Annotated in this window: 43 protein-coding genes and 2 tRNA genes; 30 read left to right on the top strand and 15 right to left on the bottom strand. The window is 65.6% G+C overall.

Going from position 1 to position 44,890, the window contains the following annotated elements; genetic code table 11:
* Positions 1–335 precede the first annotated feature (335 nt).
* The 4 genes from potA (at position 336) to G5A07_RS08165 (ending at position 4,688) form a co-directional block, all read left to right on the top strand.
* Entirely contained in the window at positions 336–1,472 is a 1,137-nt protein-coding gene (gene potA, locus G5A07_RS08150; RefSeq protein ID WP_010486163.1) for a polyamine ABC transporter ATP-binding protein, read from the top strand.
* Positions 1,469–2,401: an ABC transporter permease subunit gene (locus G5A07_RS08155; RefSeq protein ID WP_043400427.1), complete on the top strand. Its 933-nt coding sequence runs from the start codon at positions 1,469–1,471 to the stop codon at positions 2,399–2,401. Before potA ends, G5A07_RS08155 begins: the two co-directional genes overlap by 4 nt.
* Positions 2,398–3,240: an ABC transporter permease subunit gene (locus tag G5A07_RS08160; RefSeq protein WP_008267688.1), complete on the top strand. Its 843-nt coding sequence runs from the start codon at positions 2,398–2,400 to the stop codon at positions 3,238–3,240. Before G5A07_RS08155 ends, G5A07_RS08160 begins: the two co-directional genes overlap by 4 nt.
* 83 nt (positions 3,241–3,323) lie before the next feature.
* A complete protein-coding gene (locus G5A07_RS08165) occupies positions 3,324–4,688 on the top strand; it encodes an NAD-dependent succinate-semialdehyde dehydrogenase (RefSeq protein WP_191863132.1) in 1,365 nt (454 codons plus the stop codon).
* A gap of 75 nt (positions 4,689–4,763) precedes the next feature.
* Here the strand turns inward: G5A07_RS08165 and G5A07_RS08170 are convergent, their stop codons facing one another.
* From G5A07_RS08170 to G5A07_RS08200, 7 genes are all read right to left on the bottom strand, one after another.
* Complete coding sequence (locus tag G5A07_RS08170; RefSeq protein ID WP_019337144.1) at positions 4,764–5,786, bottom strand: magnesium and cobalt transport protein CorA; 1,023 nt, start codon at positions 5,784–5,786, stop codon at positions 4,764–4,766.
* 6 nt (positions 5,787–5,792) lie between these two features.
* On the bottom strand, positions 5,793–7,046 hold the full coding sequence (locus G5A07_RS08175; RefSeq protein WP_191863133.1) for a DUF4105 domain-containing protein: 1,254 nt from the start codon (positions 7,044–7,046) through the stop codon (positions 5,793–5,795).
* Entirely contained in the window at positions 7,043–7,924 is an 882-nt protein-coding gene (locus G5A07_RS08180; protein WP_100471821.1) for a transporter associated domain-containing protein, read from the bottom strand. Before G5A07_RS08180 ends, G5A07_RS08175 begins: the two co-directional genes overlap by 4 nt.
* Positions 7,925–7,988: 64 nt before the next feature.
* On the bottom strand, positions 7,989–8,576 hold the full coding sequence (locus G5A07_RS08185) for a hypothetical protein (protein WP_019337146.1): 588 nt from the start codon (positions 8,574–8,576) through the stop codon (positions 7,989–7,991).
* Positions 8,576–9,184: a hypothetical protein gene (locus G5A07_RS08190; RefSeq protein ID WP_191863134.1), complete on the bottom strand. Its 609-nt coding sequence runs from the start codon at positions 9,182–9,184 to the stop codon at positions 8,576–8,578. Before G5A07_RS08190 ends, G5A07_RS08185 begins: the two co-directional genes overlap by 1 nt.
* Before the next feature lie 41 nt (positions 9,185–9,225).
* Positions 9,226–9,711, bottom strand: coding sequence for an rRNA maturation RNase YbeY (ybeY, locus tag G5A07_RS08195; RefSeq protein ID WP_005408831.1), 486 nt, complete (start codon positions 9,709–9,711; stop codon positions 9,226–9,228).
* Positions 9,708–10,694 carry a PhoH family protein gene (locus G5A07_RS08200; protein WP_010486137.1) on the bottom strand — a complete coding sequence of 329 codons (987 nt, stop codon included), beginning with the start codon at positions 10,692–10,694 and terminating at the stop codon, positions 9,708–9,710. The genes ybeY and G5A07_RS08200 overlap by 4 nt, the downstream gene beginning before the upstream one ends.
* 489 nt (positions 10,695–11,183) lie before the next feature.
* On the opposite strand from G5A07_RS08200, the gene G5A07_RS08205 reads away from it, so the two are divergent.
* Genes G5A07_RS08205 through G5A07_RS08215 form a run of 3 tightly spaced genes read left to right on the top strand, consistent with a single transcriptional unit; the run spans position 11,184 to position 14,193 of the window.
* Positions 11,184–12,140, top strand: coding sequence for an HlyD family efflux transporter periplasmic adaptor subunit (locus tag G5A07_RS08205; RefSeq protein ID WP_019337149.1), 957 nt, complete (start codon positions 11,184–11,186; stop codon positions 12,138–12,140).
* A gap of 20 nt (positions 12,141–12,160) precedes the next feature.
* On the top strand, positions 12,161–13,084 hold the full coding sequence (locus tag G5A07_RS08210) for an ABC transporter ATP-binding protein (RefSeq protein ID WP_010486131.1): 924 nt from the start codon (positions 12,161–12,163) through the stop codon (positions 13,082–13,084).
* Positions 13,081–14,193, top strand: coding sequence for an ABC transporter permease (locus tag G5A07_RS08215; protein WP_049412557.1), 1,113 nt, complete (start codon positions 13,081–13,083; stop codon positions 14,191–14,193). Before G5A07_RS08210 ends, G5A07_RS08215 begins: the two co-directional genes overlap by 4 nt.
* Positions 14,194–14,272: 79 nt before the next feature.
* Here G5A07_RS08215 and miaB read toward each other — a convergent pair whose 3' ends face one another.
* Positions 14,273–15,691, bottom strand: coding sequence for a tRNA (N6-isopentenyl adenosine(37)-C2)-methylthiotransferase MiaB (gene miaB / locus G5A07_RS08220; protein WP_191863135.1), 1,419 nt, complete (start codon positions 15,689–15,691; stop codon positions 14,273–14,275).
* A 188-nt stretch (positions 15,692–15,879) separates the two neighbouring features.
* Positions 15,880–16,500 (bottom strand): glutathione S-transferase, encoded by a 621-nt coding sequence (locus tag G5A07_RS08225; protein WP_191863136.1) that lies wholly within the window; start codon positions 16,498–16,500, stop codon positions 15,880–15,882.
* Between the two features lie 80 nt (positions 16,501–16,580).
* Here G5A07_RS08225 and G5A07_RS08230 point away from each other — a divergent pair, with 80 nt between their 5' ends.
* From G5A07_RS08230 to G5A07_RS08260, 7 genes are all read left to right on the top strand, one after another.
* The gene (locus tag G5A07_RS08230) at positions 16,581–17,549 is read left to right on the top strand and encodes a WYL domain-containing protein (RefSeq protein WP_191863137.1); all 969 of its coding nucleotides are present in this window, start codon (positions 16,581–16,583) and stop codon (positions 17,547–17,549) included.
* Between the two features lie 46 nt (positions 17,550–17,595).
* On the top strand, positions 17,596–18,522 hold the full coding sequence (locus G5A07_RS08235; protein WP_043400452.1) for a lytic transglycosylase domain-containing protein: 927 nt from the start codon (positions 17,596–17,598) through the stop codon (positions 18,520–18,522).
* Between the two features lie 201 nt (positions 18,523–18,723).
* A complete protein-coding gene (petA, locus tag G5A07_RS08240) occupies positions 18,724–19,344 on the top strand; it encodes a ubiquinol-cytochrome c reductase iron-sulfur subunit (RefSeq protein WP_010486121.1) in 621 nt (206 codons plus the stop codon).
* A complete protein-coding gene (locus G5A07_RS08245; protein ID WP_019337153.1) occupies positions 19,344–20,603 on the top strand; it encodes a cytochrome bc complex cytochrome b subunit in 1,260 nt (419 codons plus the stop codon). Before petA ends, G5A07_RS08245 begins: the two co-directional genes overlap by 1 nt.
* Positions 20,596–21,345, top strand: a complete 750-nt coding sequence (locus tag G5A07_RS08250) for a cytochrome c1 (protein WP_191863138.1) — start codon at positions 20,596–20,598, stop codon at positions 21,343–21,345. Before G5A07_RS08245 ends, G5A07_RS08250 begins: the two co-directional genes overlap by 8 nt.
* A 134-nt stretch (positions 21,346–21,479) precedes the next feature.
* The gene (locus G5A07_RS08255; RefSeq protein WP_005408842.1) at positions 21,480–22,115 is read left to right on the top strand and encodes a glutathione S-transferase N-terminal domain-containing protein; all 636 of its coding nucleotides are present in this window, start codon (positions 21,480–21,482) and stop codon (positions 22,113–22,115) included.
* Positions 22,116–22,199: 84 nt separating this feature from the next.
* The gene (locus G5A07_RS08260; protein ID WP_005412806.1) at positions 22,200–22,652 is read left to right on the top strand and encodes a ClpXP protease specificity-enhancing factor; all 453 of its coding nucleotides are present in this window, start codon (positions 22,200–22,202) and stop codon (positions 22,650–22,652) included.
* 104 nt (positions 22,653–22,756) lie between these two features.
* On the opposite strand, the gene G5A07_RS08265 is transcribed toward G5A07_RS08260, so the two are convergent.
* The 4 genes from G5A07_RS08265 to G5A07_RS08280 form a co-directional block, all read right to left on the bottom strand.
* Positions 22,757–23,107 (bottom strand): DUF3301 domain-containing protein, encoded by a 351-nt coding sequence (locus G5A07_RS08265; protein ID WP_005408844.1) that lies wholly within the window; start codon positions 23,105–23,107, stop codon positions 22,757–22,759.
* A 68-nt stretch (positions 23,108–23,175) separates the two neighbouring features.
* On the bottom strand, positions 23,176–24,174 hold the full coding sequence (locus G5A07_RS08270) for a DUF2272 domain-containing protein (protein ID WP_191863139.1): 999 nt from the start codon (positions 24,172–24,174) through the stop codon (positions 23,176–23,178).
* Positions 24,175–24,356: 182 nt separating this feature from the next.
* Complete coding sequence (nadC, locus tag G5A07_RS08275; RefSeq protein ID WP_049455527.1) at positions 24,357–25,208, bottom strand: carboxylating nicotinate-nucleotide diphosphorylase; 852 nt, start codon at positions 25,206–25,208, stop codon at positions 24,357–24,359.
* Positions 25,205–25,474: a Trm112 family protein gene (locus tag G5A07_RS08280; RefSeq protein WP_005408847.1), complete on the bottom strand. Its 270-nt coding sequence runs from the start codon at positions 25,472–25,474 to the stop codon at positions 25,205–25,207. The genes nadC and G5A07_RS08280 overlap by 4 nt, the downstream gene beginning before the upstream one ends.
* Before the next feature lie 58 nt (positions 25,475–25,532).
* On the opposite strand from G5A07_RS08280, the gene purE reads away from it, so the two are divergent.
* From purE to G5A07_RS08295, 3 genes are all read left to right on the top strand, one after another.
* Entirely contained in the window at positions 25,533–26,036 is a 504-nt protein-coding gene (gene purE, locus G5A07_RS08285) for a 5-(carboxyamino)imidazole ribonucleotide mutase (protein WP_005412808.1), read from the top strand.
* Positions 26,033–27,181 carry a 5-(carboxyamino)imidazole ribonucleotide synthase gene (locus tag G5A07_RS08290; protein ID WP_049455525.1) on the top strand — a complete coding sequence of 383 codons (1,149 nt, stop codon included), beginning with the start codon at positions 26,033–26,035 and terminating at the stop codon, positions 27,179–27,181. The genes purE and G5A07_RS08290 overlap by 4 nt, the downstream gene beginning before the upstream one ends.
* 112 nt (positions 27,182–27,293) lie before the next feature.
* Positions 27,294–27,635, top strand: coding sequence for a carboxymuconolactone decarboxylase family protein (locus tag G5A07_RS08295; protein WP_004152082.1), 342 nt, complete (start codon positions 27,294–27,296; stop codon positions 27,633–27,635).
* A gap of 74 nt (positions 27,636–27,709) precedes the next feature.
* Here G5A07_RS08295 and G5A07_RS08300 read toward each other — a convergent pair whose 3' ends face one another.
* Positions 27,710–28,288, bottom strand: coding sequence for a superoxide dismutase (locus tag G5A07_RS08300; RefSeq protein WP_019337156.1), 579 nt, complete (start codon positions 28,286–28,288; stop codon positions 27,710–27,712).
* 120 nt (positions 28,289–28,408) lie between these two features.
* Between G5A07_RS08300 and grxD the strand changes: the two genes are divergently transcribed.
* The 11 genes from grxD to G5A07_RS08355 all read left to right on the top strand — a co-directional run bounded on the left by grxD (position 28,409) and on the right by G5A07_RS08355 (position 41,834).
* On the top strand, positions 28,409–28,729 hold the full coding sequence (grxD, locus tag G5A07_RS08305; protein WP_005408852.1) for a Grx4 family monothiol glutaredoxin: 321 nt from the start codon (positions 28,409–28,411) through the stop codon (positions 28,727–28,729).
* Positions 28,726–29,502, top strand: coding sequence for an SDR family NAD(P)-dependent oxidoreductase (locus G5A07_RS08310; RefSeq protein ID WP_049455524.1), 777 nt, complete (start codon positions 28,726–28,728; stop codon positions 29,500–29,502). Before grxD ends, G5A07_RS08310 begins: the two co-directional genes overlap by 4 nt.
* Before the next feature lie 233 nt (positions 29,503–29,735).
* Positions 29,736–32,984, top strand: coding sequence for a carboxypeptidase regulatory-like domain-containing protein (locus G5A07_RS08315; RefSeq protein ID WP_191863140.1), 3,249 nt, complete (start codon positions 29,736–29,738; stop codon positions 32,982–32,984).
* A gap of 252 nt (positions 32,985–33,236) precedes the next feature.
* Entirely contained in the window at positions 33,237–34,625 is a 1,389-nt protein-coding gene (gene ppnN / locus G5A07_RS08320; protein WP_049436550.1) for a nucleotide 5'-monophosphate nucleosidase PpnN, read from the top strand.
* Positions 34,626–34,786: 161 nt separating this feature from the next.
* Positions 34,787–35,302, top strand: coding sequence for a GspH/FimT family pseudopilin (locus tag G5A07_RS08325; RefSeq protein ID WP_159359967.1), 516 nt, complete (start codon positions 34,787–34,789; stop codon positions 35,300–35,302).
* The gene (gene pilV, locus G5A07_RS08330; protein ID WP_159359968.1) at positions 35,299–35,772 is read left to right on the top strand and encodes a type IV pilus modification protein PilV; all 474 of its coding nucleotides are present in this window, start codon (positions 35,299–35,301) and stop codon (positions 35,770–35,772) included. Before G5A07_RS08325 ends, pilV begins: the two co-directional genes overlap by 4 nt.
* 2 nt (positions 35,773–35,774) lie before the next feature.
* Complete coding sequence (locus tag G5A07_RS08335) at positions 35,775–36,935, top strand: PilW family protein (RefSeq protein ID WP_191863162.1); 1,161 nt, start codon at positions 35,775–35,777, stop codon at positions 36,933–36,935.
* Between the two features lie 2 nt (positions 36,936–36,937).
* Positions 36,938–37,456 carry a PilX N-terminal domain-containing pilus assembly protein gene (locus G5A07_RS08340; RefSeq protein WP_159359969.1) on the top strand — a complete coding sequence of 173 codons (519 nt, stop codon included), beginning with the start codon at positions 36,938–36,940 and terminating at the stop codon, positions 37,454–37,456.
* An 11-nt stretch (positions 37,457–37,467) separates the two neighbouring features.
* Complete coding sequence (locus G5A07_RS08345) at positions 37,468–41,217, top strand: PilC/PilY family type IV pilus protein (RefSeq protein ID WP_191863141.1); 3,750 nt, start codon at positions 37,468–37,470, stop codon at positions 41,215–41,217.
* A 38-nt stretch (positions 41,218–41,255) separates the two neighbouring features.
* Entirely contained in the window at positions 41,256–41,678 is a 423-nt protein-coding gene (locus G5A07_RS08350) for a type IV pilin protein (RefSeq protein ID WP_159359971.1), read from the top strand.
* A 79-nt stretch (positions 41,679–41,757) separates the two neighbouring features.
* A tRNA-Asn gene (locus tag G5A07_RS08355) sits at positions 41,758–41,834 on the top strand.
* A gap of 48 nt (positions 41,835–41,882) precedes the next feature.
* Here the strand turns inward: G5A07_RS08355 and G5A07_RS08360 are convergent.
* Entirely contained in the window at positions 41,883–42,377 is a 495-nt protein-coding gene (locus tag G5A07_RS08360; RefSeq protein ID WP_235652124.1) for a GspH/FimT family protein, read from the bottom strand.
* Positions 42,378–42,548: 171 nt separating this feature from the next.
* Between G5A07_RS08360 and uvrB the strand changes: the two genes are divergently transcribed.
* Together uvrB and G5A07_RS08370 are read left to right on the top strand one after the other, a co-directional pair.
* Positions 42,549–44,573: an excinuclease ABC subunit UvrB gene (gene uvrB, locus G5A07_RS08365; RefSeq protein ID WP_057503595.1), complete on the top strand. Its 2,025-nt coding sequence runs from the start codon at positions 42,549–42,551 to the stop codon at positions 44,571–44,573.
* A 107-nt stretch (positions 44,574–44,680) separates the two neighbouring features.
* Positions 44,681–44,755, top strand: a tRNA-Val gene (locus G5A07_RS08370).
* The last annotated feature ends 135 nt before the right edge of the window (positions 44,756–44,890 follow it).

A 44,890-nucleotide genomic window follows, 5' to 3' on the forward strand; every position in this document is an offset into this window, starting at 1 on the left:
GGGGAGGGGCTGTCCGGGGGAATCACCAGTGTGGGTCCATGCAAGGCCTTGATCCGAGGCATTGCGCGGGGAATGTCCTTGGCTTTCAACGGATCCCGTTCTGAAAAATGTTGCAGATCGGGCTGCTGCCCGTGGTGTCTGGTCGGGACGGCCGCCCGGGCGTCGAAGAGAGCCCGGGCCTTCCGGCGGACAGGCCAGCATGGCGGGGGAAAACCGACACCCCTCGAGGCCCCGAGGCCGGCCAGCGGCCGCTTCCACCTGCTCCCGTCATATCCCCTGCAGCCCCCGGCCGTTAGAATGGCGGCCGCTGTCCACCGCCCGCTCCCGGAGCCCCCATGCCCGTTGAAGCCCAGCCGGTAGCCGCCGTCGTCGACACGACCGGTGCGCCCGGCTATCTCTCCATTCGTGATTTGCGCAAGGAATTCGACGGTTTCGTCGCCGTCGACGACGTCAACCTGGACGTGCGCAAGGGCGAGATCTTCGCCCTGCTCGGTGGCTCCGGCAGTGGCAAATCGACCCTGCTGCGCTGCCTCGGCGGCTTCGAGACGCCCACCAAGGGCAGCATCACCCTCGATGGCCAGCGCCTGGACGCGCTGCCGCCGTACCAGCGGCCGGTCAACATGATGTTCCAGTCCTACGCCCTGTTCCCGCACATGACGGTCGAGCAGAACATCGCCTTCGGCCTGAAACAGGATGGCCTGGGCAAGGATGCGATCAGCAAGCGCGTCGGCGAGATGCTCGACCTGGTGCAGATGGGCCACCTGGGCAAGCGCAAGCCGCACCAGCTCTCCGGCGGCCAGCAGCAGCGCGTGGCGCTGGCGCGGTCGCTGGCCAAGGGGCCGAAGCTGCTGCTGCTGGACGAGCCGATGGGCGCGCTGGACAAGAAGCTGCGCTCGCAGATGCAGCTGGAACTGGTCAGCATCATCGAATCGTCGGGGGTGACCTGCGTGATGGTCACCCACGACCAGGAAGAAGCGATGACCATGGCCACCCGCATCGCGGTGATGGATGCCGGCTGGATCCAGCAGGTCGGCAAGCCGGACGAGGTCTACGAGCAGCCGGCCAACCGCTTTGTCGCCGAGTTCATCGGTTCGGTCAACCTGTTCGACGGGGTGATCGACGAGGACCTGCCCGAGTACGTCACCGTGCGCTCGCCGCTGTTCCCGGCGCCGATCTACATCGCCCATGGCATCACCGGCTATGAAGGGCAGCCGGTCGCGTTCGCGCTGCGCCCGGAAAAGGTGATGATCGGCAAGGACGAGCCGGAAGGGCACACCAACAAGGCGCAGGGTGTGATCGAGGACATCGCCTACTTCGGCAGCCATTCGGTCTACCACGTGCGCCTGCCCAGCGGCGCCAAGGTACTGGCCAACTTCGCCAACTCGCAGCGCTGGGCCAGCGATGGCCTGACCTGGGGCGACAGTGTGTGGGTGCACTGGCGCGACAACGACGGCGTGGTGCTGACCTCATGAGCACGGCCGGCCTGAAGCGCTGGCTGCCGGGGCTGCGTGCCACGGTGATCGGCATTCCGTACCTGTGGCTGCTGCTGTTCTTCGCAGTGCCGTTCCTGATCGTGCTGATGATCAGCTTCTCGCTCAGCCGGGTCGGCTCGCCGCCGTACACCTGGCTGCTGCAGTACGCCGACGGCGGCTTCTCGCTGAAGCTGAACCTGGAAAACTACCTGGCGCTGTTCCGCGATTCGATCTATGCGCAGGCCTTCCTGAGCTCGATCAAGATCGCAGCGATCTCGACCTTCCTGACCCTGCTGATCGGCTACCCGATGGCCTATGCCATCGCCCGCCTGTCACCGGCCGCGCGCAACGTGGCGATGATGCTGGTGGTGCTGCCGTCGTGGACCTCGTTCCTGATCCGCGTGTATGCGTGGAAGGCGATCCTGGACCGCAACGGCCTGCTCGACCAGTTCCTGCAGTTCACCGGCCTGCAGTCGCTCATGACGTCGATGGGCCTGCAGAAACTGCAGCTGATCGACACCCCGACCGCCGCCTACATCGGCATCGTCTACTGCTACCTGCCGTTCATGGTGCTGCCGCTGTACGCCAACCTCGTCAAGCACGACCACCGCCTGCTGGAAGCGGCCTACGACCTCGGTGCCAAGCCGTGGCAGGCGTTCCTGCGCATCACCCTGCCGTTGTCGAAGGCGGGCATCATCGCCGGCTGCATGCTGGTGATGATTCCGGCGATCGGTGAATTCGTGATCCCGGAAATGCTGGGTGGCTCGGAGACGCTGATGGTGGGCCGCCAGCTGTGGAACGAGTTCTTCAACAACCGTAACTGGCCGGGCGCCTCGGCGATGGCGGTGGCGATGATCCTGCTGCTGCTGGTGCCGATCCTGCTGTTCAACCGTTCCCAGCAGCGCCTGCTGGAAGGGAAGCAGGCATGAGCCCGCGTAGCGCCAAGGGCCTGGGGCTGGGCGTGCTGCTGCTCGGCTTCGCCTTCCTGTACCTGCCGATCCTGCTGTTGATGTTCTATTCGTTCAACAGCTCGCGGCTGGCGATGGTCTGGGCTGGGTTCTCCACCCGCGCCTACAGCGATCTGTTCGCCGACCGCGCGCTGATGGATGCGATGTGGACCAGCCTGGTGGTCGCGTTCTGGACCGCCTGCACGGCCACCGTGCTGGGCACGCTGGCGGCGATGGTGATGACCCGCTTCAAGCGCTTCCGCGGCAAGCCGCTGTTTGGCGCGCTGGTCACCGCACCGCTGGTGATGCCGGATGTGATCCTCGGCTTCTCGCTGATGGCGCTGCTGGCTTCGATGGGTGCGATTCCCGGGTTCCCGGCGCGTGGCCTGACCACCATCTGGATCGCGCACGTCACCTTCACACTGTGCTTCGTCACCGTGGTGGTGTCCTCGCGCCTGCAGGAGATGGACCTGTCGCTGGAAGAAGCCGCGATGGACCTGGGCGCGAGCCGGCTGACCGTGTTCGGCCGCATCACCCTGCCGATCATCGCGCCGGCGCTGGTGGCAGGCTGGCTGCTGGCGTTCACCCTGTCGCTGGATGATGTGGTGGTGGCCAGCTTCGTCGCCACGCCGGGCTCGACCACGCTGCCGATGAAGGTGTTCGCTTCGGTGCGCATGGGCATCAGCCCGAAGATCAACGCACTGGCCACGCTGCTGGTGTCGGCGGTGTCGATCGCCGCGGTGATCGGCTGGTACATCAATGCGCGTGCGGAGAAGCGGCGCCAGCGCGATCTGCAGCTGGCGCGGCAGGACAACGGCTGAGCACACGGCCTGTCGACAGCGCCGGCAACACCCGGCTCACGGACAGCGGCGCACAATGGGGGTCTTCCAGATGGAGATCCCCCATGACCGTCGAGATCATCAACCCGGCCACCGGCCAGGTGACCTACCGCCATGAACTGATGGGTGCAGCCGACATCGAGCAGCGCCTGCAGGCCGCTGCCGATGCCTTCCCCGGCTGGGCTGATCACTCGCTGCAGGACCGCGGCGCCATCCTTCGCCAGATTGCCGCGCAGCTGCGCGCCCGTCGCGATGACCTGCAGCAGGCGATGACCCACGAGATGGGCAAGCTCAAGGCTGAGGCGCTGGCCGAGGTCGACAAGTGCGCGGCCGCCTGCGAGTACTACGCCGACCACGCGGCCGACTACCTGAAGCCGCAGCTGATCGACACCGAAGCCCAGCGCAGCTATGTGCGCTACGAGCCGATCGGCTGCGTGTTCGCGGTGATGCCGTGGAATTTCCCGATCTGGCAGGTGTTCCGTTTTTTGGCCCCGGCGTTCATGGCTGGCAACGTGGCCGTGCTCAAGCACGCCAGCAACGTGCCGCAGTGCGCCGACCTGATCCTGGCGGTGTGCCGTGACGGCGGCCTGCCCGATGGCGTGTTCGATGTACTGCACATCGACAACGACCAGGCCGCCGAGGTGCTGCGCGACGCGCGGGTGAAGGCGGTGACGCTGACCGGCAGCGAGCGGGCAGGGCGCTCGATCGCTTCCAATGCCGGCAGCCAGCTGAAGAAGTCGGTGATGGAGCTCGGCGGCAGCGATGCCTTCGTGGTGCTCGATGATGCCGACCTCGACAAGACCGTGGCCGCGGCAGTGAAGTCACGCTTCGACAACAGCGGCCAGACCTGCATCGCGGCCAAGCGCTTCATCGTGGTCGATGCGGTGGCCGATGAATTCACCCGTCGCTTCGTGGAAGCGGCGGGCGAGCGCCAGTATGGCGACCCTGACGAGCGCGGCACCACGCTGGCGCCGATGGCGCGCGCCGACCTGCGCGACGAACTGCACAAGCAGGTGCAGGCCAGTGTCGCCAAGGGCGCGCGCGTGCTGATCGGTGGCGAGCCGATTGCCGGCACGCATGCCGGCTATCCGGCCACCGTGCTCGACCAGGTGGGTCCTGGTATGCCGGCCTACGATGAGGAACTGTTCGGGCCGGTGGCGGCAGTGATCCGGGTCAAGGATGAAGCCGAGGCGCTGCGCGTGGCCAACGACACCCGTTTCGGCCTGGGCGGCAGCGTGTGGACGCGCGACGCGGTGCGCGGCGAAGGCTTTGCCCAGCGCATGGAATGCGGCGCCGCGTTCGTCAACGCCATCGTCAAGAGCGATGCGCGGTTGCCGTTCGGTGGCAGCAAGCAGTCCGGTTTCGGTCGCGAACTGGCCGACCATGGCATCCATGAGTTCATGAACATCAAGACCGTCTACGTGGCTTGATGGATCATGCAATGCGCCACGACCAACGGTCGTGGCCTACCGGTCTGGTGGGTATCGACCGTTGGTCGATACGAGCTACAGCCACTTGGCGCGCTTGAACAGCCGGTACAGCCCCACGCACACGCCGCCCACGCCAACGATCATCAGCGGGTAGGACCACGGTTCGCTCAGCTCGGGCATGTGGCTGAAGTTCATGCCGTACCAGCTGGTGATCAGCGTCGGCGCCGCCAGCAGCGCCGCCCATGCACCCAGCCGCTTGACCGTCTCGCCCTGCGCCAGCGTCACCAGCGACAGGTTCACGCTCAGTGCGGTGCCCAGCATCTCGCGAAGGGTGTCGATCACATCGCTGATGCGTACCGCGTGGTCGTGCACGTCGCGGATGTACAGCTTCACCTCGTCGGGGATCAGTTCGCCCTGATAGCGACGCAGCTGTGCCAGCACGTCCTGCAGCGGCGCCACCGCCATGCGCATCTTGTTCAGTTCGCGCTTGAGCTCGTACAGCCGCACCACGGTGCTGCGCTTGTAGGTGTCGGCGAAGATGTCCTTTTCGAGCAGGTCCAGGGTGTCGCGGAAGCGGTGCACGATGGGCAGGTAGTTGTCGACCACGAAGTCGGTCACCGCATACAGGCAGTACGACGGGCCCATTTTCAGCAGCTGGGGCTCGCGCTCGACCCGCGCGCGTACCGGGGCGTAGGACAGCGAAGCGCCATGGCGCACCGTCACCAGAAAGCGTGGGCCGAGGAAGGCGTGGGTTTCGCCGTACTGGATGCGCTCGTCGACCATCTGCGCGGTCGTCACCACCACGAACATCGAATTGCCGTAGGTCTCGACCTTGGGCCGCTGGTGCGCATTGCGCGCATCCTCGATGGCCAGGTCGTGCAGGCAGAACTCTTCCTGCAATTTCAACAGCACATCGTCATTGGGGTCGTACAGGCCGACCCAGACGAAGCCATTGCCACCGGCAATGACATCGCTGATGGCGTCCAGGGTGATGTCGTGGCGTTTGCCCTCGTCATCGTAGTGGACGCAGTTGATGACGCAGGCGGGGTTGGCCGAGGCGGGCGCGGCAGCGGAGGCGGGCAATGACATGCCCGCCATCGTGCGTCAGGGCTGCGTTTTGGACAAGTGAGGAGTACGCCCCAGCACCCATGCCAGCGCGACGTGGACGGGCAGCAGCAGCACGATCCACTGCACGTTGTACTGCGCCTGCAGGCTCAGCCAGTGCAGCACCAGCGCGGCCACCGCCTGTACCGCCAGCAGCCACAGTACGATCCTGAACATGCGGCCCGGCACGCGCCGGCGCAGCAGGCTGATCGCCCCGGGCAGCAGCAGCACCGCCAGCGGCGAAAGCAACAGCAGGTTGCGATTGGCCCACGCGGCGTAGTGGATGCTGAAGCCCCACAGGAACACCAGCACGCCGCCGAACAGGGCACACAGCAGCCAGAACGGCAGCGCCAGCCCGGCCAGCAGGCGCGGACGGCGGCGCAGCGCCAGCACGCCGCCGGCCACGATCAGCCCGAGCAGCAGCCACGGCCACCAGCGGCGCGCGAATTCCTTCGGCTCCGGATCGATACGGTGCGGCAGCAGTTCCTGTTCGGACTGCACCAGCGGACGGCCATCGCTGTTACGTGCCTGGCGCAGCGCATCGGCCAGGCGCATCGGTACGAAGGCTTCCTGCCAGCGCGACAGCGGCTGGTCGGCGAACGGCCCCAGGCCTACATCGAAGCCCAGCCACATCCAGGGTGCCGGCGAGGCCAGGCGCACCGATTCACTGCGGTAGGTGTTGCCGCGCGAGCGCCCCGACAGCTGCGACTGCAGGCCGCCGCCGAGTGCCTTGTCCACCGTGTCGCGCACCATCGTGGCGCAGTTGGCGGTGTAGTAGTCGTAGTGGTAACGCGCGTTTTCCGGCTTGGCCCGTTCGGCCAGATCGGCAGCGAGCGTACGTGCCTGGTCGGGGCGCAGGTCCAGCCACTGCACGCTGGCGCCACGGCCGGTCTCGTCGTAGTAGGACAGATCCTGCTGCAGCGGTAGCGCCACCAGGTAATACATCATGTCGCCGCGTGCGAAGCGGCTGATGAAATCGTCCTCGGACGGGTCGAAGTAGCCGAAGTTGTACGAGGTCGCCTCACCGCTGACCGGATCAAGCACCACGATGGCGTCATGGCCGAAGCGTTCGAAGAACACCGTGCCCGGCTGCATGGTGACCACGCCGATGCGCGGGGCGGGGGCTTCAGTACTGGCGGGCGCCGTAGCGGCAGGCGGGGCCGCCGCCGGCTTCGCGAACGCGGCCAGCGGCAGGGCCATGGCCAGCACGCACAGTGCCAGCCACACCATGAGGATCAGGCCGCGGCGCTTCAAGTGTCGTCCTGCGCGTCCGGCGGCAGCACGGTCACGTGGAAGGCCTGTACCCGGCGCGCGTCGGCGCGGGCCACGCGGAACATGAAACGGTCCAGCGCCAGCTCGTCACCGACTTCCGGCAGATGGCCCACGGCCTCGGTGACCAGGCCACCGATGGTGTCGTAGTCCTCGTCGGAGAACGTCGCGCCGAATCGCTCGTTGAAGTCGCCGATCGGGGTCAGCGCGTCGACCACGTACTGGCCGTCGGACTGGATCGCGATCTGCGCCGAGGGATCCTCGGCCTCGTCATGCTCGTCGTCGATCTCGCCGACGATCTGTTCCAGCACGTCCTCGATGGTGACCAGGCCGGCGACACCGCCGTACTCGTCCACCACGATGGCCATGTGATTGCGCGACAGGCGGAATTCCTTCAGCAGCACATTGAGCTTCTTCGCCTCCGGGATCAGCACCGCCGGGCGCAGCAGCTCGCGCACGTTGGCCGGGCCGTTGTCGGCAACCACGCCGCGCAGCAGGTCCTTGGCCAGCAGGATGCCAAGGATGTCGTCCTTGTTCTCGCCGTGCACCGGGAAGCGTGAATGACCGGATTCGACCACCTGCTTCATCAGTTCCAGGAAGGGCGCCTCAACCGGCAGCGAGACCATCTGCGAGCGCGAAATCATCACGTCGCCCACGGTCAGCTCGGCGACCGAAATGGCGCCTTCCATCATCTTCAGGGTATCGGCGGCGATCAGACCCTCTTCCTGCGCGGTGTGCAGGACAGCGACCAGCTCGTCGCGGGTATGGGGTTCGCCGGAGAAGGCGGAGGTCAGGCGTTCAAGCCAGCCGCGCTTCTTTTCACTGTGCTCCGCAGGGGAGCTACTACTGTCGTCTTCTGACATCTCTGGAAAAAAGGCACCCGGCAGGCCGGGCGTTGGCCCAAGTCTAGCAGGATGTGACGGCCTGTCAGTGACTGCCGGTGGCCGGGGCAGGGGCGGCCGGGGCCGGCTCCTCCTCGGGCAGGTCCAGGCTGTAGGTGCAGCCGGCCAGGGTCTTGCCCGGGTGGGAGGCCACGGTGGAGACGCTGAGGATGATCGACTCGATCTGGGCCTCGCCGGTCTTCGGGTCGGTCACGTCGCGGCTGACCAGCTCGCGGCCGGCCATGAACTTGCCGTCCTGGTCGTAGCCGGTCTCCAGCGCCAGGCGCTTGGCCAGCGGGCGTGGGTCGGCCTGGTCGAGCACCGCCATGATGCTGGCGCCGGCCACGGCCACCCGCTCGGTGCTCATGCCGAACACGCTGATCGGCTGGGCCAGGCGGAACTCACTCATGAACTGGTTGCCCTGCGGCAGCGGCTGCAGGCCTTGGGCCACGGCCTTCAGCGGGTCGGCCAGCAACGGCGCCAGCGCGGCCTGATCGGCCACGCCCTGGCGGCATTCGATCAGCGCCGGCAGGTCCAGGCTGGAAGCGAAGGCGGCTGGGACCGCAAGGGCACACAGCAAAGGCAGGCAGCAGCGCAGTGACACGGGCGGTTTCCGCAGGCGAAGGGCCGCCATCATAGCTCCGGTGAGCGCCTGAACAGCCCGGTGAGAAGGCGCAGGAATCCGGTCATCGCCCGCCGCGCGACCATCAGTGAGAGGGTCAGCACAACCGCAAGCATGGCGATCTGCATCGATTGCCCCGCGATGCGCGCCACCGCCGGCCACAGGCCCGGGCTGGTCAGCCAGGGCATCAGTTCCGATGTGGCTGTCCTGGCCACTTTCATGTAGATCACGGCCAGCACGAACAGCACCAGCAACGAGGTGCGGCTGGCATGGAAGAACGGGAGTGCGTTGACCGGCCTGCCAAGCCGCTGCTGCAGCAGCGTTCGCCACAGCACCGGCAGGGTCAGGGCACCGACCAGTATCAGCACCATCGACGTTTCCCACAGCCCGGGCAGGTGGGCGGGTTCCGCTCTACCCGTGAGGTGGGGGCCGATCATGCCGGTCGCCAGCCCAGCCAGCAGGCACAAAGGCGAGAGCAGGGCGAGGCTGCGCAGCAGCCAGTGCCTGCCGGCGGGTTCACGAGCGCTGAGGCGACGCACGGTGTACGCGCCCAGCATCAGCAGGCCGGCGAACAGGCCCGCGCTCATCGCAAACGCCGTGAAGCTGTTTCCCGGAGTCATCCTTGATCCCCTTGTAGTCGTGGCGACGGGCGGTGGCCCGCTCAGCGCTCGCCCGCGTATGGGTCGTCGATGCCCAGCTCGGCCAGGATCTCCCGTTCCAGCTGCTCCATCGCCTCGGCTTCCTTGTCGTCCTCGTGGTCCCAGCCGAGCAGGTGCAGCACGCCGTGCACGGTCAGGTGCGCGTAGTGGGCATTGAGCGCCTTGCCCTGTTCGTCGGCCTCGCGTGCCACCACCGGTGCACAGATCACCAGGTCACCCAGCAGCGGGAACTTGACGCCCTTGGGCAGGCCTTCGGGTACTTCGGCCGGGAAGCTGAGCACGTTGGTGGCGTAGTCCTTGCCGCGGTAGTGGCGGTTCAACGACTGTCCTTCCTTGGCATCGACCACGCGGATGGCCAGATCGGCCTCGCGGATGCGGCCCTTCAACGCGGCGGCCACCCACTTGCGGAAGCTCACTGCCGCCGGCAGGCCGGCACGCGGCAGGGCATAACTGACGGCGACGTCCAGTCGCACGGGACCACGGGTCATGGAGTTGCTCCAGGTTGGATCTGATGCAGGTCGCGGCGGTCGTAGGCGCTGACGATGCGTGCGACCAGCGGGTGGCGGACCACGTCACGGGATTCGAAGAAGGTGAAGCTCACGCCCTCGACCTCACGCAGCACGTCGATGGCGTCGCGCAGGCCGGACTTCACATGCTTGGGCAGGTCGGTCTGGGTCAGGTCACCGGTGACCACCGCAGTGGAGCCGTAACCCAGGCGGGTCAGGAACATCTTCATCTGCTCGATGGTGGTGTTCTGTGCTTCGTCCAGGATCACGAACGCATCGTTGAGCGTGCGGCCGCGCATGTAGGCCAGCGGTGCGATCTCGATGACGTTCTTCTCCAGCAGCTTGACCACTTTCTCCACGCCCATCATCTCGTACAGGGCGTCGTACAGCGGTCGCAGGTAGGGATCGACCTTCTGGCTCAGGTCGCCGGGCAGGAAGCCCAGCTTCTCGCCGGCCTCCACCGCCGGGCGCACCAGGATCAGGCGCTGCACCCGCGATTCATTCAGTGCTTCGACCGCGCTGGCCACGGCCAGGAAGGTCTTGCCGGTACCGGCCGGGCCGATGCCGAAGTTGATGTCGTGGGTGGCGATCTGGTGCAGGTAGCGGCCCTGGTTTGCGCCGCGGCCGCGCACCGTGCCGCGCTTGACCTTGATCGCCACGTCCTGCGCTTCATAGGAGCGCTCGGCGATCTGCTCGACATTGGCCTGCGCCAGGCGCAGGTGGATGGCGTGGTTGTCGAAGGTGGTTTCGCCGGCTTCGGCGTACAGCGCTTCAACCAGCTTCTGCGCCTCGACGATGGCTTCTTTGGGCCCGCTGATGCGGAACACGAAGCCACGATTTGCGATCTCCACGCCGAGCTTCAGCTCGATCTGGCGCAGGTGCCCGTCGAAGGGGCCGCACAGGTTGGCCAGTCGCTCGTTGTCTTCCGGCGACAGGGTGAAGTCTCGATGATCGATGCTTTTCATTGCTTGGGGTGGGGCCGACGCCTTCCACCGCAGTGTATTCAGGGAGGACAAGGGTAGCGCGCGTGCGGGGCACACGGCCAGCAGACGGTCGATACAGCGTTTTCCACACCCGGTGTGGACGGGGCACGCGGGAAACCTGTGGATAGACCTCTGCGATGCTTGTGCCACAAGGCCCATGAGGTCCTGGTGAAAAAAGCGTCATGGCCGTTCGTCGCTGCGGCAGCACTGCCACGGGTGGCCTGTACGGGGTCATTCATCGTGATGGCAGTGCAGGTTTCGTTGCCGGGCGAGCAACAAAGCCACGTCCCTGCGGATTTCCACAGCGGTTGTGGAATGATGCCGAATCAACCTGTGGATAGGTGGTGCGGAGCCTTGCGGCAAAAGGCTTGCCCACGTGTGGTGAAAAAACCGTCAGGGCTGATCGGAATCATTGAGGGTGCACGGGGCACATGGCACCGTGTCGCCGTCGCAGGAGGGGATGGCATGGGCATGGGCATCGGCAACGGGATGCGTGGAATCGGACTGGCGGGCATCGGCCTGCTGGCGGGGTGTGGGCAGTCAACGCCGACTGCACTGGGCACGCTGGAATGGGACCGGATCACGGTGCCGGCGCCGGCGGCCGAAGTCATCGCCACGGTGGAGGTGCGCGAGGGACAGCAGGTCAAGGCCGGGGCCGTGCTGATGCGCCTGGACCCGGCGCGGGGAGACGCGCAGTTCGCCGCGGCTCAGGCTGATGCGGCGCGTGCGCAGGCCCAGCTGGAAGAACTGCAGATCGGTCCACGCCAGGAGCAGATCGCGCAGGCCCAGGCGCAACTGGCCGCGTTGCGCGCACAGGCTGCCGAAGCAACTGCCTATTACCGACGTGTCCAGCCGTTGGCACGGCAGCGCCTGATTGCCGCCGCTGAACTGGATCGTGCACGCGCCGCTGCCGGCAATGCCGAGGCCAGCGCGCGTGCTGCCGAGCAGGCCTGGCTGGAGCGGGTGCACGGCAGCCGTGTGCAGGATATCGCCCAGGGCCAGGCGGCCGCGGATGCCGCACAGGCACAGCAGGTGGTGCAGGGCGTCAACCTGCAGAAGCTGCAGCTGCGCGCACCGCGCGACGGCGTGGTCGATGCCTTGCCTTACCGGCAGGGGGACCAGGCGCCGGTCGGCGCGCCGCTGGCGGTGATGCTGGTCGGCGAGCGCCCCTATGCACGCGTCTACCTGCCGCAACCGCTGCGCCTGCAGGTCAAGGTCGGACAGGCCGCGCAGATACAGCTGGAGGGAGGCAGCACGGTGCTGACGGGGCACGTGCGTGCGATCCGCAGTGAGCCGTCGTTCACGCCGTACTACGCACTGACCGGTGATGACGTCGAGCGCCTGAGCTATCTGGCCGAGATCGAAGTGGACGGGAACAGCGACATGCAGAAGCTGCCAGCGGGCCTTCCGGTACAGGTGCGCTTCTGAACACCGGTGCGGACATCGCGGTGCACGCGCAGGGCCTGACCCGCCGCTTCGGCGATCTGCTGGCCGTGGACAATGTCGACCTGACCGTGCCGCGTGGCCAGGTCTATGGCTTCCTGGGGCCGAACGGGTCGGGCAAGTCGACCACCATCCGCATGCTGTGCGGCCTGCTGGAACCGAGTGCCGGGCAGATCGAGGTGCTGGGCCTGGCGGTTCCCGAGCAGGCCGAAGCACTGCGCCGGCGCATCGGCTACATGACCCAGCGCTTCTCGTTGTATGAAGATCTTTCGGTACGCGAGAACCTGGAATTCCTCGCCGCCATCCAGGATCTGCCACGCGCGCAGGCCCGGCAGCGGGTCGACGAACTGCTGCAGCAGTATCGTCTTCTGGACAGGCAGCCGCAGCTGGCCGGCACCCTCAGTGGTGGCCAGAAGCAGCGCCTGGCGCTGGCCGGCGCCGTCGTGCATGCGCCCGAGCTGTTGTTCCTGGACGAGCCGACCAGCGCAGTCGATCCGGAATCGCGCCGCGATTTCTGGGAGGCCCTGTTCGAACTGGCCGATGCGGGCACCACCGTGCTGGTCTCGACCCACTACATGGACGAGGCCGAGCGCTGCCACCGCCTGGCGATCCTTGATCGTGGCGCGCTGGTGGCCGACGGCACGCCGGCCGAACTGTGCGCACGGCTGGAAGGGCGCACGCTGCAGGTCACCGCGTCGCAGCCGCGCCTGGCCAGCCGCGCACTGGCCGATCTGCCCGGCGTGCTCAGCGTGGCGCAGATCGGCACCCATCTGCGCGTGCTGTGCAATGAGGGAGCGGCGGACATCGCAGTGCTGGGCCGTGCGCTGGCCAGTGCTGACCCGCAGGCCAGCATCGAGAAGGTGGCACCGAACCTGGAAGACGTGTTCGTGGCCGCCACCCGTGGTCGTGGCCGGGAGCCGGCGGAATGAACCTGCGCAGGCTGTGGGCGATCATGCTCAAGGAACTGCGGCAGCTACGGCGCGACCGCATCACGCTGGCGATGATCGTCGGCATTCCGGTGATGCAGCTGCTGCTGTTCGGCTATGCGATCAATCTCAACCTGCGTCACCTCGACGCCGGTGTCGCCGATCAGGCCAACAGTGCCGCCTCGCGCGCGCTGGTGCAGGACATGGTCGCCACCGGCGTGATCACGCCGCGCAGCGAGGCGTACACGCCCGACCAGCTGATGCAGGCGCTGCGCCGTGGCGAGATCAGTGTCGGCATCGTGGTGCCGGCCGACTTCGAGCGTCGCCGCTTCGACGGTCGCGAAGCAGTGCAGGTGCTGGTCGATGGCAGCGACACCGTGGTGCAGAGCGCAGCGATCCAGCTGGCGCAGGTGCCGCTGGACACGCGTCCGACCAGCAACACGCGTCCCCTGCGCGAAGGCAGCATCGCCAGTGGTCCTATCAGCGTGACCAGCTTCTACAACCCGCAGCGGCGCTCGGCGGTGAACATCGTGCCGGGCCTGATCGGGGTGATCCTGACCATGACCCTGGTGATGTTCACGGCCGTGGCGGTGGTGCGCGAACGCGAGCGCGGCAACATGGAGCTGCTGATCGCCACGCCGGTGTCGCGCAGCGAACTGATGGTGGGCAAGGTGCTGCCTTATGCAGCGATTGGCCTGCTGCAGACCACGCTGGTGCTGGTGCTGGGCACCTGGCTGTTCCAGGTGCCGATCCGCGGCAGCCTGCTGGACATCTACCTGGCCGCAGTACTGCTGGTGCTGGCCAACCTCGCACTGGGCCTGCTGATTTCCACGCGCGCGCGCTCGCAGTTCCAGGCGATGCAGATGACGTTGTTCCTGTTCCTGCCGTCGATCCTGCTGTCGGGCTTCATGTTCCCGTTTGCGGGCATGCCGCGGCCGGTGCAATGGCTGGCGGAAGTGCTGCCGCTGACCCACTTCCTGCGGCTGGTGCGCGGCATCATGCTGCGCGGCGCCTCGCTGTGGGAGCTGTGGCACGACGCGCTGGCGCTGCTGGCCTTCATCGTGGTGATGATGACGCTGGCGATCCTGCGCTTCCGCAAGCGATTGGATTAAGGCCTGTCATTCGGTAGTGCCGGCCGCTGGCCGGCATCATTTCCGGTGGGTGCCGACCGTTGGTCGGCACACCCAGACCTTACTCCGCCAGCACCCGCGCGCGCAGCGAATTGGTCAGCGCTTCGGTGATCACCACATCCACGAACTGGCCGATCAGCCGCGCCGGCGCCGGGAAGTTCACCGAGCGCATGTTCTCGGTCTTGCCGGTCAGCTCGTTCGGATTCTTGCGCGACGGACCTTCCACCAGCACGGTCTGCACCGTGCCCACCATCTTCTGGGAGATGCTGGCCGCGTGCGCATTGATGCGCTCCTGCAGGCGCGACAGGCGCGCGTGCTTCTCCGCATCGCTGATCGTGTCCTCCAGGTCGGCCGCTGGCGTGCCCGGGCGGCGCGAATAGATGAAGGAGAAGCTGTGGTCGAAGCCGATGTCTTCGATCAGCTTCATGGTCTTCTCGAAATCGGCATCGGTCTCGCCGGGGAAGCCGACGATGAAGTCCGAGCTGATCGAGATGTCCGGGCGCACCGCGCGCAGCTTGCGGATCTTCGACTTGAATTCCAGTGCTGTGTAGCCGCGCTTCATCGCCGACAGCACGCGGTCGCTGCCGGCCTGCACCGGCAGGTGCAGGAAGTTGGCCAGCTGCGGTACGTCGCGGAACGCATCGACCAGCGAATCGCTGAACTCCAGTGGGTGCGAGGTGGTGAAGCGGATGCGGCCAACGCCATCGATCTCGGCGATGGTGCGGATCAGCAGGCCCAGGTCGGCGAACTCACCATCGCCATACGGGCCACGGTAGGCGTTGACGTTCTGGCCGAGCAGGTTGATCTCGCGCACGCCCTGCGCGGCCAGCTGGGCCACTTCCACCACCACGTCCTCGAACGGGCGGCTGACCTCCGTGCCGCGGGTGTAGGGCACCACGCAGAACGAGCAGTACTTCGAGCAGCCTTCCATGATCGACACGAACGCCGAGGCGCCATCGGCACGCGGCTCCGGCAGGCGGTCGAACTTCTCGATCTCGGGGAAGCTGATGTCCACCTGCGGGCGCTTCTGTTCGCGCCGCGCGCGGATCAGTTCCGGCAGGCGGTGCAGGGTCTGCGGTCCGAACACCAGGTCGACGAACGGCGCGCGCTTGATGATCGCTTCGCCTTCCTGCGAGGCGACGCAGCCGCCGACGCCGATGATGACCTCGCGGCCCTTGTTCTTCAGGCCCTTCCACACGCCCAGCTGGCTGAATACCTTCTCCTGCGCCTTCTCGCGGATGGAGCAGGTGTTGACCAGGATGACGTCAGCGTCGTCCGGGGTATCGGTCAGTTCCAGGCCATCGCTGGCGGCAAGCACGTCGGCCATCTTGGCCGAGTCGTACTCGTTCATCTGGCAACCGTGGGTCTTGATGTACAGCTTGCCCTTGACCTGGTCGGGCTTGCGCGGACCAGCGGGCAGGGCAACGAGCGGGGTACCGCCCGGCGTGGCGGGCGGAAAGACGTCTGGCGTCCCGGTCATGGCGCTTAATCCATTCGGGTGGCGGGAAAGCGGGCAATTCTACCCGCATCCCGCGCCAGCCGCCGCGTTCATGCGGCCAAGCCCAAGCCCGGCGTGGTCATCACTGTAGAGCCGAGCCCACGCTCGGCTGCCTTGTGCAAGGCGGAGGAGCAGCCGAGCGTGGGCTCGGCTCTACAAGGGGGCGCTGATTACGCCGCCACCAGCTCCGCATCGATCCGCCGCGACCGGTCGAAGGCGGTCATCGCGCTCATCCGGGCGATGTAGTCGGCCGTTGCCGGCGCCGGCTGCACGAGGCCAAAGGCGGTGGTCCAGGCCAGCGCATTGCCCCACAGCACATCGGCGGCGCTCATCGTCTCGCCGAGCAGGTACGGGCCCTGCGCCAGCTGGGCCTCGACCACCTGCAGCACGGTCTCGGCGTCGTTGTACGGCGACATCAGGCGCGGCGGCGGCTCGCGATGCATCGCCTTGTCGATCATCGCCGGCTCGAAACAGGCGCCATAGAAGGCCATCCAGCGCAGGTAGGGCCCGCGCAGGGCGTCGCCGATCGGCGGGGCCAGCCCGGCTTCCGGATACAGGTCGGCCAGGTACAGATAAATGGCCACCTGTTCGGTTACCAGTGCGCCGTTGTGGACGATGGCCGGCACCTTGCCCATCGGGTTGATGGCCAGGTAGGCCGGGGCCAGGTTGGCGCCGGCCTTCAGGTCCAGCACCTGCATGCGGTAGTCAGCACCCAGCGCTTCGAGCAGGGCCACGGCGCCGCTCGAGCGGGAACGGGCGGCGTGGTACAGGGTGATCTGACGTGAATTCATGGCATTGCTCCTTGCGGTGGGTGGTGAACTGGAGGCCATCCTGGGGCACTATTGCGGACGACTTCTGTCCTCGATCCTTCATGCGCCATACCGCCCACCGACTGCTGCGCCTGATCGCCCTGTTGCAGGCCCGCCGCCAGTGGTCGGGGGCCGAGCTCGCCGAGCGCATGGGCGTGGACCGACGCAGCATCCGCCGCGATATCGAGCGCCTGCGCGAGCTGGGCTACCCGGTGCAGGCCTCGGCCGGGGTAGGGGGCGGCTATCAGCTGGGGGCCGGGGCACCGGTACTGCCGATGCTGCTGGATGAGGAGGAGGCAACCACCCTGGCCATCGCCCTGCGCGCCGCCTCGGCCACCGTCGCCGGCATCGACGACACCGCGCGTGGCCTGCTGTCCAAGCTCGACCCGCTGGTGCCGACCCGTCGCCGCCAGCAGGCCGGCGAGGTGCATGCAGCGACGGCCACCCTGTCCGATCTTCCGTCCACCGACGCACGCCTGCTCGGACGGCTGGCCCAGTACTGCCGGCAGGCGTCACGGCTGGCCTTCGAATACCGCAGCGCGCAGGAGGCTGTTACCCAGCGCGAAATCGAGGCGCAGCACCTGGTCAATTACGGCCGGCGCTGGTACCTGCTGGCCTGGGATCTGGGCCGGCAGGACTGGCGCACCCTGCGCGTGGACCGGATGGGCGCGGTACGTGAGTGCTCCGAGCCGGGCATGCACCGGCGCACCCCGGCGCCGCCGGACGTGATGGTGCGGCAGGCGGTCAGCCAGGCCCCGTTCGCGCTGCAGGCCATCGTCCGCCTGGCCGGCAGCCGCGCCGAACTGGAAGGCCGCATTCCGCCCTGGTGCGGGGTGCTGGAGGCGGATGGCGCCGAGCACTGCCTGCTGCGCATGGGGGCCGAGAGCCGGGGCATGATGCTGGCGCAGATCCTCAGCCTGGACCGCGTGCCGGTGGCGCTGTGGACCACGCCGCCGGGCCTGCGCGACGAACTGGCCCAGCGCCTGGCCGGGCTGGGCCAGGTGCTGGCTGTGCCGCCGGTCACAGGCTGAGCCACATCGCTTGGCAAGCCCCGGCGAAGCTGGGACACTCGCCGCCATGAAGGGGATACTGGGGACAACGGCGATCATCATCGCTGCGCTGACCGCTGCGCCGGCCAGCGCCGGCACCCTGTACAAGTGCCAGGGCCCTGACGGCGTCACCAGTTATGTGAGCAAGCGGGTGGCAGGTGCGCGCTGCAGCACCATCAGCTACAGCCGCGACACCCGCCCTGCGCCGCGCCCGGTGGTGGCCGCATCCAGGCCGGCGCCGACCACGGTGGCCAGCATCGAACGCAACCCGGTTGCCGTTGCCGCCAGCGCCGTAGCGCCGGCAACGGTTGCGCCGGCACCTGCATCCGCGCCCGCAGCTGCTCCGGCACAGCCGGCCGCCTCGCGTGCCGGGCGCATGGTCAGCGGTCAGGTCTATTCCTTCATGAAGGACGGCGTGCGCCACTACACCAGTGCGCGCCCGACCCAGGTCGCCAACCTCGGCCCGGTGCGGACCATCCGCTACAGCTTCATGGAGCGCTGCTACGCGTGCGGGGTCAATCCACGCGTGGACTTCGGCAGCGTGCGCCTGAACACCTCGGCCTTCCAGACCGAGATCACCTCGGCCGCGCGCGAGTTCGGCGTGGAAGAGGCGGTGGTGCGGGCCATCATCCATGCCGAGTCGGCCTACAACCCGACCGCGCTCAGCCGTGCCGGTGCGCAGGGCCTGATGCAGCTGATGCCGCCAACCGCCGCGCGCTTCGGGGTCAGTGACTCCTACGATGCCGGGCAGAACATCCGCGGCGGCGTGCAGTATCTTGCGTGGTTGCTGAAGCGCTTCAATGGCGACCTGACCCTTGCCGCAGCCGGCTACAACGCTGGCGAAGGCGCGGTCGACCGCCATGGCGGCGTACCGCCCTACAGCGAAACCCAGTACTACGTGCGCCGGGTCGGGCAGCTGGCCGAGCGTTACCGCACCGCCCTGAGCCACCAGTAGGGACCGCAGACTGGTGGGTGCCGACTGTCAGTCGGCACACCGTTGAACAGGTAGGTGCCGACTGTTGGTCGGCACTCCTTGCAAAGAGCGTTGTGTGGCGCGCGACGGTTCCGCTACACTCAACCGTGATTCAATGCGGCTCTGGCCCCCACCGGATCCGCTGGCAGCCTTAAAGCTACCTAATCAATATCGGAGTGCCGGATGGCCAACGATGGGGTACACGATCCAGTCAACACCGGACGTCGGCGTTTTCTTTCTGCCACCACAGCCGTGGTGGGCGCCGTCGGCGTCGGATTCACCGCAGTTCCTTTCATCAAATCCTGGAACCCCAGTGCCCGCGCCAAGCTTGCCGGCGCACCGGTGGTGGCCGACATCAGCGCCCTGCAGGAAGGCCAACGCCTGATCGTGGAATGGCGTGGCCAGCCGATCTGGATCGTCAAGCGGTCCAAGGCGATCCTCGATGCGCTGCACGGGCTGGACGGTCGTCTCAAGGACCCCGAGTCCGGCGAGAAGGACCAGCAGCCGGAGTACGTGCTGAAGCAGAACCCCGAGCTGCGCTCGATCAAGCCGGATATTTCCGTGCTGGTCGGCCTGTGCACGCACCTGGGCTGCTCGCCGGAAATGGTGGCCGAGATCCGGCCTGAGCCCTACGACCCGCAGTGGAAGGGCGGCTACTTCTGCCCCTGCCACAAGTCGCGCTTCGACATGTCCGGCCGCGTCTTCAAGGACGTGCCGGCGCCGATCAACCTGAAGGTGCCCGCGCACCACTACCAGGACGACAACACCATCATCATCGGTGTCGATCCGCAGGGGGCTGCCTGATGGCCAATATCCTCAGCCGTACCGCCAGCGGCGTGGCCGACTGGGTCAATGCCCGCGCACCGGGCCTGATGCCGGTGTACCGCAAGCACGTCAGCGAGTACTACGCGCCGAAGAACTTCAACATCTGGTACTACTTCGGTTCGCTGGCGCTGCTGGTGCTGGTCAACCAGATCGTCACCGGCATCTTCCTGACGATGCACTACAAGACCAACGCCGCCGAGGCGTTCGGCTCCATTGAATACATCATGCGTGATGTGGAGTGGGGCTGGCTGATCCGCTACATGCACTCCACCGGGGCCTCGCTGTTCTTCATCGTGGTCTACCTGCACATGTTCCGCGGCCTGCTGTACGGCAGCTACCAGAAGCCGCGCGAGCTGGTGTGGATCCTGGGCATGCTGATCTACCTGGTGCTGATGGCCGAAGCGTTCATGGGCTACGTGCTGCCGTGGGGCCAGATGTCGTTCTGGGGCGCCAAGGTGATCATCTCGCTGTTCGGCGCGATACCGGTGATCGGCAACGGCCTGACCGAGTGGATCATGGGCGACTACCTGCCCAGTGACGCCACGCTCAACCGCTTCTTCGCACTGCACGTCATCGCCCTGCCGCTGGTGCTGTTGCTGCTGGTGGTGCTGCACCTGGGCGCGCTGCACGAAGTGGGGTCGAACAACCCGGACGGCGTGGAGATCAAGAAGGGGCCGAAGGGCAACCGCTGGTCGCCGAACGCACCGGCCGACGGCATTCCGTTCCACCCGTATTACACGCTCAAGGATGGTGTCGGCGCCGGCTTCCTGCTGATCATCGCCGCCTTCATCATCTTCTTCGCGCCTGGTTTCGGCGGCCTGTTCCTGGAGCACGACAACTTCACCGAGGCCAACCGCCTGGTCACCCCGGAGCACATCAAGCCGGTCTGGTACTACACGCCCTACTACGCGATGTTGCGCGTGGTGCCGAACAAGCTGGGCGGCGTGCTGGTGATGTTCTCGGCCATTGCGATCCTGTTCCTGGTGCCGTGGCTGGACAAGGCCAGGGTGAAGTCGGTGCGCTACCGCGGCTGGATCTCGAAGGTGATGCTGGGCGTGCTGGCGGTGTGCTTCGTCTGGCTGGGCGTGATTGGTTCCGGCCCGGGCACCGACGTGCACGAGACCTACATCGGGCGGGTGCTGACCTTCCTGTACTTCGCGTTCTTCATCACCATGCCGCTATGGACACGGTTGGACAGGACCAAGCCGGTACCGGAGAGGGTGACCACCCATGACTGATCGCTGGATGGTCCGGCTGGCCCTGACGGCCACCCTGATGCTGGGCAGTTTCCTGGCCTCCGCCGCCGAAGGCGGCACCAAGCTGCTGCAGGCCGGCAACGACCTGGGTGACCGCGCTTCGCTGCAGCGCGGCGCGCAGCTGTACATGAACTACTGCTCCGGCTGCCACTCGCTGAAGTACCTGCGCTATTCGCGGATGGCGCAGGACCTGGGCCTGACCGAAGAGGAGGTGATGAACAACCTCAACTTCACCGGCTCGGCGATCGGCGATCCGATCCCGGTGGCGATGCCCAAGGAGAATGCCGAGAAGTGGTTCGGCAAGATGCCGCCAGACCTCAGCCTGATCTCGCGCGTGCGGGGCAGTGACTGGGTCTACACCTATCTCAAGTCGTTCTACCTGGACAGCAGCCGGCCGCTGGGCTGGAACAACGCGCTGTTCGCCAACGCGTCCATGCCCAACCCGCTGTGGGAAATGCAGGGCCTGCAGCATGCCGTGCATGGCAAGCCCGAAGCGCCGGGCATGGACCCGCCGGTGACCGGCCTGAAGATTGAAACGCCGGGTTCGGTCGATGCCGGGCAGTACGACCAGGCCGTGCGGGACATCACCAACTTCCTCGAATATGCCGGCGAACCGGCCGTGCTCAAGCGCCAGCAGCTGGGCGTGTGGGTAATCCTGTTCCTGGCCCTGCTGACCTTCCTGCTGTATCTGTTGAAGAAGGAATACTGGAAGGACGTTCACTGAATCTGCCGCCGGCCATCGCACGGGCCTATTGGCTTTTGTGATGGTCGGTTGCACACTCGGGGAGGAGTCGATCGCTGGCACGGTGCCGGCGGCGCCGATGCGGCAGGCGGTCTCCTGTCGTGGGAGAGCCTTTGATGGCGGCGAGCGTACGCATGCGCAATACACTGACGCTGTTTTCCTCGAACGACGATGTACTGTGCCACCGTGTACGCCTGGTCCTGGCGGCCAAGGGTGTGACCTTCGACTTCGTTCCGGTCGATCCACAGAACCCGCCTGAAGACCTGATCGACCTCAATCCGTACCACTCGGTGCCGACGCTGGTCGAACGCGAACTGGTGCTTTACGCCGCGTCGGTGGTCAGCGAGTACCTGGACGAGCGCTACCCGCATCCGCCGCTGATGCCGGTCGACCCGCTGTCGCGTGCGCGCATCCGCCTGGCCATGCTGCGCATCGAGCACGACTGGGTGCCGCAGGTGCAGGCCATCCAGCTGGGCAACAAGACCCAGGCCGAGGCCGGCCGCAAGCGCCTGAAGGAGTTGCTGACCGCCTCGCTGCCGCTGTTCAAGGCCAGCAAGTTCTTCCTCAACCCGGAAATGAGCCTGGCCGACTGCGCGATGGCGCCGATCATCTGGCGCCTGCAGTCGCTGGACGTACCGCTGCCGAAGGACGGCAAGGCGATCGAAGACTACGGCAACCGCATCTTCCGCCATCCCGGTTTCGTCCGCAGCCTGACCGACCAGGAAAAGAAGCTGCGCGATCTGCCGGTCTGATCCGGGCATGCGTTACCCGTCTGCACGCCGACCGGCGTGCAGGCGATCCGCCCCGGCAGGGCGCCGGGCGCGTACACTTCACGCATGACCGAAGACTTCTTCCACATGACCAGCCACCGCCCGTACCTGCTGCGGGCGCTGGTGGAATGGATCAACGACAACCAGCTGACCCCGCACATCCTGGTCGACGCCGGCGTTCCCGGCGTGCAGGTCCCGCCTTCGGCGGTCAAGGATGGCCGGGTCGTGCTCAACATCGCCGAACGTGCCGTCGTGCGGCTGATGATCGACAACGAGATGGTGAGCTTCTCGGCGCGCTTCTCCGGCACCAGCTACCCGGTGCAGGTACCGATCAGCGCCGTGCTGGCCGTCTACGCCCGCGAGACCGGGCAGGGCATGGCATTGCCGGATGACATTCCGGGCAACGAAACCGCGCCGACCAGCGACGAGCTGCTGCACGAGGAAGGCACGCCGCCGGACGATACGCCGCCGGCCAGTCCGCCGCCGAAGGGGCGCCCGAACCTGCGCGTGGTCAAGTAATGTTTCCGACGCCGCCCCGATGGGCGGCGTTTTCCTTTGCAGGATTTATCGGCGGGTGCCGGAATTGTGTGGGTGCCGACCGTTGGTCGGCACACCTTCAGGTCCTACACATCCTCGGCATCGTCCACATCTGCGCGGATCTGGCTGATCCGCGCCGCGCCCGGGCCAGTGAATGAGATCAGCTGATCGCCGCGCAGCACCATGCGGCCTACATGGCGATCGATGCCATCGTAGGAATACTCGAACTTGAAGGTGCGCTCGAAGCCGAGTCGGCCATCCTCGCCGCGCGACAGGCGCAGGCCGGTGGCGTGCACCGCCTGGTCCAACCATTGCACATCGGCGGCGCGGCAGGCATTGCGCCCCAGTTCGACCGCGCGCTCGGCGGCCGAACGTGCGGCATTCCAGAAGAAATAGATGATTCCGCCGGCAATCAGCAACAGCAGCAGGGTGGGCATGGCTTCAGCCGTCAGAGGTCGATCCCGCAAAGATGGCGGCGAACGCGCGCTGGATCAAGCGCCTGGCATCACCGCGTCGGTTGTGGACCAGCAGAGACTGGTTGAGGCGGTATGACGACCGGCTGCGGTGGCGCGGGCTGCATTGGCGTCGCAGTTGGCGACGGCATCACCAGCGGTGATGTGGCGGTCAACTGCAGCAGCGCTGCCCAGTCCTGGCGGTTGAAGCTGCATTCGTCCTCGCGGCCGGGCGTGCAGCTGGGGTCGATGCCGGTACTGTCGCGTTCGCGTGCCGGAGGCAACTTGATCAGCCCGGTGCGGTCCAGCTGCAGCAACCGCATCGCCACGGTGTTCATGACGTTGCCACCGACCAGGTACAGGGTCTGGTCGCCCCCCAGGTTGGCAGCCACCACCACTTCGCAATGCGATTTCCAGTGGCCCACCGAACCGTTGCCCAGCGCCTGCACCAGCCCGCTGTAGCTGAGCGTGGTGCTGCGGTCGCGCAGGAAGCACAGCAGGTCGCCGGGCGCGGGCTTGGCGGTGGCCGGGTCGACCAGCCGGTAGGGCACGCCCGAAGGCCCACCCTGGTACGCGGCGCGGATGTAGTCGATATGGCGCGGCGAGGTGTTGAAGCCGGGCACGCCGGCACGCACCATCACCCACGAAATGAAGGCGGCTGACCACGGGTTGTCGATCAGGAACGCGCGGCAGTCGCTGTCGGTGTAGCGCGTGCCCAGCGGCGCCAGGCAGCTGCTGGCGCCGGTGATGCTGCCCATTGCGTTGAGCGTGCCGCTGTCGCGCCAGTAACCGGCTACGCGCTGCCAGGCGATCAGGCCGTTGTCGGCCAGGTGATCGCTTTCGGCCTCGGTGACACTGAGGCTGGCGGCGCGGCCATCGCGGTCGATGAAGGGCCGGTACCAGAGCCGGTGCTCGTTGCAGGCAGTGTTGCGGATGGCCACCGCCAGCGGACTCAGGCCGAAGCGCGGTGGCACATCGCAGGCTTCGGCGGCCGCTGCGGACAAGGGGGCTGCCGCGAGCAGCAGACAGGCAGGCAAGAGCATCCGGCGCATGCGCGGCTCCTGTGGGGGGATGCCGGCAGCGTCGCAGAGGCAGGCGTGGCCGAGCCGTGAAGGCGTCCCGGATCGTGTAGAGCCGAGCCCATGCCCGGCTTATCGCGCGAAGCGCGTGCAGGGCGCGCCGCAGATCGAGAAGCAGCCGAGCGTGGGCTCGGCGCTACAAGGTCCCGTAGGCCTCAACCCGGCGGCGGGCCCAGCTTCAACGACAGGTCAATCGCCTGCACGTGCTTGGTCAGGCCACCAATGGAGATGCAGTCCACGCCGTCCTCCGCGATCGAACGCAGGCCACCCAGGCCCACGCTGCCGGACACTTCCAGCGCAATGCGGCCCGCCGTGATGCGCACGGCCTCGCGGCGCAGGTCCGGGCTGAAGTCATCCAGCAGGATGCGTTCGCAACCGGTTTCCAGCGCCTGGCGCAGCTGCGCCAGATCCTCCACCTCGACCACCAGCGGCAGCGCGGGCCATTGCCGGCGCGCGGCAGCCACGGCTGCGGGCAGCGAACCGGCAGCACGGATGTGGTTTTCCTTCAGCATCACTGTGTCGTACAGACCGAAGCGGTGGTTCTCGCCGCCGCCACAGCGCACTGCGTACTTCTGCGCCAGGCGCAGGCCGGGCAGGGTCTTGCGGGTATCGAGAATGCGCGTGCCGGTGCCGGCCACCGCCGCCACGTAACGCGCGGTGGTCGTGGCGGTGCCGGACAGCGTCTGCAGGAAGTTCAGCGAGGTGCGCTCGGCGCTCACCAGGCTGCGGCTGCGCCCATGCAGCAGGGCCAGCACGGTGCCGGCAGTGACCGCGTCACCTTCGGAGACACGCCATTCAATGCGCACATCCGGGTCGAGCGCGCGGTGGGTGGCGTCGAACCAGGGGCGACCGGCGATCACCCCGTCCTGCTTGCACAGCAGGTACGCGCTGTCAGCCTGGTCGGGCAACAGCGCAGCGGTGACGTCGCCGCTGCCCAGGTCCTCGGCCAGCGCACGCGCGACATCGGCGGCGACAACGGCCGCATCCGGCGTCGGCAGCGCGCTCATGCGGCCGGGAAGTCGGCGATCTGGGCGGTGGGGATGGCTTCCTCGGCCAGCAGCACCGGGATGCCGTCGTCAACGCGGAAGACCTGCTTGCGGTCGCGGGTGACCAGCGCTTCGCGCAGCGGCTGCGCCAGCGGGTTGCCATCGGCCTTGTTCACCGCGCCGGCGGAAATGGCCTTGTTGAGGGCTTCCAAGCCCTTGCCATCCAGCAGGGACAGGGGCTGGCGGGTGTCCGGCGACACCAGCAGGTCGAGCAGCTTGCGATCCATGGTTCTTCGTCTTGCGTGGAAGATGGCTAGAATACGTCTTTAAGGCAGGTGACGGCCAATGACCCCCAACCCGATCGCGCCGCTTGTCGGCATCGTCATGGGTTCCCGTTCCGACTGGGAAACCATGCAGCACGCCGCCCAGAAGCTTGAAGCCCTGGGTGTTCCGTTCGAAGTGAAGGTGGTGTCCGCGCATCGGACGCCGGATGTGTTGTTCAGCTACGCCGAGCAGGCGGGCCCGCGTGGCCTGCGCGCGATCATCGCCGGAGCCGGCGGGGCCGCGCACCTGCCGGGCATGATCGCCGCCAAGACCGCCGTGCCGGTGCTGGGCGTGCCGGTGCAGTCCAAGGCCCTCAACGGCATGGATTCGCTGCTGTCGATCGTGCAGATGCCGGCCGGCATTCCGGTCGCCACCTTCGCCATCGGCAATGCCGGCGCCTCCAACGCCGCGCTGTTCGCCGCAGCGATGCTGGCCAGCGACCAGCCGGCGATCGGCCAGGCGCTCGACGCCTTCCGTGCACGCCAGACCGAAGACGTGATGGCCCACGACGATCCGCGCCAATGAGCCTGACCGTCGGCATCCTGGGCGGCGGTCAGCTCGCCCGCATGATGGTCCTGGCCGGTGCGCCGCTGGGATTGCGCTTCGAACTGTACGACCCGGCAGCCGACGCCTGCAGCGGCCCGCTGGCGCCGCTCACCGTCGGTGCCTTCGATGACCGCCAGGCGTTGGCGGATTTCGCCGCCAAGGTGGACGTGGTCACCTTCGATTTCGAGAACGTGCCTGCCGACAGCGCGCAGTTCCTGGCCGACCGCGTGCCGGTCTACCCGCCGCCGGCTGCGCTGGCGGTGGCCCAGGACCGGTTGAGCGAGAAGACCCTGTTCCAGCAGTTGGGCATTCCGCTGCCCGCCTTTGCCGATATCCGCAGCCGTGACGAGTTGGTCGCGAAGGCCGCCGAGTTCGGCCTGCCGTGCATCCTCAAGACCCGCCGCCTCGGTTACGACGGCAAGGGCCAGTTCCGCCTGCGCAGCGAAGCCGACATCGACGCTGCATGGGACGCGCTTGGCGCGCAGGTCGAGCGCACCGGGCTGATCCTGGAAGGCTTCGTTGCCTTCCAGCGCGAGGTCAGTGTGGTCGCTGTGCGTGGCCGCGATGGCGGCTTCGAGGCCTGGCCGGTCACCGGCAACTGGCATGTCGACGGCGTGCTGTCGGCCAGCGTGGCCCCGGCCGTGCTGTCCGATGCCGATCAGCAGGCCGCGATCGGCTATGCCCGCCGCGTCGCCGAGCACCTGCAGTATGTGGGCGTGTTCGCACTGGAGCTGTTCTGTCGTGACGGCGAACTGCTGGCCAACGAGATGGCACCGCGCGTGCACAACTCCGGCCACTGGACCATCGAAGGCAGCGAGACCTCGCAGTTCGAGAACCATCTGCGTGCGGTGCTGGGCCTGCCGCTGGGCAGCACCCGCATGCTCGGCCATGCCTGCATGCTGAACTGGTTGGGCGCGATGCCCGACCCGGCGCCGGTGCTGGCGCAGGCCAGTGGCCATTGGCACGACTACGGCAAGGAGCCGCGCGAAGGCCGCAAGGTCGGCCACGCCACGTTGCGCGACGATGATGCCGCTGCATTGGCCGATGCGCTGGACCAGGTCGGCCTGGAGCTGGATCGCCAGGCCCAGGTGGCACCGGCGGTACACGCGCTGCGCAATCGCTGAGCCCGGTAGTGCCGGCCGCTGGCCGGCAGTGCAACGCTGTGACGCGCCGGTGCAGGCATCGGCGCAACATTCCCGGTGGTAGCGTGGAGCTCCTTTCACAGGAGTCATCCCCATGCTCGACTGGAATGCCTACCGCAAGGAGCTTAAGGGTCGTATCGGCGAGATCGGCAAGCTCTCGCCGGACACGGTCAAGGGCTATGCCACGCTGGCCAACGCCGGTGCCCAGACCAACCACCTCGATGCCAAGACCCGCGAGCTGATCGCGCTGGCGGTGGCCGTGACCACCCGCTGCGACGGCTGCATCACCGTGCACGTGGATGCCGCGCTGAAGCACGGCGCCAGCCGCGAGGAGATCGCCGAGGCGCTCGGTGTGGCGGTGTCGCTGAACGCCGGTGCGGCGCTGGTGTACTCGGCGCGCGTGATGGACGCCGTGGCCGCGCACGAGAGCGCGTGATGCCTGATCTGTAGAGCCGAGCCCATGCTCGGCTGGCCGGACAGCAGCCGGGCATGGGCTCGGCTCTACAGGGGTCAGCGCAGCTGGCTTTCGGCAAATTCCCAGTTGACCATCTGCCAGAACGCGTCCAGATACCGCGCGCGATCGTTCTGGTAGTCGGTGTAGTAAGCGTGCTCCCAGACGTCGCAGCACAGCAGCGGGGTGCTTTCACCGGTCAATGGCGTGCCTGCATTGCGGGTGGCCTGCAGGCCCAGCTGCCCGCCCGGATGCTGCACCAGCCAGACCCAGCCGGAGCCGAACAGGCCCAGCGCGGTGCGGTTGAATTCCTCGCGCAGGCGCTGCACGTCGCCGAACTGGCGCTTGACCAGTTCGCCCAGTCGCCCCTGCGGCTCACCGCCGCCGCGCGGGCGCAGGCACTGCCAGTAGAAGGCATGGTTCCAGGCCTGGGCGGCGGCATCGAACAGCGTGCCCTGGGCGTGGCGGACGATCTCCTCCAGCGACGCTTCCTCCCACTCGGTGCCGAGAATGCCGGCGTTGACGGCATCCACATAGGCGCGATGGTGGCGGCCGTGATGCAGTTCCACGGTCTGTGCGGACAGGTGCGGCTGCAGGGAGCCGGGAAGATAGGGCAGGGCGGGCAATTCGACAGGCATGGACAGGTTCGTGGCCAGGGGGCGGCGGCAGCCGGTTCCATCCGCTTACAATGGCGGCTACCGTGGGCAGTCTAGCCGACCATCACGGTCGGTTTGTCCGGCGAAGCAAGGAGTGTGGTTGTGGCGGTAATGCAGCAAATCCAGGCCGAGGTCGATCGTTACCCGCTCGTGCTGTTCATGAAGGGCACCCCGCAATACCCGATGTGCGGCTTCTCCAGCCGCGCCGTACAGGCGTTGATGGCGGCCGGCGCAGTCACCCTGCGCACCGTCAACGTGCTGGAAGAGCCCGAGATCCGCGCCAACCTGCCGCGTTTTTCCAACCTGCCGACTTTCCCGCAGCTGTTCATCAACGGTGAGTTGATTGGCGGCTGTGACATCGTGCTGGAGCTGTTCGAAGCCGGCGAGCTCAAGCGCATCGTCGAAGAGGCGACCCAGGGATGAGTGCCTGGCCATCGACGTCACCGACCGACGGGGCGCTCGATGGCCGCCCGTTGCAGGATCGCGTGGTGCTGGTCGCCGGTGCCGGTGGCGGATTGGGTAGTGCGGCGGCAGTGGCTGCTGCGGCCGCCGGGGCCACCGTGGTTCTGCTGGGCCGCAAGCCTCGCCGCCTGGACCGTGTCTACGCCCAGGTGCAGGCGGTCGGCCCGGAACCGCTGCTGTATCCGCTGGACCTGGAAGGCGCGGGCCCCGACGACTATGCCGAGCTGGCCCAGGCCCTGCAGCGCGAGCTGGGGCGCCTGGATGGCCTGCTGGTCTGTGCCGCTCACTTCCCGGGCCTGACCCCGTTTGAGCTGGCAGACCCAGCGAGTTTCGCCCGCGCGGTGCACGTCACCCTGACTGCGCCCGCCTGGCTGGCCCAGGCCTGCCTGCCGCTGCTGCGGCAGCGCGAAGATGCGGCGCTGGTGTTTGCGGTCGATGCCCCCGAGCGGGTCGGTCAGGCCTACTGGGGCGGTTACGGTGTGGCCCAGCACGGCCTGCGTGGCCTGATCGCCAGCCTGCACGACGAGCTCGGCCGCAGCCCGGTAAGGGTGAGTGGCCTGTACCCCGGCCCGCTGCGCACGGCCTTGCGGGCCCGGGCCTATTCCGTAGACCAGGACCCGGCCGCGCAAGGCCCGGAGGCTGCCGCCGCCGCGGCCGTGACCCTGTTGTCCGGTGCTGGCGCTACCTGGCGCGGCCAGATTCTCGATGCCAGCGAGGCGCCCCCCGGCGAGTAAATCCCGGGGAAAGGCGGAGTGAAGAACCCGTCACGATTGCGTTGCGATCCGGTGCCGTTTGTCGCACAACCGTCACATTGATGGCGTAGCGTGTTAATCTAGTGTTAACCGTTGTGGCTTCCTTCAGCCAAGCGGTAGGGAACCCCAGATAAATGTCCGACCAGCCACCCGCAGGGCTGTTTGGATGCGCTTTTTTTTCCGCCATCGCCAACTCGCATCGAGGCTACCGAAAAATGACCCACCCACTCCGGATGTCCAAGCTCACCCTTGGTCTCGTGGCTGCGCTCGCCGCCGCTCCCGCCTTCGCCCAGAGCACCTCTGCCGGTGTCGGCGGCCAGGTGATGTCCGCCGCAGGCCAGCCTGTTGCTGGTGCTGAAGTCACCATCACCCACACCGAGTCGGGCACCGTTTCGCGTGCCACCACCGATGCGTCGGGTCGCTACAACGCGCGCGGCCTGCGCGTGGGTGGCCCGTACACCATCACCATCACCAAGTCCGGTGAAGGCACCAAGACCGAAGAAGGTGTCTACCTGAACCTGAACCAGGTCAACACGGTCAATGCCAACCTGGGCGGTGACCTGGCCGCCACCAACCTGGACGCCGTGAACGTTGTCGCCACCGCCGGCGGCCTGGACCTGTTCAGCGCCACCAAGATGGGTACCGGCACCAACGTGACCCGCGAAACGATGGACGCGCTGCCGTCGGCCAACCGCAACATCCAGGACTACATCCGCCTGGACCCGCGCATCTCGCAGGTCAGCAAGGCTGACGGTGCGATCTCGGCCGGTGGCCAGAACACCCGTTACAACGCCATCCGCATCGACGGCATCAGTGCCTCCGACCCGTTCGGCCTGGGCTCCAACAACCTGCCGACCGAGCGTCAGCCGGTGTCGATGGACGCCATCCAGGAAATCAACATCGACCTGGCCAACTACGACACCACCATCGCCGGTGGCACCGGTGCGGTGATCAACGCCGTGACCAAGTCGGGTACCAACGAATTCCACGGCACCGTGTACGGTTCGTACCGCGACAAGGACATGGTCCGCTCGCGCCTGGAAGGTGATCGTACGGACTTCAACGGCTTCAAGGACGAGAAGACCTACGGCATGACCTTCGGCGGCCCGATCGTCAAGGACAAGCTGTTCTTCTTCACCAACTACGAAAAGTATGAGCGCAGCGGCGGCGGCGTCAGCCTGAGCGAAAGCCCGTACAACAAGGATCCGGCGAAGGGTGGCATCAGCGACGCCGACATCTCGGCCGTGCAGAAGCGCATGGCGGAACTGGGTCATCCGGTGGGTAGCGTCAGCGACCTGAACAACAAGACCGAGATCGAAGAGTACGCGGTCAAGCTGGACTGGAACATCAACGAGAACCATCGTGCAGCCCTGCGCTACAACAAGATGAAGCAGGACGTCGTCCGCTTCCCGCAGGTCAGCAGCAGCGCGCTGTCGCTGAGCGACTTCTGGTACACCCAGCCGACCGAGTACGAAACCTGGATGGGTGAACTGTTCAGCGACTGGTCCGAGAACTTCTCGACCGAGTTCAAGGTTTCGCACAAGGACTACTCGTCCAACCGTGTTGCGGCTTCGCACCTGCCGCAGATGCGCGTCCGCTTCGGCAACAACTCGCTGTACCTGGGTACCGAGCAGAACACCCACACCAACCTGGTCGAGTCGAAGGAACTGAGCGCCTTCGGTGCCGGTACCTGGTACGTCGGTGACCACACCATCAAGTTCGGTTTCGATTACACCGACAACGACCTGATGAACTTCTACGGCCGCAACCTGTACGGCGCGTATGACTTCCGTGACCTGGCCTCGTTCCTGAAGGGCACCGCGAACGGCTACCAGCTGCGCGTTCCGCGTCCGGGCGGCAGCCTGGATGACATTCCGGCCAAGTTCCACCTGAAGAACACCGGTCTGTTCATCCAGGACACCTGGGCGATCAACTACAACCTGAGCCTGATGTTCGGCGTCCGCGTGGACATCCCGGACTTCACCAGCCAGACCAAGTACAACGCCGACATCCAGGCGCTGTATGGCTACAACAACACCAAGCTGGTGGACAAGAGCCTGATCCAGCCGCGCGTTGGCTTCAACTACACCTTCGACAGCGATCGCCCGACCCAGCTGCGCGGCGGCGTGGGCCTGTTCGGCGGCGCCGCCCCGAACGTGTGGCTGGCAGGTGCCTACCAGAACACCGGCCTGAACTACGTCGAGTACAACGTTCCGGGTAATCCGGGTGGCTTCAGCGTCGATGCCGATAATCCGTTCATTCCGGACCCGTCGCGTATCGTTGCGCGCCAGAACGTCGACATCATCAACCCGGGCACCCGCCTGCCGTCGGTGTGGAAGGCCAACCTGGCGTTCGATCACGAGCTGCCGTGGTACGGCATCGTGGCGTCGGCCGAACTGCTGTTCACCAAGGTCAAGGATGGCCTGTACTTCGAGCGTCTGGACCTGACCGATGGCAAGGGCAATGGCCCGACCTACGTGTCCGCACAGGACGGTCGTGAGATCTACTGGAACGACAAGGGCCTGAACCAGGCCAACAGCAAGATCGACAGCCGCACCGGTGACAATCTGGGCATGGAGAACGGCACCAATGGCGTGCTGAACCGCAACTACCGCCCGAACAACATCGGCGACGTGCTGCTCCTGCGCAACACCAACAAGGGCCGTGGCAGCCAGGCCACCTTCTCGCTGGCCAAGCCGCTGACCGAGAACTGGGGCTGGTCGCTGGGTTACACCTACACCCAGTCGAAGGAAGTGAGCCCGCTGACCAGCTCGCAGAACACCTCGAACTGGAACAACACCCAGATCCTGAACGCCAACGAGAACATCGCGTACAACTCGCGCTATGCGATCAAGGACCGTATCACCGGTACCCTGGAGTGGAAGCACAACTTCTTCGGTGACAACGCCACCCGCGTCGGCCTGTTCTATGAAGGCCGTTCGGGCCGTCCGTACAGCTACGTGTTCTACAACGATGCCAACGGTGACAGCGCAATCGGCAACGACCTGTTCTACGTGCCGAAGGGCCCGGGTGACGTGCTGTTCGTTGGCGGCGTGGACATGGAGAAGAAGTTCTTCGACTGGCTGGCGCAGAACCCGGAACTCGATGCCTATCGTGGCAGCACGGTGCCGGCCAACCAGCACCGCGCCAAGTGGGTCAACAGCTTCGATGTCCGCATCAGCCAGGAGTTCCCGGGCTTCGCGAAGACCCACAAGGGTGAGATCGCGCTGGACATCATGAATGTCGGCAACCTGCTCAACAAGAAGTGGGGCCTGATCGACGACTACGGCTTCTACGCCACCCGTCGCGTGGGCAACTTCGCGGGTATCGATCCGGCCACCGGCAAGTACGTGTACTCGTTCACCGGTGCGGACGATTCCTCGGTCCAGGAGAACAACAACGACAAGGGCAACACCGCCGTGTCGCGCTGGTCGATGCAGCTGACCGTGAAGTACAAGTTCTGATCCATCAGAGCTTGAAGCAGTAAGTGAAAACGGCCGGGGAAACCCGGCCGTTTTCCGTTCAGGCGAAAGTCCTTGCAGGTCACCTGGCATCGGCGTAGCATCCGGAAATGTGCGCGGTGCCAACACCGCCGATGCGGTCCCGGAAAGGCGAACGCGGGAAGCACACATCCAACGGTCGGGCTTCCCGGCCGTTTTGCTTTTTAAGGGGGCGGCAGTACAGTCGGAAACCTTGAAGGAAGCGAAAAATTGGACATGACCACGAACGAAAAATCAGCCCGTGCACTGCCGGTGCAGGACGCGCGGATCTACCCGCGCGGTGGGCTGGATGTGCTGTCGCGGGCCGAAGTGGCCCGGCTGCGCGATGCGTCTGCCGGCGGCATGCACGAGCTGCTGCGCCGCTGCGCACTGGCCGTGCTGACCAGCGGCAGTGCTTCTGACGATCCGCGCGCGGCGCGCGATCTGTATCCCGATTTCGACATCCAGGTGGCGCAGCAGGATCGCGGCGTGCGCATCGACCTGGTCAATGCACCGGCGATGGCGTTCGTCGACGGCGAGATCATCCGCGGCGTCGCCGAACTGTTGTTCGCGGTGGTGCGTGACCTGGCCTACATGGCCATCGAGATGGGCCCGGCCTACGCGGCCGAGCTGGAGTCGTCCGAGGGCATCACCAATGCGGTGTTCGGCCTGCTGCGCAACGCGCGCATCCTGAACCCGGGTGACCCGAATCTGGTCGTCTGCTGGGGCGGCCACTCGATCTCGCGCGACGAGTACCTGTACACCAAGCAGGTGGGCTATGAGCTGGGCCTGCGCGGCCTGGACATCTGCACCGGCTGCGGTCCGGGCGCGATGAAGGGCCCGATGAAGGGCGCCACCATTGCCCATGCCAAGCAGCGCCGTACCGTGACGCGTTACATCGGCCTGACCGAGCCGGGCATCATCGCGGCCGAGTCGCCGAATCCGATCGTCAACCACCTGGTGATCATGCCGGACATCGAGAAGCGCCTGGAGGCCTTCGTCCGCATCGGCCACGGCATCATCGTGTTCGCCGGTGGTGTCGGCACGGCCGAGGAAATCCTGTACCTGCTCGGCATCCTGCTGCGCGAGGAAAACAAGGACCTGCCGTTCCCGCTGATCCTGACCGGCCCGACGGTGGCGGCGCCGTACTTCGAGCAGATCGACCGCTTCATCCGCCTGACCCTGGGCGATGCGGCCGCCGAGCGCTACGAGATCGTCATCGGCGATCCGGTGGCGGTGGCAAAGAAGATGGCCAACGGCATCAAGCGCGTGCGTGAGCACCGCCTGGCGCAGAAGGACTCGTTCTTCTTCAACTGGTCGATCGAGATTCCGTGGGAGTACCAGCAGCCGTTCGTGCCGACCCACGAGGCGATGGCCGCGCTGGACCTGCACCACGGGCGTGCCCCGCACGCGCTGGCGGCCGATCTGCGCCGGGCGTTCTCGGGCATCGTGGCCGGCAACGTGAAGGAAGACGGCATGCGCCGCATCGAGCAGTTCGGGCCGTTCCAGATCCATGGCGACCCGGACATGATGCAGGCCCTGGACGGGCTGCTGCGTGCCTTCGTTGAACAGCGCCGGATGAAGATCTCCGGCGAATACCAGCCCTGCTACCAGGTGCTGGCCTGAGCCTGTGCCGGCGCGATGGGGATCGCGCCGGCACAGGCAGGGGAGGGCGGGTCGTCAAGGCCTTGACGCCCGTCGCCCCGGAATGACCGTTCATCCTGCCGCCGCTTGCCGGGGGCAGGGCGATGGCCCATCGTGGCCATCAACACGCTGGGGAGCGTCCAATGTCTTTGCGCCGGCAAAACGGCTTCACGCTGGTTGAGTTGATGGTCACGGTTGCCGTCCTGGCGATCGTGGCCGCGATCGCCTTTCCGAGCTTCCAGGGCACTCTCCGCTCCAATCGGGTTGCGTCGGCAAACAATGAAGTCCTGGGCCTGCTCAGCCTGGCGCGGAGCGAGGCAATTCGCAGCAACCGCGGCGGTGGCGTGTGTGGCAGCAGCGACGGCGCGAGCTGTGACGGTAGCTGGTCTGCCGGCATGTTGGCCTTCACTGACACCGATGGTGATGGCACGATGTCCTCCGAGGAAACCGTACTGCGGTTCGTCAGCGGCAGCCCCAAGCTCAAGCTGAGTGGGCCGTCGGAAGAGATCGCCTTCGATGGGCGGGGGCGCCGCAGGGCCGCCAGCGATCAGTCGATCCAGCTGGAGCCGGATGTGTGCAGCAAGGGCGCGCTGGACAAGCGCACTCTTACGGTAAATGCCTCTGGGCAGATCCGCAGTACCAAGGAAACCTGCTCATGAACCCGCGTTCCATCCGCGCACGCCAAGCGGGCGGCTTCACTCTGCTGGAAGTGCTGATTGCAATTATCGTTCTGGCATTCGGCCTGCTGGGATTCGCCCTGCTGCAGACCATGAACGTCCGCTTCGTACAGAGCGCCAACTATCGTACCCAGGCAACCAATCTCGCCTACGACCTGACCGAGCAGATGCGCAGCAACCGCTATCAAGCGGCGTGGTACACCGCCGCGTCGTTTGAGGCAGGCAGCAAAACCGCAGAGAAGACGTGCACGGCCGATACCGGCGACGTCGCTATTGCTGCAAAAATTGAACGTTGGCAATGCCAGGTTGTAAAGGCGCTGGGTGACGATGCCGGTGCCGAGGTGACCTACAAGGGGGGCGTGGTGAACGTCGCGATTACCTGGGGCGACCAGCGCTGGGATCCGGATGATCCGGACAAGGCCACTACCTTCGCGCTGGCGACGGAACTGTGAGCATGACCATGAAACATCGTACCGCCATGGCTGGTCTATCGCTGGTCGAACTGATGGTTGCGCTGGTGATCAGCCTGGTGTTGATGCTGGGCGTGGTCCAGGTGTTCATTGCCTCACAGACGGCTTCGCGCCTGTCTGAGGGGGCATCCCGCGTCCAGGAAAATGCACGATTTGCATTGGACTTCCTGGAGCGGGACATCCGAATGGCCGGGCACATGGGCTGCGTCAACGACCAGGCCCATGTAGTAAAGAACCAGGGAGACCCGGTATCGCATCTCGGTGCGACCTCCGGTGCTGGCAGTCCGTTGGATTTCAGTGTTTCCATCCAGGGCTTCGACGCTCCCGACACGGCTCCCGGCGGCAGTCTGGCGCTAGGCGCGGACTGGTCCGCGCCGCAAGGCCTGCCGGCTGCGATCGCCGGATTGAGCCCGGCACCGGCCGGCGGCAGCGATGTGCTGTTGCTCCGCTTCTTCGCCCCCATGGGGGTGCCGGTCACGGCGATCTCTTCCGATGGCAGCGATGCACTCCTGGACGTGGACAGTGACCACGTCGCGCGCCTGACCAGCGATGGCATCAGCACGCCCACTCTGTTCGGCATCGCTGATTGTGGGCATGCCGATGTGTTCGCAGGCACGTTGAGCGCTGCGCGGGTGACTGCGACCTCTCTGGATCTGTCGCGCTACGTGGCCCAGCCAACCGGGCAGACGATGCTCTATCGCGCCGAGTCGATGGTCTATTACGTGGGTATCAATCCGGAGACGAAACAGCCTGGCCTGCGGCGAGCGCGTGCCGACAGCGATGGGGAGTACACGATCAATGAAGAGCTGGTGGAAGGCATCGAAAGCCTGCAGCTGATGTACGGCCTGGACAACACTGCCAACATCAGTATCAGCACTCCGCCGGCCGGCAACATCACCCAGCTCGCCGCAGCCGGCGGGGTCAGCACGGATGCCAATGCCGAGGGTGCTGCACAGTGGTTGCGCGTGGGGCAGGTGCAGGTCGGATTGCTGGCGCGTAGCCCATCGCCGTCGTCCTCGGCCCAATCGGCCAATGCGCTATCGGCGCTCGGCGTTGAGTTCACCAACAGTGACAAGCCCGACGGTCGCTACCGCTCTAGTTATGAAGTCTCGATTGCCCTGCGCAATCGCTTGTTCGGAAACTGATCATGGCCCATTTCCAGCGTTCGTTCAGGCCGGTCACCGCTCCTCGCCAGCAGCGTGGTGCGGTGCTGTATGTCGCGTTGATCATGCTCATCCTGCTGGCATTGCTGGGTATCGCTGGCATGCAGGTGGCGGGCATGCAGGAGAAGATGGCAGCCAACTACCGAGCCGCCAACCGGGCGTTCCAGAATTCAGAAGGTGTGGTGCGTGCAGCCGAGCGCACGGTGGAACAGATCGCCAATCGCCAGGATGTCGGCGACGAGAGCCTGGTACAGGCCAGCGATGTGTCGCGGGTCTGCGATGACGGATTCGACCCGGCCGATTGGGCCGTGGAGCGCCGCGACGATACTCGCCCTGCCGTCAACGTAAGGCAGATCGACAGTTGCGTCATTGGTGAATCGGCACTGGAGATGGGGCGGCCACTGGAAGACATCACACCGATCTACCAGATCACCGGATTTGCCACTGACGATGTGGATGCCAGCTCGTCCGCAGTGGTCATCGATACCGTATTCAAACTCTGAGGACGCAGGCCATGGCTTCGCGCAAATTCCGCTTCATGGCCGCAGGTGGCGCCGCACTGGCGCTGGGTGGGGGCTACTTCATCTATACCCTGATGGCGGCCCAGGGCCAGGGTATGCTGGCGCAGGCGCCGCTGAACATCCAGGTGCAGACGGCACCGGCCTTCCTGATGGCACTGGATGATTCCGGTTCGATGCTGTGGGAGACGCTGAACAACACCCGTGATGGTGCCTATCGCTGGGATGGCAGCAGCTTCTATACCCAGGGCGTACCCAATGGATATGATGGTAGCGGGCAGCGCTATCTCTACGTGTTTCCCAGCTATGGGAGGGACAGCCAGGTGGCTATCCCGCCGCTCGATAGTTTTGGTTTCGCGCGTTCGCCGGATGTCAATTCATCCTATTACGACCCCCGCGAGACTTATCCTGGCTGGAAGACGGGTCTGTCGGATCCGGCGGCCTCCAACTACATGGCGATCAAGCCGGCCAGTGCGCCTCTCGACCCGCGGCCGACTGACGCGCCGTTCAAAATCGGTGGTGCGCTGGACCTCACCGTGGAATCGCTCTTGACCAGTATCGCTGTCGGAGGTAGGGACTCCGCCAGCTGGCGCTTCCGTTTTCGTTTCGGGATGACGCTGCCGGTAGGCACCCGTATCGAACGTAACCGGTGCAGCTTGAGCGGTGGTGCTACGCAAAGAGATGGATCATTTGACAGGGTCACCCGCGTGACCACCATCAACAGCACGTCTTGCGACGCTGCTGTGGCCTTCTATCCGGCAACGTTCTTCCTGGCAGACCCAGCCACGCTGCCGGCAGAGTATGGCTACACCGCGACTCCTGTCGCGGTGACCAATCCTGCTGGCGGGCGTCCAGGCACCCTGTACAAGTATGAAATCAAGTTGGAGAACTTCGGCAAGGACCAGGCGAAGTACAACGCTGCCATGCAGAGTTTCGCGAACTGGTTCAGTCTGTATCGGACCCGTCGCGAAGCCTTGATCGGTGCGGCCACCAATGCGCTGTACGGCACCACGAACTTGCGCGTGGGCTGGTTTCGTATCAATGATCGGGATGAGGTCAAGATGTACGACATGACCGACGAGACCGAAAAGTCGAAGTTGCTGTACGACATCATGGGCAGAATGCGAGCCAGTGGCTCCACGCCAAACCGTTCTGCCGCGGCATATCTTGGCCAGCAGTTCCAGCGCACGGATGAAGAGGCGCCTGTGCTGCTGGCTTGTCAGAAGAATGCGGGCATGCTGTTCACTGACGGCTATATCAATGAAAGCGAAAACAAGACTTTGATGAAGGACCTGGTGGCGCCCTACTACAAGGGCCCGCTGGTCGAGGACCTTGATAACAGCTCTGTGCCGGTTCCTGCAGAGTGCAGCAGTTCGAGTCCGGACCCGTCATTGGACTGCAACAAGAAGCTGCATATGAATTTCTACGGTGTGACGCTGGGTACGCAGGGCAAAGAGTTTGGCGTCAAGTACCTTCCGGATCCCAAGCGCCCCTGGGTGCTCAGCCCAGATCCGTATGTTGTCAAGCCCAATTTCCCGACCACGACGCAGGATCTCAAGCCGGAAGCGGTCGACGAGCTGTGGAACGCGGTGTATGACACCCGCGGCGAGATGGTCAACGCCACGCGCCCGGGCGAAATCACCGCTGCCATGCGCCGGATCATCAGCAATGTTGCCCAGGGGGCCACGCCGTCCGGCTCGCGTTCGTTGACGGGGGCTCGTATTGGCGTGGGCTCGCTGTCGGTGGAGCCGTTCTACGAGGCGACCAACAACGGCACCGACTGGTACGGCAGGTTGCATGCCTACTCGCTGAAAGTGGACGATTCAACGCGCAGGATTGTCTCGGAGGAGGCATGGGAAGCGTCGGCGAAGATGCCAGCGGCCGCATCGCGCCGCATCCGCTTCTGGCGCAACGGCGAACTGGTTGATTTCACCGGCAGTAATGTCAGCCTGGCCAACCTGTGCGACAAGTCCAGTGTGATGTATCCGGGCATGCTGATCTGCAGTGCCTCGGAACTGGAAGGGCTCGCCACGAATTCGGCGACCGCCGTGGCGTATCTGCGTGGAGACACAGCCAACGAAAAGCGCAGCGGCGGCAAGCTGCGCGACCGTACCACAGTGCTTGGGGACATCATCACCTCTACGCCGGCCCTGAGTTCGCCGCTGGATGACTACGGTTTCCGTCGCCTGCCAGGCGCGATGGGCACCAGTTATGCCGACTATATGGTCACCAAGCGCAATGACCGACGCTACATGGTCTACGCGGCTGCCAACGACGGGATGCTGCACGCCTTTGATGGCGGCATGGGCGCGGATGGCGAGATGGACAGCGATGGTGGCAAGGAGCTGTTTGCCTATATCCCATCCACGTCGTTGGGTCATATGGGCAATCTGTTGCTGCCCAACGATCCCACCAACCAGAACATCCAGCGCTTCCAGCATCGCTACTATGTCGATGGCCCGGTGACGATCAGTGATACCTACAGCGGCGGAAGCTGGACGACCTCGCTGGTCGGCACGGCGGGTGCCGGTGGGCGCAGCGTGTTCGCGCTGGATGTGTCTGATCCGGCCAGCTTCGGCGGCAGCGGTTCGCTGCTGTGGGAGATCAGTGATCTCAATGCCTCGCTGGATGAGGACGTAAGGAGCAACATCGGCTACGTGCTGGGCAAGCCGGTGATCGTGCCGATGAAGAACGCCGATGGCTCGGTGGGCTTCCGGGCGATCTTTGGCAATGGCTATGAAAGCAAGAGCGGAAAAGCCGTGTTGTTCGTGGTCGACATGGCGGCTGGCAATACGCCGACCATTCGCATGATCGAGGCGGTCGAGTCGGGTACGGATCTGCCTGCCGGTAGCAATGGGCTGGGCAACATTGTGGTGGTGGATCGTTGGGGTGGGGCTGGACAGAACGAACGGGTCCGCGATGGTCTTGCTGATACCGTCTATGGTGCTGACAAGCGCGGAGCGGTCTGGAAGTTCGACCTGCGTGCCGACGCGGCACCGACGGTTCCGCTGTTCAGCACCGATACCCATGTCGATCGCAGTGACAAGCGAACCTATCGCCAACCCATCACCGGCGGCTTGACGGTAACCACAGGCCCATCCGGTGGCGTGATGCTGATCTTCGGCACCGGCAGCTTCTCGTACTATGGCGATGAGAACGACGCTGCGGTGCAGGCGCTGTATGGCATCAATGATGTTGAAACCGGGCAGCCCAGTGCTACGCTGACGTCGGCCAATCTGCGCCCGTTCGCGGCGCAATTTGAGAATGGCGTTCGCACCCTGCTTCCGGGCACTGTTCCGGCGCTGAGCCGCGGCTGGACCGTAACGCTGTCCAACAAGGAGCGTGCGGTCGGCAATCCGCGCATCGTTTCCGGAGTGGTGTTCATGCCCACCTATATCCCGTCCGAGGCCAAGGGGTGCTCGGTGGATGGCGCGAACTGGGTGTTTGGCCTGCAGGCCGGCAGTGGCGAAGCGGCAATGTCGCAGGTGCGCTTCGGTGCACCGGACGGCACGTCGCCGGGGGCAGGTACGGCCGGTGTACCCCTGGAAACGGGCGGCAACGCACCGGTCAGGGATGTCACGACCTCTGTTGTCCCTCGCCTTGCGCCGCCGGATCCGGGTGAACCAGGGACTCCTCCACCGACGCCGCCGGGCGAGGCCTGCCTGATGCAGATTTCGGTGGCAGGTGCAAAACCGATGTACTTGCCTTACCCGTGTGGTCGCCAGTCGTGGAGGCAGATCCAGTGAGTAGTGTCCGTGCTTCGTCGATCAATGGAGTTGCTGCAATGCACACGACGTTCGCCCCTGGCCGCCTGGTCCGCGGATTCACTCTCATTGAACTGATGATCGTGGTGGCAGTCGTGGCGATCCTCGCTGCGATCGCATACCCGAACTACAGTGAACATGTGCGAAAGTCGCGGCGTGCGCAGGCCAAGGCCGATCTGGTGGAGTATGCGCAGCTGGCCGAGCGCTACCACACCATCAACAACACCTATGTGGGCTTCACCTTCCCGGGCGGAGCTGATTCCATCAACTCGCCACGCGAGGGCGGCACTGCGGCCTACACCTTGTCCATGGAAACCGCGCAATCGACGTTTACGTTTACGGCGACGGCTGCCAATGCTCAGGCCGAAGACAAGTGTGGTGACCTGTCCCTCAACCAGGCCAATGTGAAGACGTCCAAGGGCACGCTGTCCGAATGCTGGTGACGTAGGAAAAGTGCGCCGGCGGGCGTCGTGGGCAGGAGTGTTGCACTCTCTGATCGAGGTGATTACAATGCGCCTCCCCGCCCGAATAGCTCAGCCGGTTAGAGCACTTGACTGTTAATCAGGGGGTCGTTGGTTCGAGTCCAACTTCGGGCGCCAAGTTATACGCATCAAAGGCTTGCGGTCATCCGCAGGCCTTTTTTGTTGTCAGCAGGGTCGATCGGTCCTGGTCCGTGTTGATCGGACGCGCCCGCTGTTGCTGACGATTATCCGGGAGTGCTCACGGCCGTCCGCGCAGATGCGCAGCGTCAGATTGGCTCCAGGGCTGCGGCCATCCGGTTGGAAGTAAAGCTGCGGCCGGCCACTGCTGGTGGTTCCCCGGATCTTGATGTTCGGAAAGCCTGCCTGGTGCATCAGAATAGCGTCGGCAGAAGAGGGTGGTTCGCGCCGGCCGCTTGTCCTGTAGATGACCCACCCCTGGCTCCAGTCGTCGCCGCAGTGGTGGCCATCGGTACTTGCGCAGATGCCGATCAAGTTTCGGCGCATGATCGCCTGGTAGCGCGCAGCAGCGAGTCCGGACTGCAGGTTGATACGGGTGGCGTCCGCACGGTGCCGCAACAACATCGAATGCAGGGTGGGCCATCCGGCGGCCAGCAGCACGGCCAACACCGCCACGACGGCCATCAGTTCGACCAGGTGCATGCCTCGCGGCGCCGTAGGGCTGGGGATTGGGCAGTGGCGCATGAGTCCAGCCTCCCTCGTCCAGCGTCGCCGGCGCCATCAGGCACTGCCGCGCCCGCCTGCCCGGAAACCCCTCAGCCGGCCGTCACCGCTTGCCCCGTATACTCACCCTTCCCGGGAACTGGCAACACCATGAGCGACCGTTTTGAACTCGTCTCGCCGTATTCGCCGGCGGGCGACCAGCCTGATGCCATCGCAAAGCTGACCAGCAACTTCGAAGCGGGCATCGCCAAGCAGACCCTGCTGGGCGTTACCGGCTCGGGCAAGACCTACACCATCGCCAACGTCATCCAGAATGTGCAGAAGCCGACGCTGATCATGGCGCCGAACAAGACGCTGGCGGCGCAGCTGTATGGCGAGTTCAAGGCATTCTTCCCGCACAACGCGGTCGAGTATTTCGTCAGCTATTACGACTACTACCAGCCGGAAGCCTACGTGCCGTCGTCGGACACCTTCATCGAGAAGGACAGTTCGATCAACGAGCACATCGAGCAGATGCGACTGGCGGCGACCAAGACCCTGCTGTCGCGCCCGGACGCGATCGTGGTGGCGACGGTATCGGCGATCTACGGCCTGGGCGCGCCGGAAGACTACCTGTCGTTGCGCCTGATCCTGTCCAAGGGCGAGCGCATCGACCAGCGCGACCTGATCAACCACCTCACCCAGCTGCAGTACACGCGCAACGAGTACGAGCTGCAGCGCGGTACGTTCCGCGTGCGTGGTGAAGTGATCGACGTGTTCCCAGCCGAGTCGGACAGCGAAGCGCTGCGTCTGGAACTGTTCGATGGCGAGGTCGAGAAGATCACCCTGTTCGACCCGCTCACCGGCGAGACGCTGCGCAACATGCAGCGCTTCACGGTCTACCCGAAGACCCACTACGCCACCACGCGCGAGCGTGTGCTGGCAGCGATCGAGACGATCAAGGTCGAGTTGAAGGAGCGGCTGGAGCAGCTGTACGCGCAGAACAAGCTGGTCGAAGCACAGCGCCTGGCGCAGCGCACCCAGTTCGACCTGGAAATGATGGCCGAGGTCGGCTTCTGTAACGGCATCGAGAACTACTCCCGGCACCTGACCGGCAAGAATGCCGGCGAACCGCCGCCGACCCTGTTCGACTACCTGCCGGCCGATGCGCTGCTGGTGATCGACGAATCCCACGTGACCATTCCGCAGATCGGTGCCATGTTCAAGGGCGACCGTTCGCGCAAGGAGACGCTGGTCGAATTCGGGTTCCGGCTGCCCTCGGCGCTGGACAACCGGCCGCTGCGCTTCGAGGAGTGGGAAGAGCGCTGCCCGCGCAGCATCTATGTGTCGGCCACGCCGGGCCCCTACGAGTACCGCGAGGCCGGTGACGAGATCACCGAGCTGGTGGTACGTCCCACCGGCCTGATCGACCCGGTGGTGGAGATCCGCCCGGTGGGGACCCAGGTCGACGACCTGATGAGCGAAGCCAACGCGCGCATCAAGGCCGGTGACCGGGTGCTGGTCACGACGCTGACCAAGCGCATGGCCGAGAACCTCACCGAGTACCTGACCGAGCACGGGATACGCGTGCGCTACCTGCACTCGGACGTGGACACGGTCGAGCGCGTGGAGATCATCCGCGACCTGCGCCTGGGCAAGTTCGACGTGCTGGTGGGCATCAATCTGCTGCGCGAAGGCCTGGACATGCCCGAGGTGTCCCTGGTGGCAATCCTGGATGCCGACAAGGAGGGCTTCCTGCGCTCGACCGGTTCGCTGATCCAGACCATCGGTCGTGCGGCGCGCAACGTGCGTGGCAAGGCGATCCTGTATGCGGACAAGATCACCCGTTCGATGCAGGCCGCGATCGATGAGACCGACCGTCGTCGCGCCAAACAGGTCGAGTACAACGAGGAGCACGGCATCGTGCCGCGCTCGGTGGCGCGCCCGATCGTCGACGTGCTGGAAGGGGCGCGTTCGGACGCCGCCGAGAAGGAAGCAAAGAAGGGCAAGGGCAAAGGCAGGCCCGGCGTTGCCGAGGAGGGGAGTGACTATCGATCGCTCAGCCCGGCCCAGCTGGCGTCCCGTCTCAAGGCACTGGAACAGCAGATGTACCAGCACGCCAAGAACCTGGAGTTCGAGGATGCCGCCCGCGTGCGTGACCAGATCCGGCAGCTGAAGGAAGCGAGTCTGGGCTGAACGCGGCAGTGCAGCATCTTCTTCACAAAAGTGTTGCGCTTCACGGCCGGCATCCGTAATATACGCGGCCTGCACCGACGCAATCGCGGACGTTCAGAAGCAAAAACGGGCGGTTAGCTCAGCGGTAGAGCACTACCTTGACATGGTAGGGGTCACAGGTTCGAACCCTGTACCGCCCACCACGAAGTCTCCGGAAGGGGGCTGTCGTGAACAGCAAAGCCCGGCCCTGGCGCCGGGTTTTTACGTAGCAAGGCCAGCTTTCGGGCGGCAAGAACAAGATGGGCGGTTAGCTCAGCGGTAGAGCACTACCTTGACAT

This window comes from Stenotrophomonas sp. AS012628 (assembly GCF_010608305.1).
Lineage (GTDB): Bacteria > Pseudomonadota > Gammaproteobacteria > Xanthomonadales > Xanthomonadaceae > Stenotrophomonas > Stenotrophomonas geniculata.

Excerpts from the sequence above, each read along its gene's own strand:
- G5A07_RS08260 (WP_005412806.1), top strand. The coding sequence starts at position 22,200 with ATGACCGAAGACTTCTTCCACATGACCAGCCACCGCCCGTACCTGCTG.
- G5A07_RS08360 (WP_235652124.1), bottom strand. The coding sequence starts at position 42,377 with ATGCACCTGGTCGAACTGATGGCCGTCGTGGCGGTGTTGGCCGTGCTG.
- G5A07_RS08155 (WP_043400427.1), top strand. The coding sequence starts at position 1,469 with ATGAGCACGGCCGGCCTGAAGCGCTGGCTGCCGGGGCTGCGTGCCACG.
- G5A07_RS08315 (WP_191863140.1), top strand. The coding sequence starts at position 29,736 with ATGACCCACCCACTCCGGATGTCCAAGCTCACCCTTGGTCTCGTGGCT.
- G5A07_RS08345 (WP_191863141.1), top strand. The coding sequence starts at position 37,468 with ATGGCTTCGCGCAAATTCCGCTTCATGGCCGCAGGTGGCGCCGCACTG.
- G5A07_RS08225 (WP_191863136.1), bottom strand. The coding sequence starts at position 16,500 with ATGAATTCACGTCAGATCACCCTGTACCACGCCGCCCGTTCCCGCTCG.
- G5A07_RS08185 (WP_019337146.1), bottom strand. The coding sequence starts at position 8,576 with ATGGCGGCCCTTCGCCTGCGGAAACCGCCCGTGTCACTGCGCTGCTGC.
- G5A07_RS08165 (WP_191863132.1), top strand. The coding sequence starts at position 3,324 with ATGACCGTCGAGATCATCAACCCGGCCACCGGCCAGGTGACCTACCGC.
- G5A07_RS08255 (WP_005408842.1), top strand. The coding sequence starts at position 21,480 with ATGGCGGCGAGCGTACGCATGCGCAATACACTGACGCTGTTTTCCTCG.
- G5A07_RS08300 (WP_019337156.1), bottom strand. The coding sequence starts at position 28,288 with ATGCCTGTCGAATTGCCCGCCCTGCCCTATCTTCCCGGCTCCCTGCAG.
- G5A07_RS08250 (WP_191863138.1), top strand. The coding sequence starts at position 20,596 with ATGACTGATCGCTGGATGGTCCGGCTGGCCCTGACGGCCACCCTGATG.
- G5A07_RS08335 (WP_191863162.1), top strand. The coding sequence starts at position 35,775 with ATGACCATGAAACATCGTACCGCCATGGCTGGTCTATCGCTGGTCGAA.
- G5A07_RS08205 (WP_019337149.1), top strand. The coding sequence starts at position 11,184 with ATGGGCATCGGCAACGGGATGCGTGGAATCGGACTGGCGGGCATCGGC.
- G5A07_RS08340 (WP_159359969.1), top strand. The coding sequence starts at position 36,938 with ATGGCCCATTTCCAGCGTTCGTTCAGGCCGGTCACCGCTCCTCGCCAG.
- petA (WP_010486121.1), top strand. The coding sequence starts at position 18,724 with ATGGCCAACGATGGGGTACACGATCCAGTCAACACCGGACGTCGGCGT.
- G5A07_RS08235 (WP_043400452.1), top strand. The coding sequence starts at position 17,596 with ATGAAGGGGATACTGGGGACAACGGCGATCATCATCGCTGCGCTGACC.
- purE (WP_005412808.1), top strand. The coding sequence starts at position 25,533 with ATGACCCCCAACCCGATCGCGCCGCTTGTCGGCATCGTCATGGGTTCC.
- miaB (WP_191863135.1), bottom strand. The coding sequence starts at position 15,691 with ATGACCGGGACGCCAGACGTCTTTCCGCCCGCCACGCCGGGCGGTACC.
- potA (WP_010486163.1), top strand. The coding sequence starts at position 336 with ATGCCCGTTGAAGCCCAGCCGGTAGCCGCCGTCGTCGACACGACCGGT.
- G5A07_RS08190 (WP_191863134.1), bottom strand. The coding sequence starts at position 9,184 with ATGACTCCGGGAAACAGCTTCACGGCGTTTGCGATGAGCGCGGGCCTG.
- uvrB (WP_057503595.1), top strand. The coding sequence starts at position 42,549 with ATGAGCGACCGTTTTGAACTCGTCTCGCCGTATTCGCCGGCGGGCGAC.
- G5A07_RS08290 (WP_049455525.1), top strand. The coding sequence starts at position 26,033 with ATGAGCCTGACCGTCGGCATCCTGGGCGGCGGTCAGCTCGCCCGCATG.
- G5A07_RS08265 (WP_005408844.1), bottom strand. The coding sequence starts at position 23,107 with ATGCCCACCCTGCTGCTGTTGCTGATTGCCGGCGGAATCATCTATTTC.
- pilV (WP_159359968.1), top strand. The coding sequence starts at position 35,299 with ATGAACCCGCGTTCCATCCGCGCACGCCAAGCGGGCGGCTTCACTCTG.
- G5A07_RS08230 (WP_191863137.1), top strand. The coding sequence starts at position 16,581 with ATGCGCCATACCGCCCACCGACTGCTGCGCCTGATCGCCCTGTTGCAG.
- G5A07_RS08310 (WP_049455524.1), top strand. The coding sequence starts at position 28,726 with ATGAGTGCCTGGCCATCGACGTCACCGACCGACGGGGCGCTCGATGGC.
- G5A07_RS08350 (WP_159359971.1), top strand. The coding sequence starts at position 41,256 with ATGCACACGACGTTCGCCCCTGGCCGCCTGGTCCGCGGATTCACTCTC.
- G5A07_RS08245 (WP_019337153.1), top strand. The coding sequence starts at position 19,344 with ATGGCCAATATCCTCAGCCGTACCGCCAGCGGCGTGGCCGACTGGGTC.
- G5A07_RS08270 (WP_191863139.1), bottom strand. The coding sequence starts at position 24,174 with ATGCGCCGGATGCTCTTGCCTGCCTGTCTGCTGCTCGCGGCAGCCCCC.
- G5A07_RS08325 (WP_159359967.1), top strand. The coding sequence starts at position 34,787 with ATGTCTTTGCGCCGGCAAAACGGCTTCACGCTGGTTGAGTTGATGGTC.
- ppnN (WP_049436550.1), top strand. The coding sequence starts at position 33,237 with ATGACCACGAACGAAAAATCAGCCCGTGCACTGCCGGTGCAGGACGCG.
- G5A07_RS08200 (WP_010486137.1), bottom strand. The coding sequence starts at position 10,694 with ATGAAAAGCATCGATCATCGAGACTTCACCCTGTCGCCGGAAGACAAC.
- G5A07_RS08160 (WP_008267688.1), top strand. The coding sequence starts at position 2,398 with ATGAGCCCGCGTAGCGCCAAGGGCCTGGGGCTGGGCGTGCTGCTGCTC.
- G5A07_RS08215 (WP_049412557.1), top strand. The coding sequence starts at position 13,081 with ATGAACCTGCGCAGGCTGTGGGCGATCATGCTCAAGGAACTGCGGCAG.
- G5A07_RS08280 (WP_005408847.1), bottom strand. The coding sequence starts at position 25,474 with ATGGATCGCAAGCTGCTCGACCTGCTGGTGTCGCCGGACACCCGCCAG.
- G5A07_RS08295 (WP_004152082.1), top strand. The coding sequence starts at position 27,294 with ATGCTCGACTGGAATGCCTACCGCAAGGAGCTTAAGGGTCGTATCGGC.
- G5A07_RS08170 (WP_019337144.1), bottom strand. The coding sequence starts at position 5,786 with ATGGCGGGCATGTCATTGCCCGCCTCCGCTGCCGCGCCCGCCTCGGCC.
- G5A07_RS08180 (WP_100471821.1), bottom strand. The coding sequence starts at position 7,924 with ATGTCAGAAGACGACAGTAGTAGCTCCCCTGCGGAGCACAGTGAAAAG.
- nadC (WP_049455527.1), bottom strand. The coding sequence starts at position 25,208 with ATGAGCGCGCTGCCGACGCCGGATGCGGCCGTTGTCGCCGCCGATGTC.
- ybeY (WP_005408831.1), bottom strand. The coding sequence starts at position 9,711 with ATGACCCGTGGTCCCGTGCGACTGGACGTCGCCGTCAGTTATGCCCTG.